The sequence below is a fragment of the Streptomyces mirabilis genome, assembly GCF_039503195.1.
Taxonomy (GTDB): domain Bacteria; phylum Actinomycetota; class Actinomycetes; order Streptomycetales; family Streptomycetaceae; genus Streptomyces; species Streptomyces mirabilis_D.
In genome coordinates this window covers 4745910-4803580 of record NZ_JBCJKP010000001.1, presented here as the reverse complement: position 1 = coordinate 4803580, position 57671 = coordinate 4745910, and the positions used below count along the sequence as shown (strand labels likewise).

45 protein-coding genes and 5 pseudogenes (2 of these 50 cut by a window edge) are annotated in these 57671 nt (G+C 70.8%); 30 read left to right on the top strand and 20 right to left on the bottom strand.

The features are described from left to right. The 3 genes and pseudogenes from AAFF41_RS22165 to AAFF41_RS22155 form a co-directional block, all read right to left on the bottom strand. Nucleotides 1-713, bottom strand: a pseudogene (locus tag AAFF41_RS22165) (enoyl-CoA hydratase/isomerase family protein); it reaches 69 nt to the left of the window's first position. Then, nucleotides 710-1140: pseudogene (locus tag AAFF41_RS22160) on the bottom strand (Zn-ribbon domain-containing OB-fold protein). The pseudogenes AAFF41_RS22165 and AAFF41_RS22160 overlap by 4 nt, the downstream one beginning before the upstream one ends. 9 nt (nucleotides 1141-1149) lie before the next feature. Next, on the bottom strand, nucleotides 1150-2298 hold the full coding sequence (locus AAFF41_RS22155; RefSeq protein ID WP_343324504.1) for a lipid-transfer protein: 1149 nt from the start codon (nucleotides 2296-2298) through the stop codon (nucleotides 1150-1152). A gap of 102 nt (nucleotides 2299-2400) precedes the next feature. On the opposite strand from AAFF41_RS22155, the gene AAFF41_RS22150 reads away from it, so the two are divergent. Beyond that, nucleotides 2401-3999: a FadD3 family acyl-CoA ligase gene (locus AAFF41_RS22150; protein ID WP_319748820.1), complete on the top strand. Its 1599-nt coding sequence runs from the start codon at nucleotides 2401-2403 to the stop codon at nucleotides 3997-3999. Between the two features lie 52 nt (nucleotides 4000-4051). Here the strand turns inward: AAFF41_RS22150 and AAFF41_RS22145 are convergent, their stop codons facing one another. The 3 genes from AAFF41_RS22145 to afsR form a co-directional block, all read right to left on the bottom strand. Continuing rightward, nucleotides 4052-4414, bottom strand: a complete 363-nt coding sequence (locus AAFF41_RS22145; RefSeq protein ID WP_060899100.1) for a hypothetical protein — start codon at nucleotides 4412-4414, stop codon at nucleotides 4052-4054. Nucleotides 4415-4523: 109 nt separating this feature from the next. Next, the gene (locus tag AAFF41_RS22140; protein ID WP_054234399.1) at nucleotides 4524-4703 is read right to left on the bottom strand and encodes a hypothetical protein; all 180 of its coding nucleotides are present in this window, start codon (nucleotides 4701-4703) and stop codon (nucleotides 4524-4526) included. Nucleotides 4704-4919: 216 nt separating this feature from the next. Further along, nucleotides 4920-7877, bottom strand: coding sequence for an SARP-family global regulator AfsR (afsR, locus tag AAFF41_RS22135; RefSeq protein ID WP_343324503.1), 2958 nt, complete (start codon nucleotides 7875-7877; stop codon nucleotides 4920-4922). A 308-nt stretch (nucleotides 7878-8185) separates the two neighbouring features. Between afsR and AAFF41_RS22130 the strand changes: the two genes are divergently transcribed. From AAFF41_RS22130 to AAFF41_RS22105, 6 genes and pseudogenes are all read left to right on the top strand, one after another. Continuing rightward, nucleotides 8186-9457, top strand: a complete 1272-nt coding sequence (locus AAFF41_RS22130) for an amidohydrolase family protein (RefSeq protein WP_319748822.1) — start codon at nucleotides 8186-8188, stop codon at nucleotides 9455-9457. Nucleotides 9458-9540: 83 nt separating this feature from the next. Then, nucleotides 9541-10446: a TIGR03619 family F420-dependent LLM class oxidoreductase gene (locus tag AAFF41_RS22125; protein ID WP_343326331.1), complete on the top strand. Its 906-nt coding sequence runs from the start codon at nucleotides 9541-9543 to the stop codon at nucleotides 10444-10446. Nucleotides 10447-10520: 74 nt separating this feature from the next. Continuing rightward, nucleotides 10521-11297, top strand: coding sequence for an SDR family NAD(P)-dependent oxidoreductase (locus AAFF41_RS22120; protein WP_190170739.1), 777 nt, complete (start codon nucleotides 10521-10523; stop codon nucleotides 11295-11297). Between the two features lie 99 nt (nucleotides 11298-11396). Then, the gene (locus AAFF41_RS22115) at nucleotides 11397-12515 is read left to right on the top strand and encodes an LLM class flavin-dependent oxidoreductase (protein WP_079089897.1); all 1119 of its coding nucleotides are present in this window, start codon (nucleotides 11397-11399) and stop codon (nucleotides 12513-12515) included. A gap of 13 nt (nucleotides 12516-12528) precedes the next feature. Beyond that, the gene (locus AAFF41_RS22110) at nucleotides 12529-14259 is read left to right on the top strand and encodes an N-acyl-D-amino-acid deacylase family protein (RefSeq protein WP_343324502.1); all 1731 of its coding nucleotides are present in this window, start codon (nucleotides 12529-12531) and stop codon (nucleotides 14257-14259) included. Between the two features lie 5 nt (nucleotides 14260-14264). Then, nucleotides 14265-15730 (top strand): annotated as a pseudogene (locus AAFF41_RS22105) (aldehyde dehydrogenase family protein). A 407-nt stretch (nucleotides 15731-16137) separates the two neighbouring features. On the opposite strand, the gene AAFF41_RS22100 reads toward AAFF41_RS22105, so the two are convergent. Next, complete coding sequence (locus tag AAFF41_RS22100; RefSeq protein WP_343324501.1) at nucleotides 16138-16758, bottom strand: helix-turn-helix domain-containing protein; 621 nt, start codon at nucleotides 16756-16758, stop codon at nucleotides 16138-16140. A gap of 85 nt (nucleotides 16759-16843) precedes the next feature. On the opposite strand from AAFF41_RS22100, the gene AAFF41_RS22095 reads away from it, so the two are divergent. From AAFF41_RS22095 to AAFF41_RS22075, 5 genes are all read left to right on the top strand, one after another. After that, a complete protein-coding gene (locus AAFF41_RS22095; RefSeq protein WP_319748826.1) occupies nucleotides 16844-17689 on the top strand; it encodes an alpha/beta fold hydrolase in 846 nt (281 codons plus the stop codon). Between the two features lie 96 nt (nucleotides 17690-17785). Then, entirely contained in the window at nucleotides 17786-18544 is a 759-nt protein-coding gene (locus tag AAFF41_RS22090) for an SDR family oxidoreductase (RefSeq protein ID WP_343324500.1), read from the top strand. 28 nt (nucleotides 18545-18572) lie between these two features. Next, entirely contained in the window at nucleotides 18573-19550 is a 978-nt protein-coding gene (locus tag AAFF41_RS22085) for an SDR family NAD(P)-dependent oxidoreductase (protein ID WP_319748828.1), read from the top strand. A 29-nt stretch (nucleotides 19551-19579) separates the two neighbouring features. Beyond that, a complete protein-coding gene (locus AAFF41_RS22080) occupies nucleotides 19580-20362 on the top strand; it encodes a TetR/AcrR family transcriptional regulator (RefSeq protein WP_343324499.1) in 783 nt (260 codons plus the stop codon). Between the two features lie 82 nt (nucleotides 20363-20444). After that, nucleotides 20445-20855, top strand: coding sequence for a hypothetical protein (locus AAFF41_RS22075; RefSeq protein ID WP_319748830.1), 411 nt, complete (start codon nucleotides 20445-20447; stop codon nucleotides 20853-20855). A gap of 164 nt (nucleotides 20856-21019) precedes the next feature. Here AAFF41_RS22075 and AAFF41_RS22070 read toward each other — a convergent pair whose 3' ends face one another. Continuing rightward, complete coding sequence (locus tag AAFF41_RS22070) at nucleotides 21020-22555, bottom strand: CehA/McbA family metallohydrolase (RefSeq protein WP_343324498.1); 1536 nt, start codon at nucleotides 22553-22555, stop codon at nucleotides 21020-21022. A 238-nt stretch (nucleotides 22556-22793) separates the two neighbouring features. Here AAFF41_RS22070 and AAFF41_RS22065 point away from each other — a divergent pair, with 238 nt between their 5' ends. The 3 genes from AAFF41_RS22065 to AAFF41_RS22055 all read left to right on the top strand — a co-directional run bounded on the left by AAFF41_RS22065 (nucleotide 22794) and on the right by AAFF41_RS22055 (nucleotide 28464). Continuing rightward, complete coding sequence (locus tag AAFF41_RS22065; protein ID WP_319748832.1) at nucleotides 22794-25379, top strand: bifunctional FO biosynthesis protein CofGH; 2586 nt, start codon at nucleotides 22794-22796, stop codon at nucleotides 25377-25379. Nucleotides 25380-25472: 93 nt separating this feature from the next. Next, nucleotides 25473-26048 (top strand): hypothetical protein, encoded by a 576-nt coding sequence (locus AAFF41_RS22060; RefSeq protein ID WP_319748833.1) that lies wholly within the window; start codon nucleotides 25473-25475, stop codon nucleotides 26046-26048. A 28-nt stretch (nucleotides 26049-26076) separates the two neighbouring features. Next, nucleotides 26077-28464: a tetratricopeptide repeat protein gene (locus AAFF41_RS22055; protein ID WP_343324497.1), complete on the top strand. Its 2388-nt coding sequence runs from the start codon at nucleotides 26077-26079 to the stop codon at nucleotides 28462-28464. Here AAFF41_RS22055 and AAFF41_RS22050 read toward each other — a convergent pair. Further along, nucleotides 28445-28600 (bottom strand): DUF397 domain-containing protein, encoded by a 156-nt coding sequence (locus AAFF41_RS22050; protein ID WP_319748835.1) that lies wholly within the window; start codon nucleotides 28598-28600, stop codon nucleotides 28445-28447. The genes AAFF41_RS22055 and AAFF41_RS22050 overlap by 20 nt on opposite strands. A gap of 267 nt (nucleotides 28601-28867) precedes the next feature. Here AAFF41_RS22050 and AAFF41_RS22045 point away from each other — a divergent pair, with 267 nt between their 5' ends. Continuing rightward, complete coding sequence (locus AAFF41_RS22045) at nucleotides 28868-29983, top strand: ADP-ribosylglycohydrolase family protein (protein WP_319748836.1); 1116 nt, start codon at nucleotides 28868-28870, stop codon at nucleotides 29981-29983. Between the two features lie 128 nt (nucleotides 29984-30111). Here AAFF41_RS22045 and AAFF41_RS22040 read toward each other — a convergent pair whose 3' ends face one another. Beyond that, nucleotides 30112-31692 carry a sodium:solute symporter family protein gene (locus AAFF41_RS22040; RefSeq protein WP_054234379.1) on the bottom strand — a complete coding sequence of 527 codons (1581 nt, stop codon included), beginning with the start codon at nucleotides 31690-31692 and terminating at the stop codon, nucleotides 30112-30114. Nucleotides 31693-32104: 412 nt separating this feature from the next. Continuing rightward, nucleotides 32105-32890, bottom strand: coding sequence for an SDR family oxidoreductase (locus AAFF41_RS22035; RefSeq protein WP_319748837.1), 786 nt, complete (start codon nucleotides 32888-32890; stop codon nucleotides 32105-32107). Nucleotides 32891-33127: 237 nt separating this feature from the next. Between AAFF41_RS22035 and AAFF41_RS22030 the strand changes: the two genes are divergently transcribed. Beyond that, complete coding sequence (locus AAFF41_RS22030; protein ID WP_319748838.1) at nucleotides 33128-33967, top strand: hypothetical protein; 840 nt, start codon at nucleotides 33128-33130, stop codon at nucleotides 33965-33967. Nucleotides 33968-34160: 193 nt separating this feature from the next. Here AAFF41_RS22030 and AAFF41_RS22025 read toward each other — a convergent pair whose 3' ends face one another. From AAFF41_RS22025 to AAFF41_RS22015, 3 genes are all read right to left on the bottom strand, one after another. Then, nucleotides 34161-34370 carry a DUF397 domain-containing protein gene (locus tag AAFF41_RS22025; RefSeq protein WP_319748839.1) on the bottom strand — a complete coding sequence of 70 codons (210 nt, stop codon included), beginning with the start codon at nucleotides 34368-34370 and terminating at the stop codon, nucleotides 34161-34163. Nucleotides 34371-34618: 248 nt separating this feature from the next. Beyond that, entirely contained in the window at nucleotides 34619-35476 is an 858-nt protein-coding gene (locus tag AAFF41_RS22020) for a helix-turn-helix domain-containing protein (RefSeq protein ID WP_054234375.1), read from the bottom strand. 416 nt (nucleotides 35477-35892) lie between these two features. Further along, entirely contained in the window at nucleotides 35893-36648 is a 756-nt protein-coding gene (locus AAFF41_RS22015) for a GOLPH3/VPS74 family protein (RefSeq protein ID WP_054234374.1), read from the bottom strand. 230 nt (nucleotides 36649-36878) lie between these two features. Here AAFF41_RS22015 and AAFF41_RS22010 point away from each other — a divergent pair, with 230 nt between their 5' ends. Together AAFF41_RS22010 and AAFF41_RS22005 are read left to right on the top strand one after the other, a co-directional pair. Next, nucleotides 36879-39686 (top strand): D-alanyl-D-alanine carboxypeptidase, encoded by a 2808-nt coding sequence (locus tag AAFF41_RS22010; protein WP_343324496.1) that lies wholly within the window; start codon nucleotides 36879-36881, stop codon nucleotides 39684-39686. A 306-nt stretch (nucleotides 39687-39992) separates the two neighbouring features. Next, nucleotides 39993-41942, top strand: a complete 1950-nt coding sequence (locus tag AAFF41_RS22005; RefSeq protein ID WP_343324495.1) for an MFS transporter — start codon at nucleotides 39993-39995, stop codon at nucleotides 41940-41942. Nucleotides 41943-42184: 242 nt separating this feature from the next. Here the strand turns inward: AAFF41_RS22005 and AAFF41_RS22000 are convergent, their stop codons facing one another. Both AAFF41_RS22000 and AAFF41_RS21995 read right to left on the bottom strand, forming a co-directional pair. After that, the gene (locus AAFF41_RS22000) at nucleotides 42185-43033 is read right to left on the bottom strand and encodes a MerR family transcriptional regulator (RefSeq protein WP_415925885.1); all 849 of its coding nucleotides are present in this window, start codon (nucleotides 43031-43033) and stop codon (nucleotides 42185-42187) included. A gap of 105 nt (nucleotides 43034-43138) precedes the next feature. Then, on the bottom strand, nucleotides 43139-43645 hold the full coding sequence (locus AAFF41_RS21995) for a glutathione peroxidase (protein ID WP_319748844.1): 507 nt from the start codon (nucleotides 43643-43645) through the stop codon (nucleotides 43139-43141). Between the two features lie 100 nt (nucleotides 43646-43745). On the opposite strand from AAFF41_RS21995, the gene AAFF41_RS21990 reads away from it, so the two are divergent. Continuing rightward, nucleotides 43746-44678, top strand: coding sequence for an SMP-30/gluconolactonase/LRE family protein (locus AAFF41_RS21990; RefSeq protein ID WP_319748845.1), 933 nt, complete (start codon nucleotides 43746-43748; stop codon nucleotides 44676-44678). 40 nt (nucleotides 44679-44718) lie between these two features. Here AAFF41_RS21990 and AAFF41_RS21985 read toward each other — a convergent pair whose 3' ends face one another. Beyond that, nucleotides 44719-45684: an ArsR/SmtB family transcription factor gene (locus tag AAFF41_RS21985; RefSeq protein ID WP_319748846.1), complete on the bottom strand. Its 966-nt coding sequence runs from the start codon at nucleotides 45682-45684 to the stop codon at nucleotides 44719-44721. Nucleotides 45685-45787: 103 nt separating this feature from the next. On the opposite strand from AAFF41_RS21985, the gene AAFF41_RS21980 reads away from it, so the two are divergent. Together AAFF41_RS21980 and AAFF41_RS21975 are read left to right on the top strand one after the other, a co-directional pair. Further along, nucleotides 45788-46990, top strand: coding sequence for an MFS transporter (locus tag AAFF41_RS21980; protein ID WP_343324494.1), 1203 nt, complete (start codon nucleotides 45788-45790; stop codon nucleotides 46988-46990). Between the two features lie 156 nt (nucleotides 46991-47146). Further along, nucleotides 47147-47356 (top strand): annotated as a pseudogene (locus tag AAFF41_RS21975) (calcium-binding protein); the annotation flags it as partial. 89 nt (nucleotides 47357-47445) lie between these two features. On the opposite strand, the gene AAFF41_RS21970 reads toward AAFF41_RS21975, so the two are convergent. Next, on the bottom strand, nucleotides 47446-48129 hold the full coding sequence (locus AAFF41_RS21970; RefSeq protein WP_343324493.1) for a GntR family transcriptional regulator: 684 nt from the start codon (nucleotides 48127-48129) through the stop codon (nucleotides 47446-47448). 211 nt (nucleotides 48130-48340) lie between these two features. On the opposite strand from AAFF41_RS21970, the gene AAFF41_RS21965 reads away from it, so the two are divergent. The 8 genes and pseudogenes from AAFF41_RS21965 to AAFF41_RS21925 form a co-directional block, all read left to right on the top strand. Further along, nucleotides 48341-49075, top strand: coding sequence for a rhomboid family intramembrane serine protease (locus tag AAFF41_RS21965; protein WP_319748849.1), 735 nt, complete (start codon nucleotides 48341-48343; stop codon nucleotides 49073-49075). 335 nt (nucleotides 49076-49410) lie between these two features. Continuing rightward, the gene (locus AAFF41_RS21960) at nucleotides 49411-50622 is read left to right on the top strand and encodes an acyltransferase family protein (protein ID WP_343324492.1); all 1212 of its coding nucleotides are present in this window, start codon (nucleotides 49411-49413) and stop codon (nucleotides 50620-50622) included. A 222-nt stretch (nucleotides 50623-50844) separates the two neighbouring features. Then, nucleotides 50845-52233, top strand: a complete 1389-nt coding sequence (locus AAFF41_RS21955) for a S53 family peptidase (protein WP_319748851.1) — start codon at nucleotides 50845-50847, stop codon at nucleotides 52231-52233. Nucleotides 52234-52529: 296 nt separating this feature from the next. Continuing rightward, nucleotides 52530-54026 (top strand): FAD-binding oxidoreductase, encoded by a 1497-nt coding sequence (locus AAFF41_RS21950; RefSeq protein ID WP_319748852.1) that lies wholly within the window; start codon nucleotides 52530-52532, stop codon nucleotides 54024-54026. 498 nt (nucleotides 54027-54524) lie between these two features. After that, entirely contained in the window at nucleotides 54525-55148 is a 624-nt protein-coding gene (locus AAFF41_RS21940) for a DUF6230 family protein (RefSeq protein ID WP_319748853.1), read from the top strand. A gap of 130 nt (nucleotides 55149-55278) precedes the next feature. Beyond that, nucleotides 55279-55725, top strand: coding sequence for a DUF6114 domain-containing protein (locus AAFF41_RS21935; protein WP_319748854.1), 447 nt, complete (start codon nucleotides 55279-55281; stop codon nucleotides 55723-55725). Beyond that, nucleotides 55715-56419 (top strand): hypothetical protein, encoded by a 705-nt coding sequence (locus tag AAFF41_RS21930; RefSeq protein ID WP_343324491.1) that lies wholly within the window; start codon nucleotides 55715-55717, stop codon nucleotides 56417-56419. Before AAFF41_RS21935 ends, AAFF41_RS21930 begins: the two co-directional genes overlap by 11 nt. A gap of 71 nt (nucleotides 56420-56490) precedes the next feature. Next, a pseudogene (locus AAFF41_RS21925) lies at nucleotides 56491-56593 on the top strand (DNA-binding response regulator); the annotation flags it as partial. 76 nt (nucleotides 56594-56669) lie between these two features. On the opposite strand, the gene AAFF41_RS21920 reads toward AAFF41_RS21925, so the two are convergent. Further along, the gene (locus AAFF41_RS21920; protein ID WP_343326329.1) at nucleotides 56670-57251 is read right to left on the bottom strand and encodes a DUF4232 domain-containing protein; all 582 of its coding nucleotides are present in this window, start codon (nucleotides 57249-57251) and stop codon (nucleotides 56670-56672) included. A 158-nt stretch (nucleotides 57252-57409) separates the two neighbouring features. Beyond that, a protein-coding gene (locus tag AAFF41_RS21915; protein WP_343324490.1) for a trypsin-like serine peptidase crosses the window boundary here: on the bottom strand, nucleotides 57410-57671 show its 3' end. It continues 1334 nt past the right edge of the window; 262 of the gene's 1596 nt are visible here — the last part of the coding sequence; its start codon lies beyond the right edge, outside the window; its stop codon occupies nucleotides 57410-57412.

Genomic DNA, 57671 nt, shown 5'->3' with positions numbered 1-57671 from the left:
GCCCAGGGCGATGAGGTGCGGCGCCTGGGCGAAAGCGTGGGCGCGGGCGGCCTCGTGGGCCGTCCACAGGGCGCGGACGGTGCCCTGCACTCCTTCGGGGGGTAGGAGGCGATCACCGTGGCGCAACGGACGGCGGCCTCCAACGCACCGCCGGGCGGGGTGATTTCGGACACCCATCCGATGTCGTACGCCCGCCGCGCGGACATCCGTTCGGCGTTCCCCATGAGTGCCATCCGCGCCGCCTCCCCGTACGGCATCCGGTGCGCCGCGTACACGGACTCGTACGCGCTGACCATGCCGTACGTCGTGTGCGGGTCGAAGAAGGTGGCGGTCTCGTCGGCGACGACGAACTCCGCCTCCCCGAGGAGGTAGAAGGCCCCTCCGCACGCCATCCCGCACACGGCCGCGACCACCGGTTTCCACAGGTCGTTGGCCTTCGGGCCGATGCGCAGGAGCGGGTCGTCCACCATGTAGGGGGAGGTGGGCTGGGGGGTTTCCGTGGCGCGGTCGAGGCCGGTGGAGAAGGCCCGTTCGCCCGCGCCCGTGAGGACGAGGGCCCGTACCGACTCGTCGAAGCGGAACGCCCGCCAGGCCGCGGAGAGTTCGGATGCCAGGGCCTCGTCGATGGCGTTCAGTTTCTCCGGGCGGTTCAGGGTCAGGACCGCGACACCCGTGTCCTTGTCGGTCGCGATCCGCAGCGCGCCGCCGTTCACGACCGGCCGTCCAGAACCCACTGCGGCAGCCCCTCCCCGCCGAACACCACCCGTACCCGCGCTCCGATCCGGATCCGGTCCGGGGGAAGGAGTCGAACGGGGCGCCCGGCGCCGTGACCAGGTTGCCGACCAGGCGGATGTGCGGGGCCTCGGCGAGTTCGACGACGATCGCGTTGTACGGGGCCAGGGCCGCGTACGCCGGGAGCAGCGGCGGGTGCGGGACCACGTACGACCAGACGCGGCCCAGTCCGCTCATCCGCCGCCACTCGCTGCCGAAGGACCGGCAGCGGGGACAGCAGGGGCGGGGTGGGAAGCGCAGCTCGCCGCAGTCGGCGCACGCCTGGATCCGTAGCTCGCCCTGGGCGGCGTACCCCCAGAAGGGGGCGCCGTCGTCGTCGAGGACGGGGGTGAGAAGGGGCTCGGTCATCTCGGCTCCTCAGTTCCTCAGCAGGATCGCGGAGGTGGGGACGCCCTCCCCCGCCGTGACCAGGCAGGTGGCGGCCCCGGGGACCTGGGCGGTGCTCGTGCCGCGCAACTGCTTCACGCCCTCGTTGATGAGGTTGAAGCCGTGGACGTACGCCTCGCTGAGCCCGCCTCCGCCGGTGTTGAGGGGCAGCCGGCCCCCGATCTCCAGGGCGCCGCCCTCCGTGTACGCCGCGCCCTCACCGCGTCCGCAGAAGCCGTAGCCCTCCAGGGAGAGTGGGATCAGGGGGGTGAAGGCGTCGTAGATCTGGGCCACGTCGACGTCGTCCGGGGTGAAGTCGGCGTGTTTCCACAGATGCCGGGCGGCGGTCCAGGCGGGCCCCGTGAGCGGGTCGTCGTTCCAGTAGTTGACCATGCCGTGGTGCTGGGCGGGCAGGCCCTGGGCGGCGGAGTGGACGTAGACGGGGCGCTGCCGGCAGTCCCGGGCGCGCTCCGCGGACACGATCACGCAGGCCAACGCGCCGTCCGTCTCGAGGCAGTTGTCGAAGAGGCAGAGGGGTTCGCTGATCCAGCGGGAGGTCATGTACATCTCGCGGGTCAGCGGGCGCTCGTACATCATCGCGGCGGGGTTCTGGTTGGCGCGGTTGCGGCAGGCGAGGGCGACGTTGAAGAGGTGGTCGCGGGTGGCGCCGTACTCGTGCATGTAGCGGCGGGCCAGCATGCCTATCTCGTCGGCCGGTCTGAGCAGCCCGAAGGGGCGGGTCCACTGGGCGGGCGTGGGGAGCTGGACGGCGGTGTTCTTCCACGGCCTGGGCCCGCTGCCGCGCTTGCGCGACCGCCAGGCCACTCCCACCGTCGCCTGGCCGGTGGTGACGGCGGCGGCGAGATGCGCGACGGTGGCGCAGGAGCCGCCGCCGCCGTAGCCCACCTTGCTGAAGAAGGTGAGATCGCCGAGGCCGACCGCCTTCGCGACCTCCACCTCGTCGGTCTCCTCCATGGTGTAGGAGGCGAGTCCGTCGACTTCGGAGGGCGCGATTCCGGCGTCGTCGAGGGCGGCGAGGATCGCGCGGCAGGCCAAGGTCTTCTCGGACTCGGGGAGTTGTTTGGCGAAGGGGGTCTGACCGATGCCGACGACGGCGGTGGCGTCCTTGATCCCCGGCATGGGTGCACCTCCACGGAAGGGCCCGACTGCTGACAGGCCGTCAGGCTACAGCTAATCTGACGGGTAGTCAGCTAGTGGGTTCGTGGCTACGGGAGGCGTGAGATGCGCGGAGACCTGGAATGGGGCAGCATCCCGGGGCTGATGCGGTCGGCGGCGACACGCTTCGCGGACCGCGAGGCCGTCGTCGAGGGCCGTACGCGGATCTCCTACGCCGAGCTGGGCGTCCGCGTCGAACGTGCGGCGGCCGCCTGCCTCGCGAACGGCGTACGGCTCGGCGACCGGGTCGCCATCTGGGCGCCGAACACCCTGGACTGGATCGTCTCCGCCCTCGGCGCGGTGTCGGCGGGCGCGGTGCTCGTCCCGCTCAACACCCGCTTCAAGGGCGCCGAGGCGGCGTACGTGCTGTCCCGTAGCCGCGCGCGGCTGCTGTTCGTGACGGGGACGTTCCTGGGGACGTCGTACGTGGCGTCGCTGCGACGCGCGGCGGGGGAGGGGGAGCGGGTGGGGGAGGGCGCCCGGAACGGCCCCCTCCCCGGACTCCCGCACCTCGAACAGGTGGTGGTCCTGGCGGACGACGCCCCCGCCGACTTCCGCACCTGGAAGGACTTCCTCGTGGACGGGGAGGGTGTCGGGGCGGCGGAGGCGCGGGAACGGGCAGCGGCCGTGCCCGGATCGGCACCGTCGGACATCGTCTTCACCTCGGGCACGACGGGCCGGCCCAAGGGCGCGGTGATCACGCACGAACAGAGCCTGCGGGCGTACGAGGTGTGGTGCGAGCTGGCCGGTCTGCGCCGGGAGGACCGCTATCTGATCGTGAACCCCTTCTTCCACACCTTCGGCTACAAGGCCGGGGTGCTCGCCTGTCTGATGCGGGGCGCGACGATGATCCCGCAGCCGGTGTTCGACGTGGACACGGTGCTGGCGAACATCGCGTCCGAGCGGGTCACGGTCCTGCCGGGCCCGCCGACCCTCCACCAGTCCCTCCTCGACCACCCGGCGCGGGCGTCGTACGACCTGACGACGCTGCGTCTGGTGGTCACGGGAGCGGCCGTGGTCCCCCTCCGTCTGGTGGAACGCCTGCGCACCGAACTGGGCGTGGACACGGTCCTGACCGCGTACGGCCTCTCGGAGGCCAGCGGATTCGTGACGATGTGCCGCCGGGGCGACCCGTCGTCGGTGATCGCGTCGACCTCGGGCCGCGCCATCCCGGGCGTGGAGGTACGAGTGGAAGCGCCCACGGGTACCCCGGGTGAGGTGCTGGTCCGCGGCTTCAACGTGATGCGGGGCTACTTCGAGGACGCCGTGGAGACCGCCCGCGTCCTCACCCCGGACGGATGGCTGCGTACCGGCGACGTGGGCGTCCTGGACCCGGCGGGCAACCTCCGCATCACCGACCGCATCAAGGACATGTTCATCGTCGGCGGCTTCAACGCCTACCCCGCCGAGATAGAACAACTCCTCGGCCTCCACCCCGACATCGCGGACGTGGCGGTCATCGGCGTACCGGACGACCGCCTGGGCGAGGTCGGCAAGGCGTATGTCGTACGGCGGGAGGGTTCCGTCCTCACCTCCGACGACCTCATCGCCTGGTCCCGCCGCGAGATGGCGAACTACAAGGTCCCGCGGGCGGTGGAATTCGTACGGGAACTCCCGCGGAACGCGAGCGGGAAGGTGGTGAAGGGGGAGCTGCGGGAGCGGTGAGGCTCGGGCCGCTCGCGCAGGCGTGATGCGACGGGGAGGACGGCCGCGCGGGTCATTCCCGGACGAGGGACTGCCGGGCGACGGCGTGGACGGCGTGGATCTCGTCCATGGCGGCACGCCAGACGGGGGCGTTCCGGTCGGTGGTCCGAGCCGCGTGCTCGGCAGCGCGCAATCGCGCTGCCAACGCCGGGTTCCTGGCGATCTCCACCGCGACGGCCCACGTCTCGAGGAACTGGACGATCGGCCCGAGGCGGTCCGTGGCCGCGGCGAGCGCGATCGCCTCGTCCTTGTCGCGCTCCATCTCGGCGAGCCGGTGGGGCGCGACCTGCGCCAGAGCACACCGGAGGGCGGCCGGCGTCCGCTCGGGCCGTGTGATGCCGGGCCCGCCGGGCTGGGCGTGCTGTGCGGTCATCATGATCCTCCCCCGGTGCATCTGGCCCTGGACACACATCGGCCGCGACGGCTCCCCCTCCGCGCCGCCGCGGCCGATCCCCGTGTGGTGTAAGTCCGCCCCCCGGTGGGACTTAGACCGGCTCGTCCGTCGCGTGGATGTTGTCCGGAGTCGCGTCGCCGGTGCCGTCGTCCTTGGTGATCAGGTTCTTGGTGGTGAGGGGTTCGCTGGTGGCGTGGATGTTGTCCGTGGTGGCTTCGCCGACCGGCTCGCCCGTGGCGTGGATGTTGTCGGTGCTGTTGGTGTCGCTCATGTGGCTGTCCCCCTGACAGTCTCGGTGCAATGGATGGAGCGGCCCGCCCGGCAGCTCCCCCGTGGGCCGCCGGACGGGCATCTCGGGGCCGCTACCCTAGTGCTACGGCCTCAGGTCGCCCCGTCTGCCCCCCGACGCGACGGATCGACTCGTTGAGAGTGCCGGGTGGCGATAAACGAACGATGAACGTCCAGGCGTGAGCCCTGCCGCGGAGCCCTATGCGACGGCGAGCGGGTTGAGGAGCGCCCTGACCGTGGCGGCCTCGGGTGCCCCCAACGTCTCGAAGATGTCGAGGGATTCGCGCCAGCAGACCTGGGCCCGGCCGGAGTGGCCGATACCGTTCAGGGCCTGGCCGAGCACGATGAGGACGTTGCCCCTGCGCCACTCGCCACCGATGCCCCGCAGGACCGTCAGGGCCATCTCGGCGTTCGCCGCCGCCTGAGCCGGGCGCTGGGCCGCGAGGTCGGCCTCCGCGAGACGGAACAGGGACATCCCCTCCCAGAGGCGCTGGCGGCTGTTGCGGAAGACCGTGAGCGCCTCGCTCAGGCGTGCGGTGGCCTCGGGAAGGCGGCCGCTCTGGGTGAGCGCCAGGCCGAGCGCGTAGCGCCCGTTGGCGCCCTTCAGGGCATGGCCCATGTCGTCGTACATGTCGGTGCCCTGCTGCGCCAGGGACACGGCACTGCTGGTACGCCCGGCGGCGAGGTGGATACGGGAGAGGTTGCACAGCGCGCTCGCCTCGCCGGGGCGGTCGTGGCAGGCCCGGAAGCTCTCGATCGCCCGGGTGAGGTGCGCTTCGCCGTCGTCGTACTGGTTCTGGTAGAGCGCGATCACGCCGAGGGTGTTGGAGGCCCAGCAACTCGTCAGGTGATCCGTCTCGGCGGCCAGTTCGAGGGCCTGCGCGGCTGCCTCGCGGGCGGGGTCGAAGCGTCCGGTGATGTGGTGGACGTAGGCCAGGGCGACCAGGGCCCGTGCTTCCGCGTGCGGGTCCCCGGCCTCCTGGGCCGCTTCCCGCAGAGCGGCGGCGACCCCCTCGTACGTCTTGGAGTTCGTGCCGGACTCCGCCAGATCCACGGAGGCCCACAGCGCGTCGACGGTGCGGCGGAGGAATCCCTCCTTGGTGGACTGGCGGATGCAGGCGAGCAGGGAGATCGCCTCCGAGTACAGCCAGTCCTGCGCCCGGTGCCGGTCCTCGAACACCAGACCCGGGTGCTCCGTCCTCTCCAGGTGGTCCACCAAACGGTCCCCGGGCCGTTCGATCGCGTACACCCCGGCGGCCGTGGCCAAGTAGAAGTCCAGCAACCGTGACATCGCCGCGTCGCGTTCGCTCGGGGGCTGTTCGTCGCGTTCCGCGCAGGCGCGGGCGTAGAGGCGTACGAGGTCGTGGTAGCGGTAGCGGCCGGGGGCTGCGGATTCCAGGAGGGAGGTGTCGACGAGGGATTCGAGGAGGTCCTCGGTGTCCTCGATCGGGAGGTCGAGGACGGCGGCCGCGGCGGCCAGGGAGATGTCGGGACCGTCGGCCAGGCCCAGCAGACGGAAGGCGCGGGCCTGGGCCGGCTCCAGCTGGCCGTAGCCGAGTTCGAAGGTGGCCTTGACCGCGAGGTCGCCGGCCTGCAGCTCGTCCAGGCGGCGGCGCTCGTCGCCGAGTTTCGCCGCCAGGACCGAGACGGTCCAGGTGCGGCGGGCGGCCAGCCGGGAGGCCGCGATGCGGATGGCGAGGGGAAGGAAGCCGCAGGCCGCGACGACATCGAGGGCCGCCTCACGCTCCGACGCCACCCGCTCCTCGCCGACGATCTTCGTGAAGAGCTGGAGGGCCTCCTCCGGGGACATCACGTCGAGGTCGACCAGGTGGGCGCCCGCCAGGTCCACCATCCGCACCCGGGACGTGACCAGGGCCGCGCAGCCCTCCGTGCCGGGCAGGAGCGGGCGGACCTGGGCCGCGTCGCGGGCGTTGTCCAGGAGGACCAGGACCCGGCGGCCGTCCAGGACCGAGCGGTAGAGCGCCGAGCGCTCCTCCAGGGAGTCGGGGATGGAGGAGTCCGCCGTTCCCAGGGCACGCAGGAACGCGCCGAGGACCGTCTCCGGCTCCGCCGCCCGCTGCCCCGCACCCTGCAGGTCGACGTACAGCTGCCCGTCGGGGAACGCCGCGCGCGCCTGGTGGGCCACGTGCACGGCGAGGGTCGTCTTGCCGACGCCGCCGATGCCCGCGAGCGCCGAGACGGCCATGACCTGGCCCTCACCCTCGGCGGAGGAGGCGGAGGCCAGGACGTCGCTCAGTTCCTGGACGAAGGAGGCGCGTCCGGTGAAGTCCGTGACGGTGGCCGGGAGTTGGGCCGGGCGGACCGGTGCGGCGATGGGCTCGGCCGCCGGGGCCGAGGGTTCCGCGAGGCCCGGGTCGGCCTGGAGGATCCGCTGCTGGAGCTCCTTCAGGCCCGGACGCGGGTCCACGCCGAGCTCGTCGGCGAGGAGGCGGCGCGTGTCGGCGTACACGGCGAGCGCCTCGGCCTGCCGCCCGCTGCGGTACAGGGCGAGCATCAGCAGTTCGCGCAGCCGCTCGCGCAGCGGGTGCGCCGCGGTCAGGGCGGTGAGTTCGGAGACCGCCTCCGCGTGGCAGCCCTGCTCCAGGTCCATGTCGAGGCGGGATTCGAGGAGTTGGAGACGCCACTCCTCCAGTCGGGCCCGCTGGGTCTCCGCGTACGGTCCGGGCACGCTCGCCAGCGGCTCCCCGTCCCACAGGCCCAGCGCCCGGTTCAGCAGGTCGCGGGCGGAGCACAGGTCGCCTGAGTGTTTGGCCTTCTCGGCGTCGGCGGCGAGTTCCTGGGCCTCGGCGAGATCGAGGGAGCTGTCGCTCGCGGCCAGCCGGATCGCGTAGCCGCCGGACTCGCTGATCAGGACGCCGGGGTCCAGGGCCTTGCGGAGCCGGGAGGCGTACGTCCGCACGGCGGCCAGTGCCTGGGGCGGGGACTCCTCGCCCCACAGCGCGTCGATCAGCTCGCCGGACGTGGCCGTCCGGCCCTCCCGCAGCAGCAGCGCGGCCAGCAGGGCGCGTTGCTGCGGGGACCCCGTGGGCAAGGAATCCTCGCCGCGCCAGGCGCGCACCGGACCGAGCACGCTGAAGCGCAACGCCGCCGATTCCCCGGCACGTCGCTGCTCCGGCACTCGCGGTACACCGTCCATCGCCGTCCCCCTGCCGAACCGTCAGTACTACGAGGCCAGTTTGCCTTGTTCATGGCGGATGCGTCAGCCGTGCGAGACAGCGATCACAGGCCCGCACACCGTACAGGCACGGGGGATCACAGGGCTCTCACAACCACTGCGCACATCTCCGCACAGAGCCGCCCATTCCAGAGGTGTGCGGGGGAGTACGGCGGCGGAGCGGACGGCCGGTGAGTCGGCGACGGGCGGCCGGCGAGTTGGCGACGGGCAGCCGATGGGTGACCGACGGATAGCTGACGGGTCGTCAGATCGGCGCTACCGTGAGCCGTATGGAGACCACGAGGACCACTGAGGCCGCCCAGGCGTCCACGACCCCGTTCCCGAAGATCATCTCCGTGGACGACCACACCGTGGAGCCACCCGGCGTCTGGCGCGACCGCCTCCCCGCGAAGTACCAGGACACCGGACCCCGGATCGTCCGCGCGCCGCTGAAGGAGATGACCTTCCTCGGCGGCAGGTTCGCCCCGGTGATGGGCGGGCCCGGCGACGACGGCCCCATCGGCGACTGGTGGGTCTACGAGGACCTGCACCGGCCCCTCACCCGCCTCGACACCGCCGTCGGCTACGACAGGGACGAGATACGGCTGGAGATCATCACGTACGAGCAGATGCGCCCCGGCTCGTACGACGTCCCCCAGCGTCTCGCCGACATGGACGTCAACCACGTCCAGTCCGCGCTCTGTTTCCCCACCTTCCCGCGCTTCTGCGGCCAGACCTTCACCGAGGCCAAGGACCGTGAGCTGGGCCTGCTGGGAGTGAAGGCCTACAACGACTGGATGGTGGAGGAGTGGTGCGGCCCGGCGGCCCACGGCCGGCTCGTCCCGCTCACCCTCGTACCCCTCTGGGACCCGGAACTCGCCGCCGCCGAGGTGCGCCGCAACGCCGCCCGTGGCGTCCGCGCGGTCGCCTTCTCCGAGATCCCGCCCCACCTCGGACTCCCCTCCGTCCACACCGACGACTGGGATCCCTTCCTCGCCGCCTGCGACGAGACCGGCACGGTCGTCGCCATGCACATCGGCTCCAGCAGCAGGATGCCGTCGACCTCGGCCGACGCGCCGCCCGCCGTCGGCTCCACCATCACCTTCGCCAACTGCTGCTTCTCGATGGTCGACTGGCTGATGAGCGGCAAGTTCGAACGCTTCCCGAACCTCAAGGTCATGTACGCGGAGGGCCAGATCGGCTGGATCCCCTACATCCTGGAGCGCGCCGACGTGGTCTGGTCGGAGAACCGGGGCTGGGGCGGCGTCGCCGACAAGGTCCACCGCCCGCCGTCCGAACTCTTCGCCGACCACGTCTACGGCTGTTTCTTCGACGACGCGTTCGGCCTGCGGAACCTCGACGCCATCGGGGTCCCGAACGTCCTCTACGAGACCGACTACCCCCACTCCGACTCCACCTGGCCCACGTCCCGCGAGGTCGGTGAGGCCCAGATGGGGCACCTGGACGCGGACGTGGTGGAACGGATCGTCCGGGGCAACGCCATCGAGCTGCTGGGGCTCACGGAGGACGGGCTGTGGCCCGGACCGGGAGGTCCCCGTTGAACCAGTCCCCGTCGAACCCGGCGCCCTCGGACCAGTCCCCGTCGAACCCGGCGCCCGCGGACCCCTCGCCCCTGCTCTACGGGATGCAGCTCCCGATCCAGTCCCAGAGCACCCTCTACGCCGAACCCTGGGAGGCGGAGGCCGGTGCCGGCGAGCTCGTCGCGGTCGCCCGCGCCGCCGACCGCGCCGGCTTCGCCTACGTGGCGAGCTGCGACCACGTGGCCGTCCCGCGCCGTCTCGCGGACGCCATGAGCACGATCTGGTACGACCCCGTCGCCACCCTCGCCCACCTCGCGGCCGTGACCGAGCGCGTACGGCTGCTCAGTCATGTCGCGGTCGTCGGGCTGCGGCATCCGCTGGTCACGGCCAAGCAGTACGCGACCCTCGACCACCTCTCCGGCGGTCGGCTGATCCTCGGGGTCGGCGCCGGGCATGTGGCGGAGGAGTTCGAGGCGGTGGGCGCCGACTTCGCGCGGCGGGGGGCGGTGCTCGACGAGTCCATCGACGCCCTGCGCGCCGCCCTGGGGCCGGACGAGTTCCCCGTGCACCACGGGAAGCTGTACGACTTCGAAGGGCTCGGGCAGCGGCCACGGCCCGCGCAGGAGCGCGTGCCCGTGTGGGTGGGCGGCTCCTCGCCCGCCGCCGTGCGCCGGGCCGCGCTGCGGGGCGACGGCTGGCTGCCGCAGGGGGACCCGCGCGAGCGGCTGCCGGAGCAGATCGCCCGCCTGTACCGGATCAGGGAGGAGGCGGGGATCTCCGCGCCTCTCGTCGTCGGGGCCATCACCGAGCCCCTGTACGTCGGCACGCCGGGCTGGCATGTCGGGCGGCGCACGGTGACCGGGGCCCCGGAGGCGGTCGCCGAGTCGCTGCGGGCGTACCGGGCGATGGGGGTGCACCAGATCCAGGTGCGGTTCCGGGCGCGGGGACTGAGTGAGCTCGTCGACCAGATCACCGCGTTCGGCACTGACGTCGCGCCCCACCTCGACTAGATCGCGCCCCACCTCGACTAGATCGCACCCCATCTCAACCAGATCGCGCCTCACCTCAAGCAGGGAGTCAGGGCATGGGAAAGCTGGACGGACGCGTCGTCATCGTCACGGGGGCGGCGCGCGGGCAGGGCGAGCAGGAGGCGCGGCTGTTCGCCGCGGAGGGGGCCAGGGTCGTCGTCGCGGACGTGCTCGACGACCGGGGCGAGGACGTGGCCAAGGAGCTGGACGCGCTCTACGTCCACCTCGACGTGGGCCGGGAGGACGACTGGGGGGCCGCCGTCGCCGCCGTGAAGGGCGCGTACGGGCGGATCGACGGGCTGGTCAACAACGCGGGCATCCTGCGCTTCAACGCCCTCGTCGACACTCCGTTGGACGAGTTCCTCCAGGTCGTGCAGGTCAACCAGGTCGGCTGCTTCCTCGGCATCAAGACCGTCGCGGGGGAGATCGCCGCGGCCGGCGGGGGCACGATCGTCAACACCGCCTCGTACACCGCGATGACCGGGATGGCGGCCGTGGGCACGTACACGGCGACCAAGCACGCCATCCTCGGCCTCACCCGGGTCGCCGCGCTGGAGCTGGCGCACCAGCGGATACGGGTCAACGCCATCTGTCCGGGGGCCGTCGACACCCCCATGTCGAACCCGGCCCAGCTCGACCCGACGGCCGATCCCGAGGAGATGACCAGGGCCCTGGACGAGCTGTACAGCAAGCTCGTGCCGCTCGGGCGGGTGGGCAGGCCCGAGGAGGTCGCCCGGCTCGCTCTGTTCCTGACCTCCGAGGACTCCTCGTACATCACCGGGCAGCCGTTCGTGATCGACGGGGGATGGCTGGCGGGGGTCAGCGTGATCTGACGGTCAGTCAGCTATTGACGGTGCAGGCCCGTGGTGCAACAGTCGGCGGCAAGCCAATCTGACGGATAGTCAGAAACATACTGGGGACGGTGAACCTCCTTGGAATTCGGGCTCTTTGTACAGGGATACGTGGGCAAGCGCGCCGAGACCGACCCGCTCGCGGAGCACAAGGCGCTGATGGAGGAGACCGAGTACGTCATCCAGGCGGACAAGTCCGGCTTCAAGTACGCCTGGGCGTCCGAGCACCACTTCCTGGAGGAGTACTCGCACCTCTCGGCGAACGACGTCTACCTCGGCTATCTCGCCCACGCCACGGACCGCATCCACCTCGGCTCGGGCATCTTCAACCCGCTCGCACAGGTCAACCACCCGGTGAAGGTCGCCGAGAAGGTAGCCATGCTCGACCACCTCAGCGAGAACCGCTTCGAGTTCGGCAGCGGGCGCGGCGCGGGCAGCCACGAGATCCTCGGCTTCCTCCCCGGCATCACCGACATGAACTACACCAAGGAGATCTGGGAAGAGACCATCGCCGAATTCCCGAAGATGTGGCTCCAGGACGAGTACGTCGGGTTCCAGGGCAAGCACTGGCAGCTCCCGCCCCGCAAGGTGCTCCCCAAGCCGTACGGGAAGGCGCACCCCGCCATGTGGTACGCCGCCGGGTCGCCGCCCTCGTACGCGATGGCCGCCCGCAAGGGCCTGGGCGTGCTCGGCTTCAGCGTGCAGAAGGTCTCCGACATGGAGTGGGTGCTCCAGCAGTACAAGACCGCCATCGTGGACGCCGAGCCCGTCGGGGCCTTCGTCAACGACAACGTGATGGTGACGACCACCGCCATCTGCGCGCCGACCCACGAGGAGGCGATACGGATCGCGGTCGGCGGCGGACTGCACTACCTCCCCTCCCTCGTCTTCCGCTACCACGACACCTTCCCGCGCCCCGAGGGCTTCCCCGTCTGGCCGGAGACGCTCCCCGAGTACAACGCCGAGTTCGTCGAACTCCTCATCGAGGAGGAGCTGTTGATCTGCGGCGACCCGGACGAGGTGCTCACCCAGTGCAAGCGCTGGGAGCAGGCGGGCGCCGACCAGCTCTCCTTCGGGCTGCCGGTCGGGGTCCCCAAGGAGGAGACCCTGCAGACGATCCGGCTGATCGGGGAGCACGTGATCCCGAAGATCGACACGGACCCGGTGCACCGGACGACCCGTTTCCGCCAAGCGGTCTGAGGAGGGTGCGGCCATGCTCGACCACGTCATCAAGGGCGCGACCGTCGTGGACGGCACGGGCGCGCCCGGCCACACCGCGGACGTCGGCATCCGCGACGGCCGTATCGCCGCGATCGGCACGGTCACGGAGGCGTCCCGCACCAGCGAGGACGCCTCCGGTCTCGTCCTCACCCCCGGGTTCGTCGACCCGCACACGCACTACGACGCCCAGCTCTTCTGGGACCCCTACGCCACCCCGTCCCTGAACCACGGGGTGACGACGGTCGCGGGCGGCAACTGCGGCTTCACCCTCGCCCCGCTGAACCCGGCACGGCCCGAGGACGCCGACTACACCCGCCGCATGATGTCCAAGGTCGAGGGGATGTCGCTGGTCGCCCTGGAGGAAGGGGCGCCCTGGAACTGGCACAGCTTCGGCGACTACCTCGACGCCCTGGAGGGGCGGATCGCCGTCAACGCGGGTTTCATGGTGGGCCACTGCGCGCTGCGGCGGTACGTGATGGGCGCGGACGCGGTGGGCGGGCAGCCGACCGGGGAGCAGTTGGAGCGGATGCTCGCCCTCTTCCACGAGGCGATGGAGGCGGGAGCCTGGGGCCTGTCGACCACCCAGTCCTCCACCCACTCCGACGGCGACGGGAAACCGGTCGCCTCCCGGCACGCGAAGCCCGCGGAGTTGCTGGCTTTGAGCAGGGCCGTCGGCGAGCACGAGGGCACCCAGATCGAGGCGATCGTCGCCGGCTGCCTCGACCAGTTCAGCGACGACGAGATCGACCTCTTCGTCGAGATGAGCGCGGCGGCGGGCCGTCCGCTCAACTGGAACGTGCTGACCATCGACGCCGCCGTCCCCGAGCGCGTACCGAGGCAACTGGTCGCGAGCGAACGGGCGCGGAAGGCGGGCGGCCGGGTGGTGGCCCTCACCATGCCGATCCTCACCCCCATGAACATGTCCCTGGGTACGTTCTGCGCGCTGAACCTGATCCCCGGGTGGGGCCCGATCCTCGCGCTGCCCGTCCCGGAGCGCGTCGCACGGCTCAGGGACTCCTCCGTGCGGGCCGAGATGCTGGCCCGGGCGAACAGCAAGGAGGCGGGTGTCTTCCGCCGCCTCGCCAACTTCGGCCGGTACGTCATCGGGGACACCTACAGCCCGGCGAACGACGGCCTCACCGGGCAGGTCGTGAAGGACATCGCGGCGCGGCGCCACCAGGAGCCCTTCGAGTGCCTGGTCGAGATCTGCGCGCACGACGACCTGCGGACGGTGCTGTGGCCCATGCCCACGGACAACGACACCGACTCCTGGACGCTGCGCGCCGAGACCTGGCAGCATCCGGACGTCATGCTCGGCGGCTCGGACGCGGGCGCCCATCTCGACCGCATGTGCGGGGCCCCGTACACGACCCGCTTCCTAGGGGACTGTCTGCGCGGGCGGAAGCTGACCACGCTGGAGGCCGCCGTGAAGATGCTCACGGACGACCCGGCGCGCCTCTTCGGACTGAGAGAACGCGGGCGGATCGCGGAGGGCTTCCACGCGGACCTCGTGCTGTTCGACCCGGAGCGCGTCGACGCCGGCAAGGCCACCCTGGTGCACGACCTGCCGGGAGAAAGCCCGCGACTGGACTCCAAGGCGATCGGCATCACGGCGGTCTGGGTCAACGGGGTCGAGTCGATCCGGGGGGACGTGGTGACGGGTGCCGTACCGGGGAAGGTGCTGCGCTCCGGCCGGGACACGGAGACGGTGAGTACGAGGTGACCGACGTGCGGGGGGCGGGCGACGAGCAGCGGCTGTTCATCGGCGGCTCGTGGGTGGAGCCCGACGACGGGCACTACGAGGTGATCGACCCGGCGACGGAGGGTGTCGTCGGGATGGCGCCGGAGGCCTCGCGGAAGCAGGTGCACGCGGCCGCCGCCGCGGCCCGGGAGGCCTTCGGTCCGTGGTCGCGGACGCCCCCGAGGAGCGCGCGGCGCTCCTCGGCCGGGCGGCGGACATCATCCGGCGCAACTTCCTCTCCTACGCCGATCTCGCCCAGGCCGAGAGCGGTGCGACGACCGGGACCGCGCGCGGGATGCAGGTGGGGGTGGGCGCGGCCCGTTTCCGGCGTTACGCGCGCGTGGAACCCGTCGAGCAGCCGCTGCCGCCGCAGATCAACGAGGCCGGTCCGTTCGGGAAGGCGGCGGTCATGGGGGCCCTCGCCGTCCGCCAGCCGGTCGGCGTCGTCACCTGCGTCACTTCCTACAACAACCCCTGGGCCAATCCGGCAGGCAAGATCGCCCCCGCCCTGGCCATGGGCAACACGGTGGTCGTGAAGCCCGCCCCGCAGGACCCGCTGTCCGTGTACCGGATGGCTCAGGCCCTGGAGGCGGCGGGCGTACCCCCGGGTGTCGTGAACGTGGTGAGCGGTTCGCGTCCGGAGGTCGGCGAGGCGGCCGTGGACTGCGCGGACGTGGACATGGTCAGCTTCACCGGCTCGACGGCGGTGGGGCAGCGGATCGCCGAGGTGTGCGGGCGCGGGATGAAACGCCAGCTGATGGAGCTGGGCGGGAAGGGCGCGGCGGTCGTCTTCGACGACGCGGACGTCGAGTCGGCGGTGCTCGGCATCGGCACGACGTTCTCCTTCTACAGCGGCCAGATCTGTACGGCGCCGACGAGGGTGATCGCGCAGAAGGGGATCTACGGCCGTCTGGTCGAGCAACTGGCCGCGTATGCGGGACGGTTGACGGTCGGGGATCCGCGGGAGGCCGGGACGGTCGTCGGGCCGGTCATCTCGGCGGCCCACCGGGACCGGGTCGAGACCTACGTCGAACTCGGCCGCAAGGAGGGCGCGCGGATCGTCACGGGCGGTACGCGCCCCCCGTACGACCGCGGCTTCTACGTCGCCCCGACCCTCCTCGCGGACTGCGCCCCCGACATGCGGGTGGTCCGCGAGGAGATCTTCGGGCCCGTCGTCGTGGTCGTCCCCTTCGACGACGAGGAGGAAGGCATCGCCCTCGCGAACGACAGCGACTACGGGTTGATCGACTACGTCTGGTCGGGCGACGTCGCCCGCGCCTTCCGCGTCGCCCGCGGGCTGCGTGCGGGCGGGGTGGGCGTCAACACCGTCGGCCGCAACATGGAGGCGCCGTTCGGCGGTTTCAAGAAGAGCGGGGTGGGGCGGGACGTGGGGTCGTACGCACTGCATGCGTACAGCGAGGTGCAGGCGATCGTGTGGCCGTCGGGCGGCTAGGGCTTGATCGGCCGGTCGGGCCCTGGGCCTGGCAGTGGTTCTCCCCGTACATGGGGTGACGCTGCTTGCCGTGATCTTCGCCTTCCAGCGGCGGCCGGCGTGGACGCCCGGCATCCGAACGGCGTACATGCGCGGCCTGGTCGCGTATGCGCTGGTCGTCGGCCTGTGCGTGGCGATCGCACTGGCCCCCATGACGCGGCGCTGGGCTTGGCTGTTTCCGATGTCGGGCACGCGTAGCGGTGCGAGGGGACGGGCAGGTACGAGGCCGTCCGGTCGAGGGCCGCGCTGGCGAACCTGGCTGACAGCGACATCGCCGCCTTGGCGTACGCGCAAGTGGCCCAGAGACGAAGCTCGGAGCGCTGGGCGCGGGTGGCGGGCATGTGGAAACACTGGCCCCGAGGGGGCGCTCAGGCCTGCTCTCTGAGGTGGGCGCGCTGGATCTGGCGGGCCAGGGTGCGGCGTGCGGAGGGGGATTCGGTGGGGGTGGGGGCCGCGGGGGCGGAGGTGTCGAGGGCGCGACTGATCTCGTCGTAGGCGTGCCGGTGGCCGTCGGGCAGAGCGGCCCGGTGCAGCCGCAGGTCCTCCTCGACCAGGCGTCGGAGTTCGTCGACGTTCTGCGGTGTGAAGTGTTTCCGGCCCCGGGCGACGGCGTTGACGTGACGCGTGCAGTGGGCGGCGTCGTGGAGGGTCTCGGAGATCTCCTCGGCGAGGCCCCAGAGGCGTCCCTCCAGCCAGGAGGTGTCGTGCTGGTCGAGCGAGAGGCGCGGCGGGGGCGACGGGTCGTCCCCCCTGTGCTTGGTGACCTGCTTGGACACGGCGGGCTGACTCATGCCGGTGAGGCGGGCGATCCTGTCCTGGGTCCAGCCGAGGTCGGCGAAGAGCCTGATCATCTCGGCGCGCAGCCCGCGCATCTCCTCACCCGCGCGAATGACGTCGTTCATGTCGGCGAACATCCGCTCGACCTGTGCCTCGGTCAGGGGCGCGGTCGGGGGCTCGGGGGTTCGACGTGTGTCCTCTTCGACTGCCATAGCTCGGTTATATACCCAGGTCGACTGTCCCCACGGGGTCATAACCCGGTTGTATAACCCGGTTATGACTGTCAGGATCCGCGTCATGCCCACCTTCACCGCACCTGACGGAACCCGCCTCGCCTACCGCCTGATGGGAGGCGGGAGCGGAGACGGCGACGGCGATCCGGTCCTGTGCGTCCCCGGCGGCCCCACGGACTCCCGCTACCTCGGCGACCTCGGAGGCCTCTCCGCGCGCCGTCGGCTGGCCGTCCTGGACCTGCGCGGTACCGGCCGGTCCGCGCTCCCGCACGACACCGCCGGCTACCGCTGCGACCGCCTGGTCGACGACGTCGAGGCGCTGCGCGCGCACCTCGGGCCGGCCCGGCTCGACCTGCTCGGCCACTCCGCCGGAGCGAACATCGCGACGCAGTACGCGGCCCGGTACCCGGAGCGCGTCGGCAGGCTCGCCCTGATCGGCCCCGGCACCCGGGCCGTCGGCATCGAGGTCACGGGGGAGGTGCGGCGCGCACGCGCACGGCTCAGGGAGCGTGAGCCGTGGTTCCCGGCGGCGTTCTCCGCGCTGGAGGCGATCGGCGCGGGGACGGGCAGTGACTGGGAGGCCGTCGCCCCCTTCTTCTGGGGCCGTTGGGACGCCGCGGCGCGGCAACACCATGCGGCCGCCCGGCCGGGCAACGAGGAGGCCGTGGCCTTCTTCGGGGCCGAGGGCGCCTTCGACCCGCCCGCCACCCGCGCGGCGCTCGCCGCCTGCCGAGCCCCCGTCCTGCTGCTCACCGGGGAGTTCGACCTGAACAGCCCACCCGAGGCGACGGCCGAGTTCGCGGGGTTGTTCCCCGACGCGCGGCTCGTCGTGCAGGCGGGCGCCGGTCACTACCCCTGGCTCGACGACGCCGGGCGCTTCGTGGCGACCGTAGCGGCGTTTCTGGGCTGAGCGCGATTGACCGTAGCGCTGCTATCGCATGGGTGTTAGCGTTGCTCTCATCGGGTGGTGAACACCGCTACCCCCGCCCCATCGAGGAGCATCGTCATGACCGAGCACTCCAGCACGCCGGGAACGTCCCGCCGGGTGGCCGTCGTCACCGGCGGATCCCGCGGAATCGGCCGGGAGACCGCCGAGCGCCTCGCGGCCGACGGTTACGCCGTCGTCGTGAACTACGCGGGCAACGAGGCCGAGGCCGACAAGACCGTGGCCGCGATCACCGAGGCGGGCGGAGAGGCGATCGCCGTCCGCGCCGACGTCGCCGACGAGACCGAGGTGGCCGCCCTCTTCGACGCCACCGAATCCACGTACGGCGGGGTGGACGTCGTCGTCCACGCGGCCGGTGTCATGGCGCTCGCGCCCCTGGTCGACCTCGACCTCGACGCGCTGGACCGTATGCACCGCACCAACATCCGCGGCACGTTCGTCGTCGACCAGCAGGCCGCACGACGGCTGCGCGCGGGCGGCGCGCTCATCAACTTCTCCAGCTCCGTGATCGCGCTCGCGATCCCCGGGTACAGCGCGTACGCCGCCACCAAGGGTGCCGTCGAGGCCATGACTCTGATCGTCGCCCGTGAGCTGCGCGGCCGGGACGTCACCGTCAACGCCGTGGCCCCCGGCCCGACCGCCACGGCCCTCTTCCTGGACGGCAAGGACGAGGAGACCATCGCGCGGACGGCGGCCCAGCCGCCGCTGGAGCGCCTCGGTACCCCCCGGGACATCGCCGAGGTGGTGTCCTTCCTCGCCGGTCCCGCAGGCCGCTGGGTCAACGGCCAGGTGCTGCGGGCCAATGGCGGCATCGCGTAACTCGCCACGTCTCAAGAGGAGTTCAGTCATGGATTCGGGCACGGAATCGGTCAAGGAATCAGTCAGGGAATCAGTCGCGAATTCGGCCAGGGACGCCGTTGCGCGCAAGACGATCGTCATCACGGGGGCCGGATCCGGCTTCGGCGCGCTGTCCGCCCGTGCCCTCGCCCGCGCCGGGCACACGGTGTACGCCGCGATGCGCGACACCGGCGGCCGCAACGCGGCCCGGGTCGCGGAGGCCGAGGCGTACGCCGCCGAGCACGCGGTGGACCTCCGTACGGTCGCACTCGACGTCCTCTCCCAGGAGTCGGCGGACGCGGCGATCGCCACGGTGCTGTCGGAGGCAGGCGTGCTGGACGTGCTCGTCCACAACGCCGGGCACATGGTGACCGGCCCGACGGAGGCCTTCACACCCGCCGAACTGGCCGCGGTGTACGACACGAACGTGCTGGGCACCCAGCGGGTCAACCGGGCCGCGCTGCCGCACCTGCGGGCCCAGGGCCACGGGCTGCTGCTGTGGGTCGGCTCCACCTCCACGCGCGGCGGCACCCCGCCGTACCTGGCGCCGTACTTCGCCGCCAAGGCCGCGATGGACGCGCTCGCCGTGTCGTACGCCGCCGAACTGGCCCGCTTCGGCATCGAGACGACGATCGTGGTGCCGGGCGCGTTCACCTCGGGCACGAACCACTTCGCGAGCGGCGGCCACCCCTGCGAACAGACCGTGCTCCCCGCCTACGAGGAGCACTACGCGGGCCTGATGGACCAGGTCGCGGGACGCCTGGCGACCCTCACCCCGCCCGACGCGGACGTGTCGCTCGTCGCCGACGCGATCGTCGACGTGGTGGACACCCCGTACGGGAAGCGCCCCCTCCGGGTGCACGTCGACCCGGCGGACGACGGTTCGCAGGAGGTCAGCCTGGTCGCGGACCGTGTCCGCGCCGAGTTCCTGACCCGGATCGGCCTGGCGGACCTGTTGTCCCCCGTAGCGCGGAAGGGGACGGCGTGACCTCGGGCGACTCGGATAACGTCGCTACCGTGAGCACGTCCGTGAGCAGTACGAAAGCGCGCATCCTCGAAGTGGCGGCCGAGCTGGTGGCGAACTCCCCCGACGGGGACGTCTCCACCCGGGCGGTCTGCGAGGCGGCGGGGGTCGGCGCCCCGGCCCTCTACCGCCACTTCGGTGACAAGGAGGGCCTGCTGTCGGCGGTGGTCGACCACGGATACGAGAAGTACCTGACGACCAAGCGCAGCCGCAGGCCCGGCACGGACCCCATCCAGGACCTGCGCGACGGCTGGGACACCCACACCGACTTCGCCCTGCGCAACCCGAACCTCTACCGCCTGATGAACTCCCCGGCGATGCGTACGCCGCCGGCCGCCGCCCTGGAGTCCCACCGCATTCTCACCGCGGACCTCCGGCGCGCGGCCGAACAGGGCAAGCTGCGCCTGGCCCCCGAACTCGCCGCCCAGATGATCATGTCCGCCAACGTCGGCGTCTCCCTGATGCTGGTATCCCGTCCGGCGACCTTCACGGACGAGACGCTCTCCCGCCGGACACGGGACGCGGTGCACGCGGTCGTCTTCACCCCGGAGGCGATGGGGCCGGAGACCACGTCCGCCGGTGACGAGGAAACGGGAGCGGAAGACGAGGAAGCGGGAGCGGAAGACGAGGAAGCGGGAGCGGCAGAAGTGCTCCCCGCCACCGCCACCCACCTCGCCGCCCTCCTCCGCCGGACCCCGAGGCCGGACTTCACCCCGGGCGAGTCCGCCCTCCTGGGCGAATGGCTGGACCGGCTGTCCAACACGACGCCGGAGTAGCCGTACTCAGCTCACGGCCTCACGGTGACCTGAGTACGACATCGGATGCCGACCGGTCGACACCCTCCGTGACGTCGGCCACATGGCGAACACCGACACCACCGGCTCCCGGCGCACTCCCCTCGACCGGGCCGGCCTGACCGCCCTCGCGATGCTGGTACTCGTCACCGGAGGCCTGGTCGCCCCCCTCGGCCCGCTCCTCGCCATCGCCTGCGACATGCCGAGGAGAACATGCGCGAGGTCCTCGACATCACGCTCACCGTCGCCACGAACCGGCAGAGCCGGTCCAAACGCCGACCTGGTCATCATGGCCCGTGACCACCAGGACCACGGCGACTTGCCCACCACGGTGACGGCCGAGGCGATCGCTTCCGCGGTGCTCTCCGTCCTCCCGGGCTACATCCTCCCACCGGCCTTGCTCGACCCGGCTGTTGTGGCCGAGGTGCCAGACGCGGTGCGGGCGTTGTGGCCGGAGCCGGCCGGTGGGCGCTGAGCGGTCTCGCCGCTTCTCGATCAGCGGCACCGGCCGGCCGACGGCCCCATCGGGACGTCATGGATCCCCGCCAGAGACCTGTGCCGCGCAGCGGCACGGCGACGGACGGGAACGCCGGAGGCCTCGGGCTTCAGTGGCCCGAGGAGCACGTCACACCGGCCGACTCATGTCCCGAGGAAGATCGGGTTGGTGAACGCCGCCAACGCCCCCGGTACCGGTCCCGCCGCCGTCTCGTGGCGCAACTCCGCGCGTACGTAGGTCGCGTACTGCGCCGTCGTGCTCCACTCCACCGTTCCGGAACCCGAGACCGGCAAGGGGGCGCTCGTGAAGAGGACCCCCTGGTCGGTGACGAAGCGGACCGTGCAGCGGGGGGCGCCGGTGGCCTCCAGACGGACGGTGACCGGGGTGTCGGGGGCGACCCGCAGGCGTTCGCCGATGCCCGCGTGCTCGCCCTTCGCGCCGGCTGCCGAAAACGTCAGGGACACGAGCTTCGACTCCGCCACGTAGGAGCGGCCCGCGCGCAGACCCTCCTGGATGGCCTCGCGGGTCAGGTCGTCGGCGAGGACCACCGTCTGCGGGGTGCCGACCGGGTCGGGGTCGCGGTGGGCGTCGCTGTTGCCCATCGCCGGGAGCCAGGAGCGGTCGGCGGTGCCCGAACGGACGGCCGCCACCAGCGTGTTGTCCCAGTCCGCGAGGGTCACCTCGTCGTCGGGGGTGTACGGGCCGTTCCACACCTCCACCGCGTCCGCCTCCCCGAAGCCGAACTTCCAGCCGCAGCCGACGCAGGTGGCGTGCGGGTGGGCGGGGACCACGAGGCCGCCCGCGCGGCGGATCTGGCGGGCGAAACGGCCGAAACGGTTGTCGCGGGCCCGGTAGCGCCAGTCGACGAACGTGCCGGGGTCCGTGCCGAGGGCCACCACGTGACCGTTGCGGGTCGTGACCTCCTCGCCCAGCATGATCAGCAGGTCGTCCCCCGCCTGATCCGCCCAGTGGGGGTGCGAGCTGTGCGTGTTGTGGTCCGAGGTGTTGATGAAGTCCAGGCCCGCGGCCCGCGCCAGCGCGGCGATCTCCGCGGGGGTGCGGCGGCCGTCCGAGTACCAGGAGTGCAGGTGGCAGTCGCCGCGGTACCAGGCGCGGCCCCGGCCCTTCGCGCGGGACGGCGGATACGTCGGGGCCGGGGTGGCGGCCTGCTCCCCGTACGTCAGCGTGATCGTGACCTCGTACGGCAGGCCCTGCGGCGCCACCGTGTAGGGGCCGAGCGCGATGTGCCAGGTGCCGGAGTGGATCCGGCCGGGGATGTAGCCAGGCGTCGCGTCGTCCGCGCGGACGAAGAACTCGGTGCGCGCGCCGCCCGACCAGCCGCGGAAGCCCTCGCCGCCCAGTGCCGTGCCGCGCTCGTCGAAGAGGCCGATGTCCAGCGCGTTGCCCGCGGTGCCGGCCGGGACCGACGGCTTCTCGTAGGTGTACGCGACGTGGATCTCCCGCACCCCGCGCGGGATCTCCAGCGGGAGGTAGACGAAGTCCGGCGAACCGGTGGGCAGGGTGCCGGACACCGTACGGGTCTCGGTACGGTCGGCCGCGTCGGAGCCGCTCGCGAAGGTCACGCTTCCCAACGTAAGGGCGGCTGCCGCCCCCGTCACGAACAGCGCGCGTCTGCCGATGCCGTCGAAGCTTTCGATGCCGTGCTCGTCCTCGCACATGCTGCTGCCCCCAGGGCGTCGTGAGTGACATGGGTGGTGCACGTTGGCACGTACCACCCTGGTAGTCGGCTGTGAACTGCGGGGCAAGGGAAGGAAATCGCCAGCTTTCGGGGAGGCGGCGCACCTGCCGGGGCCCGACCCGCGCGCGGCGCCAGTGGCACCCTGTAACGATCTGTGGCCCCGGAGGAATACGGCCACGCCCTGTAACGCCTGATCACCGCGATCGTATGCTCGAAGGATGACGACCACCGCGACCTCCGGAACCGGCCCGACCGAGAACTCCATGCGTCGCGCCCTCAAACGCGCCCGTGACGGCGTCGCCCTCGACGTGACCGAGGCCGCGGTGCTGCTCCAGGCGCGCGGCGAGGCCCTCGAGGACCTCGCCGCGTCCGCGGCCCGGGTGCGGGACGCGGGCCTGGAGGCGGCCGGACGGCCCGGCGTCATCACGTACTCCAAGAGTGTCTTCATCCCGTTGACCCGGCTGTGCCGGGACAAGTGCCACTACTGCACCTTCGTCACCGTTCCGGGCAAGCTGCGCCGCGCCGGGCACGGGATGTTCATGTCGCCGGACGAGGTCCTCGACGTCGCCCGGCGCGGCGCGGAACTCGGCTGCAAGGAAGCCCTCATCACGCTCGGCGACAAGCCCGAGGACCGCTGGCCCGAGGCCCGGGAGTGGCTGGACGCGCACGGGTACGACGACACGATCGCGTACGTCCGTGCCATCTCCATCCGGATCCTGGAGGAGACGGGACTGCTGCCTCACCTCAACCCGGGGGTGATGTCCTGGACCGACTTCCAGCGGCTCAAGCCCGTCGCGCCGAGCATGGGCATGATGCTGGAGACGACGGCGACGCGGTTGTGGAGCGAGCCCGGCGGTCCGCACCACGGCTCTCCGGACAAGGAGCCCGCCGTACGGCTGCGGGTCCTGGAGGACGCGGGACGGTCGTCCGTTCCCTTCACCAGCGGGCTGCTGATCGGGATCGGGGAGACGTACGAGGAGCGCGCCGAGTCGTTGTTCGCGCTGCGACGCGTGTCCCGGGCGTACCACGGCATCCAGGAACTGATCATCCAGAACTTCCGCGCCAAGCCGGACACGGCGATGCGCGGGATGCCGGACGCCGAACTGGACGAACTGGTCGCCACGGTGGCCGTCGCCCGGCACATCATGGGACCGGCCGCCTGCCTCCAGGCCCCGCCGAACCTCGTCGACTCCGAGTACGGGCGGCTGATCGGCGCGGGCATCGACGACTGGGGCGGGGTCTCGCCGCTCACCATCGACCACGTCAACCCCGAGCGGCCCTGGCCGCAGATCGAGCAGCTGGCCGAGCGGTCGCGCGCCGTCGGCTTCGAACTGCGCGAGCGGCTGTGTGTGTACCCCGAGTTCGTGCAGCGCGGGGAGCCCTGGCTCGACCCGCGGCTGCTGCCGCACGTACGGGCGCTGGCCGACCCGGAGACGGGGCTCGCCCGTGAGGACGCCGTCGTCGAGGGGCACCCCTGGCAGGAGCCGGAGGAGGCCTTCACGGCTTCGGGGCGCACCGATCTGCACCGCACCATCGACACGGAGGGGCGCACCGGCGACCGCCGGGACGACTTCGACCTCGTGTACGGCGACTGGGAGGCGCTGCGGGAGGCGGCGGCGCCCGGGATGGTGCCCTCCCGCATCGACACCGACGTACGGGCGGCCCTCGCGACCGCCGCCGACGACCCGACGAAGCTCACCGACGACGAGGCGCTCGCGCTGCTGCACGCGGACGGTCCGGCGCTCGACGCCCTCTGCCGGATCGCGGACGACGTGCGCAGGTCCGCCGTCGGTGACGACGTCACGTACATCGTCACCCGGAACATCAACTTCACCAACGTCTGCTACACCGGCTGCCGTTTCTGCGCCTTCGCCCAGCGCCGCACGGACGCCGACGCGTACACGCTGTCGCTGGACCAGGTGGCCGACCGCGCCCAGCAGGCCTGGGAGCTCGGGGCCGTCGAGGTCTGCATGCAGGGCGGCATCCACCCGGACCTCCCGGGTACCGCCTACTTCGACATCGCGAAGGCGGTGAAGGAGCGCGTCCCCGGCATGCACGTGCACGCCTTCTCCCCGATGGAGGTCGTCAACGGCGCGACGCGCACGGGGATGTCCATCCGCGAGTGGCTGACCGCCGCGAAGGAGGCCGGCCTCGACACCATCCCCGGCACGGCGGCGGAGATCCTCGACGACGAGGTCCGCTGGGTCCTGACGAAGGGCAAGCTGCCCACGGCGACCTGGATCGACGTCGTCACGACCGCGCACGAGCTCGGCATCCGCTCCTCGTCCACGATGATGTACGGGCATGTGGACCAGCCCCGCCACTGGCTCGGCCACTTCCGCACGCTCTCCCGCATCCAGCAGCGGACCGGCGGCTTCACCGAGTTCGTGACGCTCCCGTTCATCCACACCAACGCGCCGGTGTACCTGGCGGGCATCTCCCGTCCGGGCCCGACCACCCGCGACAACCGCGCGGTGGTGGCCATGGCCCGCCTCCTGCTCCACCCGCACATCCCCCACATCCAGACCAGCTGGGTGAAGCTGGGCACCGAGGGCGCGGCGGAGATGCTCCGCTCCGGCGCCAACGACCTCGGCGGCACGCTGATGGAGGAGACCATCTCCCGGATGGCGGGCTCCTCGTACGGCTCGTACAAGTCGGTCAAGGACCTCATCGCCGTCGCGGAGGCGGCCGGGCGTCCGGCGAGGCCGCGGACGACTCTGTACGGGGAGGTCCCCGAGGAGCGGCAGCGGGCGGCGGAGGTCTCGGACGGACACCTGCCGGAGCTGCTGCCGGTCCTGGAGTGACGGCCGAAGCGTGCGGTGGCCCCGGGCGCGTCGGAGTACGATGATCCGACCCTCGGTGGAGGGCCCAGAAGCCCGGTGAATCCGAGGAGTTGCGTGTCCGTGCCTGCCCGACGGCTTCCCTCCTGGATCTGGGTCACCGGACTGACCACGGTGGCGATCATGGGCGTCACCGCCCTCGCCGCGCAGGCCGACCAAGGGGCGCACCCGACCGCCGCCCACGCCGCCGGGGCGAAGCCGTCCGCGTCGGCGAGCCCGCACCCCTCCGCCTCGCCCAAGAAGTCCGAGCCGGTCGCCGTGCCCGACGGCTCGGGCACGGGACGGCGGATCGTCTACTCGCTCGCCCAGCGGCGCGTGTGGCTCGTCGACACCGGCGAGGCCGTCCGCCGCACCTTCGCGGTGTGGCCGGGCACGGTGAGCCCGGCGCCGGGCCGGTACGCGGTGTCGACCACCGTCCCCTCCACCACTGGAACGGACGGCACGAAGGTCGAGAACATCGTCTACTTCACCGTCGCGTCCGGCGTGAACATCGCGTTCTCCAACGCGCAGGACGGCTCCTCGCCGCAGCCCGCGACGGGAGTGAAGACCGGCGGGATCCGCATGCACAGCGCGGACGGGGACGCGGTCTGGGCATTCGGCACCAAGGGTACGAAGGTCACCGTGACGAAGTAGCGGCCGGGGCGATGGAGGGGGCGGACGGATGGGGCGTGCGCGGCCGTCGATGCAGGAGCTGATCGCTCGGCGCAGACGGGCGGGATTCGTGGGGCGGAGTCACGAACGGGTCGTCTTCCGTCGGAATCTGGAGCTGCCGCCCGAGGACGAACACCACCGCTTCCTCTTCCATGTGCACGGCAACGCGGGCGTCGGAAAGACCTTCCTGGTGAGGGAGTTCGAGCAGATCGCCCGGGAGCGCGGAGCCTTGACGGCGTACGTCGACGAGAGCGTCGACAGCGTGCCCGAGGCCATGGGTACGATCAGTCGCCAACTCGGCCTGCAAGGCCGGAGGCTGAAGGAACTGGATCGGCTGCTCGCCGTTCACCGGGAGCGGCGGCGCGAGGCCGAGGCGATCGCCGTGGTCGACGCCGAACCCGGTGATCCCTCGGCGGCCGGTCTGGTGGTGGCACGCGCCGGACTGGTCGGACTAGGCATGCTGCCGGGCGTGGGCGCCTTCGCGGGCGCCCTGGACGCGGGCCAACTGGCCCAGGGCGCTGACAGGTTCCGGGCGAGCCTCAGTGCCCGCTTCCGCAGCCAGGAGGACGTGCAGCTGGTCCTGACACCCGAACGGGTGCTGACGCCGGTGCTGCTGGGCGAGTTGTCGGAGGCGGCGTCCACGGCGCCCTGGATCGTCCTGTTCTTCGACACCTACGAACGCACCGGGCCGTTCCTCGATGGCTGGCTGCACGAGGTGATCACCACCGACCGTTACGGCACTCTGTCCGCCGACGTCGTCATCGTCACCTCCGGCCAACGGCCCTTCGACACCGCTCGCTGGGGCGGCTTCGCGGACTTCATGACGGACGTGCCGCTCGGGCCGTTCACGGAGGCGGAGGCGCGGGGTCTGCTCGCCGGCAAGGGGGTGGTGGCCGAGCCGGTTGTCGACGAGGTGCTGCGCCTCACGGGCGGCCTGCCGGTGCTGGTGTCGACCCTCGCGGAGACCCGGCCCGCCGATCCGGACGGCGTGGGAGACCCGAGCACGACGGCGGTGGAGCGGTTCCTGAAGTGGGAGCCGGACCCGGTGCGGCGCGCGGTCGCTCTGGCGTGTGCGCTGCCGCGGCGCCTGGACGCGGACGTGTTCCGGGCGGTGGTGGACGGTACGGACACCGAACTCGACGCCCTTTACGGCTGGTTGCGGGAACGACCGTTCGTCGACGAACGCGGTGACCGGATGCAGTACCACGACGTCGTACGGGCTCCGATGCTGCGCCTCCAGCGCAGGGGCTCGCCCAGGCGGTGGGCCGAACGGCACGAGCGGCTCGCGGCGGCCTTCGCCGGGTGGCGGGAGGAGACCGAGGCCAGGCTGGAGGACGGCTATGAGTGGGCCGACGAGGAGTGGCGGGAGCTGCGGCTCGCGGAGTCGTACCACCTGCTGTGCGCCGCACCCCGCTCCGCGCTTCCCGCCGTCCTCACCGACGTCGTGGATGCCTGTGGTCAGGCGGACGACCTGGTGAGGCGCTGGACGCGGCTGCTGGCCGACGCGGGACAGGACGCGGACGCCCAGGCCGTACGGGACTGCGGAAGCGACCTGACGCGGGCCCTCGACGAGGGAGGCAAGCCCGAGGTACTCCGGTTCCTGCTGAGGCGGGCACGGGGCGACGAGCCCTGGCGGGCGCGGGCCCGGGCGGAGCTGGCCGACTCTCTCGCGCGGGACGGTGCCTACGAGCGCGCACTGGAGGAGTACGGCCGTGCCCTCGCCCTGGACCCGTACCTGGTGCGGGCCCACCGAGGGCGGGCCCTGACCCGTGGCGGCCTGGGCGACCATGAGGGCGCACTCGCCGATGTGGAGCGCGTGGTGGAGCTGGAGCCGGACAACCCCGACAACATCGTCCTGCGTGGCGAGCACCACCGCCTCCTGCGCCATGACGACGAGGCGGTCCGGGACCTGAGCGAAGGTATTCGACGCGACCCGGCCAACGCCTTCGCCTGGGCCTCCCGAGGCGCCACCCACGAGCGCGCCGGGGACCCCGCCGCGGCCCTCGCCGACTTGGGCCGCGCGCTCGACCTCAAGCCGGACTACGCCTGGGCACTGGGCCGCAGAGCCCGGGCCTGGCGTGGACTGGCCGAACACGAACGCCAGTTGGCCGACCTCGACCGGGCCCTCGGCCTCTGGCCCGACTGGGGCTGGGGCCACTGCGAACGTGGCGACGCCCTCCGAGTGGCCGGCCGCCACGAGGAGGCCCTCGCCGACTACGACAGGGCGCTCACCATCGATCCCGAGTACGCCTCGGCCCACGCCAGCCGGGGCGCGGCGCTGGCCGAACTGGGCCGCCGTGAGGAGGCCCTCGCCGCCCTGGACCGCGCGCTGGAGCTCCGCCCCTCCTACGAGTGGGCCGGCGCCCTGCGCGCCCGCCTCAGCGGCGGACCGAACTGACGAACTCCGTCCAGGAGGCGCCGGTGAAGGCCAGTTGGGCGCGCTGGGTGTCCTTGGAGTCGCGGCCGTGGACGGTGGCGGCGGGGGCTAGGGCGGTTTCGACGCAGCCGGGGCCGACGTTGCTGCCGTAGCTCACCGAACGAGATGTGAACCGCCTGGCGCGCTCCGTCGACGCCTGGCTGGAGCGAGGCGTGTCAAGTACGGCTGACCGTCGGCCTCCCCGGAGGACCGAGTGGATCCCGGCCCTCACCTAGGCCACATCGTCGAGGGAGCCTTCGCAACCTGACCGGGTGGGTTCACTTGACCCGCACTCCGTATTCCGATCGGGCCCCTGAACGGACCGTTCCCGGTCGATTACAGTGCTGAGCTGTCGGACGTACGGACGGTGCCTGGGGAGGTCTCGGTGGGTGCGACAGCCGGTGCCGTCTGGGGCCGTGCGGAGCAGCAGGACTTCCGTAGCCGGGTACGTGGGACCCTGCTGGGCGCGGCCGTCGGGGACGCCCTCGGGGCGCCGGTCGACGGGCTCACCCTGGAGCGGATCCGGGAGGCCCACGGCCCGGAGGGGCTGGTCGACCTCGCCTTCGGGTACGGCCGGCGTGGCTCCGTCACCCACCTCACCCAGCTGACCCTCTTCTCTTTCGACGGTCTGATACGCGCCCAGGTGCGCCGTGACACCGGCGCCTGGCATCCGCCCACCGACCTCCACCGGGCGTACCGCCGCTGGGCGGCCACCCAGAGCGACTGGGGCCCCGACGAGCGCCGCAAGGACGACGGCTGGCTGGCCCGCGAGGAGTGGCTGTACGCCCGCCGGGACCCGGCCCGCGCGTGCCTGATCGGCTTCGGCGACGACATCATGGGCACGCTGGACGCGCCCAAGAGCCCCGGCGAGCTCGGGCCCGAGGCCGCCGCCCGCTCGGCGCCCTTCGGGCTGCTCGTCGGCTGGGAGCCGCAGCTCGTGATGCAACTCGCCGTCGAGTGCGCCGCGCAGACGCACGGGCACCCCACGGCGTACCTCGCGGCGGGCGCGTACGCCGTCATCGTGCACGCGCTGGCCCGCGGCGAGAGCCTCGACGGGGCCGTGCAGCGGGCGCTCGCGATCCTCGCGGCGCGGCCGGGGCAGCAGCCCGTCGCGGACGCGCTCCAGCATGCGCTGGGGGCCGTGCGGCAGGGGATGCCGACGCCGGGGCGCGTCGAGGAACTCGCCGGGGACGGTACGGCGGAGGGGTTGCTCGCGGTCGCCGTGTACTGCGCGCTGGTGGGGGACGACATCCGGCACGGTCTGTGCCTCGCGGTGAACCAGGGTGGGCCCTCCGGTGTCGCCGGCGCGCTCACCGGGGGGCTGCTCGGCGCCCTGCACGGCGAGACGGCCCTCCCGCCTGCCTGGCTGGCCGAGCTGGAGGGCCGTCCCACGATGCTGGCCCTGGCGGACGACTTCGCCATGGAGATGACCCAGGGCCCGGCCCTGCACGGCCCGTCCGGCTCCGCACCGGGCTGGCTGGCCCGTTACCCGCGGGCATAGCCTTCCCCGCGCACCTGAGGGGCGCGGGGAACTGCGCGACCCGCCCCCACCGCCCCGCGGCCGAAGGACGGTCCCGCCCGAGGCCCCCGGCGGCCGGCAGCCGTACGACCGCCGGCCGCGGAGGGTTCTCAGACGCCGGACGGGCTGGCGGTGCCCGCCCCGTCCGCGGCCTCCGCCGGAGCCGGGACCGCCGCGGCAGCGGCCCCGTCCCCGTCGTCATCCGTGTTGATCTTCTCGATGATCGCGTCCCGCTCCGGCGTGTCCTCGGGCTTCAGGAAGCCGATGAGGATGTACAGGACGAGGGAGATGACCATCGGGACGGAGACCTGGTACTCCAGCTTCACATCGGTGCGCTGGGAGAAGTCCAGGTTGTAGTTGACGAAGAAGAACGCGAGCAGACCACAGGCCCAACTGGTGAGCGCCGCCGTCGGACCGGACTTACGGAACGGTCGCAGCAGACCCAGGATGAACGGGATCGCGATCGGCCCCATGAGCCCGGCCACCCACTTGATGACGACCGTGATGATGTCCTTGAAGGTGGGGGAGTTGACCTGCGTCGCCACCGCCATCGAGAACCCGAGGAAGGCGACGGTCGTGATCCGCCCCGCGATGAGGCCGGTCCGGGTGTCCCAGGCACGCGCGGCCTTGGAGAGCACCGGGACCACGTCCCGGGTGAAGACCGCGGCGATCGCGTTCGCGTCCGACGAGCACATGGCCATCGTGTGCGAGAAGAAGCCGACCACGACCAGACCCAGCAGCCCGTGGGGGAGGAGCTGTTCGGTCATCAGACCGTACGCGTCCGAGCCGTCCGGCTTCTTCGCCGTGACGAGGAGCGGCGACAGCCACATCGGGATGAACAGGATCACCGGCCACACGAACCAGAGCCCGGCGGACAGGAAGGCCGACTTCGTGGCCTGCTTGGCGCTGCCCGTCGCCATGTAGCGCTGGGCCTGGTTCCACATCCCGCCGTTGTACTCGAACAGCTTGATGAACAGGTACGCGATGAAGAACACCGTCAGATACGGGCCCGCGAATCCGTTCGCGTGACCGTGCAGCTTGGGCGAATCGAGGGCCTTGGACAGGCCACCCTGGTCGGAGATCTTGTTCAGCACGATGATCAGCATCGAGAGTCCCGCCAGCAACTGGATCACGAACTGACCCAGTTCCGTCAGCGCGTCCGCCCACAGACCGCCGATCGTGCAGTACACGGCCGTGATGCCACCGGTGATGAGGATGCCCTGGGTGAGCGTGACCCCGGTGAAGACGCTCAGCAGGGTCGCGATCGCCGCCCACTTCGCACCGACGTCCACGATCTTCAGCAGGATGCCCGACCAGGCGAGCGCCTGCTGCGTCGGCACGTTGTAGCGGTCCTTGAGGTATTCGAGCGGTGAGGCCACGTGCAGCCGGGAGCGCAGCCGGTTGAGCCGGGGCGCGAACAGTTTCGCGCCGAGCAGCACGCCGATGGCGATGGGCAGTGCCCAGGTGACGTACGAGGTGATGCCATAGGTGTACGCGATACCGGCGTACCCGGTGAACATCACCGCGCTGTAGCCCGACATGTGGTGCGAGATGCCGGACAGCCACCAGGGCATCTTGCCGCCCGCGGTGAAGAAGTCGCTGACGTCGTCCACACGTTTGTGGGACCAGACACCGATCGCGGTCATGACGCCGAAGTACGCGACCAGGACGGCCCAGTCGAAGCCGTTCATGTGCCCCCTCCAGGGGTCCGCCTTGTGAACCTGCAGATACCGGACGGCACTTCGCCAGTACGCATGGGGTCCCCCTGCTCGAGCGAAGCCGAGAGCTTGGGGGAGGGCGGCGCCCCCGTGCGGGAGCGGGGACTTTGGGGATTGAACCGCCGTTCGGGGGGGGCGGTCAAGACCTTTCCCGGTCACAGATGTGAACGCAGATCAGAAAGCAGAACGATTTTGCCTCCACTTTACCCGTACGGCTGTTGTCGTGCTCGTGACGTGGACCACACCATGAGCGGGCACTTCGTCAGACCACACAGGCAGGTTCACACCGACAAGTCGATCAGGCGTACGGGATGCGGGTCCCGCACGGCTGGGAGGGGACGGCCGACTGGAATCCACCATCGCTTCCGCTGGCGCATGAGTTCGCCTAGCGCATGAGTTCGCCGGCGTTCACGAGCAGCGACTGCCCCGTGATCGCCCGCGCCCGGTCGGACGCCAGGAACACCGCGGCGTCCGCCACGTCCCCGTCCGTGGCCAGTTCGGGCAGCGCCATCCGCTCGGTGAGCCGCCGCAGGACGTCCGCCTCCGGTACGCCCTCGGTGTGCGCCGTGAACTGGACGTACGCCTCGACGGGCGGTCCCCACATCCACCCCGGCAGCACGGTGTTCACACGGACGCGATGCGGGCCCAGCTCCCTCGCCAGCGAGTACATCGCGCTCGTCAGCGCGCCCTTGGACGCCGCGTACGCCGCCTGCCGCACCTGGCTCGGCGCGGCCACCGACGACTGCGTCCCGATGATGACGACCGAGCCGCCGCACACCTTCAGCGCGGGCAGGCAGGCCCGGGTCATCCGCAGGGTGCCCAGCAGATTCACGTCGATGACCGACTGCCAGGTGGCGAAATCCGCGTCCTCCAGGCCGCCGAAGTAGCTGTCCCAGGCAGCCACGTGCACCACCGCGTCGATCCGCCCGAACCGCTCCGTCGCGAGCTCCGCGAGCGCCTCGCACTGCTTCTCGTCCGTGATGTCCGTGGCCCGGTAGGCCGTGTGCGCGCCGTCCGGGTCGAGCTCGGCCGCGGACGAGGCGAGATTGGCCTCCGTACGCGCCCCCAGCACCGCGTTGCCCCCGTCCCGTACGACGGCCGCCGCGACCTGATGGCCGAGTCCGGCCCCGACCCCCGAGACGACGACCGTCTTCCCCGCGAGCAGTGACATCGGAAGCCTCCCCTTTTCTTGTGGCTCGGTTCGCCTCCGGGGCGCAGAAGCCGGTGTCGAGAGCGCGACCGTGCTCGACCCCTCCTTCGTCGGGGCCTCCGCGCGCTCGCGCTCTCGGCACCGGCGCGCCCCTTCGGCTCACTCGCCGTAGGTTGACGTGACTATGGCGCATTGTCTGACGGGGCGTCAGAGTATGGGCGTCCGGCGGAGGAAGGAAGAGCGAGGAAGGGGATCGTCATGTCGGAGGAGACCCGTAGCGAGGTGTACGCGGAACTGGCCGCCCTCGGCCCGTACGGCGTCCACCCGGGCCACGCCCTGATCACCATGGTCGAGCCGCACCCGGGCCACGAGTACGCGTACAACCGCTGGTACGAGGACGACCACTACTACGCCGGCGCGATGGCCATGCCCTGGATGTACGCGGGCCGCCGCTGGGTCGCCACCCGCGATCTCCAACTCCTGCGGTACCCGGAGAAGTCGGCGGTCGCCCAGCCGGTCACCGCCGGCTGCTACCTCTCGACGTACTGGGTCACCGAGGGCCGCTACGACGACCACATGAGGTGGACCGTCGGCATCAACAAACGGCTGAATCGCGACGGCCGCGTGTACCAGGACCGGACACATGTCTTCACGGCCTTCCAGGACCACGCGGCCACGGTGTACCGCGACGGCGCCGGCGGCCCCCGCGACTTCCACGCCCTGGACCACCCCTACGCGGGCCTCGTCCTCCAGGTCGTCGACGCCGACTCCGCCGACCGGCGCGCGGAACTCCTGGAGTGGCTGCGCGCCCGCCACCTCCCCCGGCGCCTGGCGGGCTCCCCGGCCGCGATGGTGACCGTCTTCCGCCCCACCCCACTCCCCGGCGACCGCATGACGTACGTGAAGCAGGTCGAGGGCGTCGACACCCGGCTGACCCTCCTGTGGTTCCTGGAGACGGACCCGAGGGAGTGCTGGGAGGACCACTTCTGCGGACTGGAGGAGGCGGTGGCGGAAGGCGGCTTGGGGAAGGTGGAGCTGGTGGCCCCCTTCATTCCGACGGTGCCCGGGACGGACAGGTACGTGGATCGCCTGAGGTGAACGGGCGGCGCCCTATGGCGAGTGAGCCGAAGGGGCGCGTCGACACCGGCTTCTGCGCCCCGGAGGTGAACCGAGCCACAAAAAAGGGGATAGCCCCCTCGGCCAGGACGGCGGGCCAGTCGAGAGGGCTATTTCGGTGGTGCGTATGCGGTTGGTCGGTGCAGTTGTGGTGGTGGATGCAAGTGTCGACGCATCAGGCGAGGTCGAAAGCCCCCCGGCTGACCTCGGCCACGAAGGCGTTCCACGAGTTCGCGGGGAACGCCAGCGTGGGGCCCGTGGGGACCTTGGAGTCCCGTACGGCCATCGCCGCGAGAACCGGGGACTTGACCTCGACACATGCGCCGTTGCCGGTGGAGTAGGAGGACTTGGTCCACGTGTCCGTGGCGCCTTGCTGGATTGCCATGTTCGCTCCGGATAGCCAGTTGTTGAGAGTTGCTGTCACCGCACGGCGGGTTCGCTACGGAACTCGCCGTGCGGTTTGCGCCAACGTTGTTGCTCGATGGCGTGATCGACGCTACTCGCCAACATCGCCGGGCGAAGTGGCCGTTCACTCGACCGGGTGGCATATACCAGTGGAGTCTTCCGCCCAGGAGCGGTGAGGGTGTACTGTGCGGCACTTTCCCGCCGGGGGCCCGTTCTCCGGGGTGCGCGTCAGCGCGCGTACTCCTTGGCGATGTCCGCGATGAACTGTCGCGACTGCTCCACGTTCAGGGCCTGTGCCCGCAGATGCTCGTACATCACGCTGTATTTCTGGACGTCGTTCGCCTTCTCCAGATACAGGTCGCTGGTGACGCCCTCGATGTAGACCACGCTGGAGTCGGCCGCGTCGGGGAACTCCAGGATCGCGTACTGCCCGTTGAGTCCCGGGTGCGCGCCCATGTCGAAGGGGATCACCTGCACGGTGACGTGCGGGAGCTGGGACTGTTCGACGAGGTGTTCCAGCTGGTCGCGCATGAGGGAGCGGTTGCCGACGACGCGGCGCAGCGCGGCCTCGTCGAGGACGGTCCACAGCCGGAGCGGGTTCTCCGGCGCGGAGATACGTTCCTGTCGGCGCAGCCGGACCTGGACGCGCTTGTCGATGTCGGCGGAAGCGGTCTCCGGCAGCGCGCCCGCGATCAGAGCCTCGGCGTACGGCCGGGTCTGCAGGAGACCGGGGACGACCTGGGGATCGTAGACGCGAAGTGACGCGGCGTCGGTTTCCAGCCCGATGTAGACGCTGTACGGGATGTCGCCGAAGGAGTGCCACCAGCCCTGCTGGCGCGAGTCCTTGGCCATCTGCATCAGCGAATCGACGATCCGGTGGTCCTCGACCTCGTAGACCCCGCACAGATCGCGGACGTCACGCTGGCTGATACTGCGCCGTCCGTTCTCCAGCCGACTGATCTTCGACTGCGAGACCAGCAGCCGCTCGGCGACCTCTTCGGCCGTCATGCCCTTGAGCTCGCGGAGCCGACGCAGCTCCTGGCCCAGCCGGCGCCGCCGGACGGTGGGATTGACACTTGACGCCACGGGACGTGCACCTCCGGCTGCGGGCCTCTACTTTGCGTATCTGCTGTTGAGCAGACTGCCACCAAGGTGCGTCCTACCGCTGCAAAACACCGGATATGCGCTGGGTACACGCCGGTTCGGAGATCTGGCGTGGATATTACGCGGATCGCGTACGTGTACGTCGCCTTCACTCGTACCGTCCGCATATGCGCGGCACCCGTGAAATGCGGCCGCGCGGGGCGGTGGGGCCGTGTCGTCGTCCGGACGTACGGCCCCACCGCCCCGCGCGAGCCAGCGGCTCCCGAACCGGGTCTTGGGGACTGCGGTGCGGCGCTGAGGTCGTGCAGGCGGTGCGTGGCGGTGCTCTTTGTGGTGCGTGGCGGTGCTGTTGTGCGTGGTGGTGCGTACGGTGCCTGGTGGCGCCGTGGGACTGCGGCTCAGTGGACCACGGCGCGCGCCATGGAACCGTGGCGCGGTTGCATCGGAACACCGCGGGCGGGTTCCGGTGCGGACCTGACTCCGGCGGTGGCCGGGCGGCCTGCCGGTGCCGGGTTGCGGCGTGGCTGTGCACCCACACCGTTCTGAACGTCCATGACCGCGTGGGCCACGAGGCCGCCCATGGGGTCATGCCTGATCAGGTCCCGTAGCCGGGAGCGGGACGAGCGTCCCTCGTTGCCCGGATACAGGTGCTTGCCGAGACCGACCGCATGGGCCAGCGCGGCGAGCGCCGCGGTCCGCGGGTCCGGCGGTACGCCGGTGCGGATCGCGCTGTCCAGCCGGGACTTGATCTCCCGGCTGATCTCCGTGTCCGTCGCTTGGTAGCGAGTCGTCGGAAGCACCCCGCACATCTGGCCGGCCACGGCATGGACCATGCCGCACCTCTCCAGATGCGAGAGATAGGTCTGGCGCAGCCCCAGTCGGGGTCCGCCAATCCAGTTGACCGCGCGTACGGGTGCTCCGCGTCGGCGAAGCAGTTCCAACGCACAGTCCAGTGTTGGATCTCCAGTCGGCCGTGGCTGCACCACGGCGATACGATCCCCGTCTGGGGCTATCCGTCCGGCCAGCGCCAGCTCTACTAGCTGTGCTCCGGCCAGACCGAGGTCGAGCGACTGCGGCTGTGCAGTGGTACCCGTGGTCGGGTCCAACGCCAGCAGCAGAAGCTCTTCCGGAAGAGTTCTGCGGCTCCTGCCCATCCATGCCTCCCCGCGTGGATGAATGACAGGGTGACCCCTCTCACATTGGTCTGTCGAGAGTGCCTGACCGGTTCGTGATGGAACCAGCAGGTATGTCGTTCTCGTCTACCGCAGGGGTTAAGCCCGCACACAGGACACTGGTACATGGTTCGGACAGCGATGTCCGGGCGGCGGGACAAGGGTTCACGGTTCGTTGGGCGCCCGGTGGGTGGCGCACGGAGGAGGCATCGGTGGCGGGCGAGTCCCCCGACAGGTCGAAGCAGCACGAGGCGTCGGCATCGTCGGCAGAAGCGACGCCGGGGACCCCGGCCGCGGTTCCGGGCCCGAGTCGGGCCGCCGCGGCGGCGGCGTCGGCCGATCCCCGTCTGGCGGTGGCCCGCGAACGGGCCGCCACCGTACGGGTGGATCAGGCGACGGCGGTGTTCTCGACGCGGGCGTTGGCGGAAGGTTCCGCCGGGTCCGGGGGGAAGGGCCCCGTGGAGGACGCGCGACTGCGCGAGGCCGTGGCCGCCTGGGTCGCAGGGGCGGACGAGGAGGCCCCTGAGGGGGAGTCTGAGGTTCCGGAAGCCTCCAAGGGCCCGGAGGACCCCGACAAGGCCTCCAAGGGCGCGGAGAGGGCCGGTACGGCGGCGGAGGCCGGAGCCGGGGCCGAGGCTGAGACCGAGGTTGGGGCTGAGACCGAGGCTGGGGCCGAGGTCGAGGCTGCGGCTGGGGTTGCGGGCGAGGCTGACGGGGAGTCGGCTTCCGGGTCCGACGCCGACGCCGGTGCCGACATCGATGCCGCCGCTGATGCCGACTCCGACTCCGGTTCCCCTTCCGACGCGGACTCTGACGCCAAGGCCGCGTCCGAGGGTGAAGTTGAGGACGAGGCCACGGCGGCGGATGACGCCGACACCGATGCCGACGCCGAGCCGAAGACGGACGCGAAGTCCACGTCGGACGCCGAGTCCACGTCGGACGCCGAGTCCACGTCGGACGCCGAGTCCGAGACGGCGTCCGAGTCCGAGACCGAGTCCGAGACGGCGTCCGAGACCGAGACCGAGTCCGAGACCGAGGACGCGAAGCCGGCTGAGGCGAAGAGCTCTCCGGAGGACGCCTCCGAGACGTCTGAGCCCTCGAAGGAGCCCTCGGAGAAGACCTCCGAGACCTCCGAAGGTCTCGAGGATTCCGTGAGCCCCGAGGCCTCCTCGGACGTCGAGGACGCCAAGGACGCCAAGGACGCCAAGGACTCCGAGGACTCCCAGGACGCGGCGGCGCAGAAGGACTCCAAGGACACGCCGCCCGCCGACGGTTCGGCATCCGCCGACGACTCGCCGTCCTCGAAGGACGCCCCGGACACCGACGACGCGCCCGAGCCGCCCGTCGACCAGCCCACCGCCATCTTCAAGGCGCCGAAGCGCCCGGCGGTGGACCAGCCCACCACCATGCTCAAGCTGGGCGGTGCCGAGCCGGCCACCGACAAGCCCGCGGACCAGCCGAAGGCCGAGCAGCCGACGGCCGAGCAGCCCAAGGCCGAGCAGCCCAAGGCCGACCCGTCCAAGGCGGACCGGCCGAAGCCCGAGTCCCCGTCCGAGCGCACCAGCAAATTCGTGGCCCTCAAGCCCCTCGACGAACCCGTGTCGAGGGTGAAGCCGAAGACCACCGCGACCCCGCCCGTTCCCTCCGCCTCCTCCTCGCCCACCAGAGTGGCCCCCGCCGACGCCACCGCCGCCCTCCCGCAGGTCGGCCCCGAACGCACCACGCAGCAGCCGCTGCCGCCGAAGCCGCCGCTGGACCTGCTGGCCGAGCTGACGAACACGCCGCCGCCCCCGCAGACCCCGGTGCGGACGCTCGCGCGGCGGGTGAAGATCTGGACGCCGCTGGTCCTGCTGCTCGCGGTCATCTTTGCGGTCGCACAGTCGCTCCGGCCGCTGCCGACCCCCACGCTCGACCTCACCGCCGAGTCCAGCTACACCTTCGGCGGCGGCGACGCCTCCATCCCGTGGCCGTCCTCCGGGCAGGGCGCACTCGACGTCCAGGGCATCGGTTCGTTCGGCACGTCCGGCGCGCAGAAGGCGGCGCCGATCGCGAGCGTCGCCAAGGTGATGACGGCGTACCTGATCCTGCGCGACCACCCGATCAAGTCCGGCGACGGCGCGAAGATCAAGGTGGACCAGAAGGCCCAGGACCAGTCGGACGCCGGCGACGAGTCGACGGTCAACGTGCACGCGGGCGACACCATCACACAGAAGGAGGCCCTGGAAGGCGTCCTGATCGCGTCGGCGAACAACGTGGCCCGGCTGCTGGCCCGCTGGGACGCCGGTTCCGAGACGGCCTTCGTCGCCAAGATGAACGCCGCCGCCAAGGACCTCGGGATGACGAACACGACGTACACCGACCCGTCCGGCCTGACGAAGACGACCGTGAGTACGGCCGCGGACCAGGTGAAGCTGGCCAAGGCCGCGATGAAGGACGCTTCCTTCCGCGAGGTCGCCCGGATGATGGAGTACACCGACTACAAGGGCACCAGGCACAGCAACTGGAACCACCTCGTCGGCTCCAACAACGTCATCGGCATCAAGACGGGCACCACCACCGCGGCCGGCGGCAACCTCGTCTTCGCGGCGACCAAGGAGATCGGCGGCGAGGTGCGGACCATCGTCGGCGCGGTGATCAGCCAGGGCCCCGGCGGCAGCGACAACACCATCCTCGGCGGCGCCCTGGCCGCGGGCGACAAGCTGATCCGCGCCGCGCAGGCCTCGCTGAAGTCCGCGACGATCCTGAAGAAGGGCGATGTCGTCGGTTACGTCGACGACGGGCTCGGCGGTCGTACGCCGGTCGTGATCACCAAGGACGTCACGGCGGTCGGCTGGGCGGGACTCAAGGTCAAGCTGTCCTTCGTCTCCTCGGAGCTGCCGCACTCCGCGAAGGCCGGCACCAAGGTGGGCTCGCTCACCGTGGGCGACGGCGGCAGCAGCAGTGCCGTGCAGGTTCCCGTCGAGCTCCAGAAGGACCTCGCCGAGCCGGGCTTCGGCGCCAAGCTGACCCGCGTGAGCTGAGCGGCCGTACGCAGTGAGCTGAGCGGACGTACGCGGGAGGGTGCGGGCGTACGGGTGCGGGTACGGGCGTACGAGTGGGGCACGCTTCCGGCAGGGGCGTATCCCCCGTACGCCGGAAGCGCCCCGAACTCCGTGTGAACGCGCCGTGAGCCCGCCCTGGGCGCGGCACGAACGCACCGCACCCCGTCGGGGCGCCCCACCCGGGAGCTCCCTGGCGGGGTGCGTGCTAGCGTCGCGAGATCGGGGCAGGTCGCGGGCCGCGGGTCCCGGGCCGAACACGAGAAAACGGGACACGGGAGCCTTGCAGTGGCGACAGCGGAGCCGACACACGCCGACGACGCCGATCCTGGCCCTGGACCAGGTCCTGAGCCGGATCGCGGACCGGGCTCGCGAATACGGCTGCCCGCGCACGCCACCGACGACCCCGCTGACGACGGCCTCACGGACGACGAGCCGCGGGAGCCCGTGACACCGGAGTCCAAGACACCGGAGTCCGAGACGTCGGAGTCCAAGACACCGGAGTCCGGGACGCAGGGCCCACGTACCCGCCTCAAGGCCTTCGCCCTGCGCCACCCCGTCGCCTTCGTCACCGTCGTGGCGGGCCTCCTGCACGTCGTCTGGTTCTTCACCTTCGCGAACAGTGGCGGAGACCTCGCGGCGCAGGACGCCTGGGCGGAGTTCGTCGGACGGCACCCGGACTCGGCGTACAACCTCGCCTGGTACGGCGGTATGCACCCGGTGTCGTACAGCGTGGTGTCGCCGTATCTGATGTCGGTCCTCGGCGTCCGTACGACGATGATGATCGCCGGGACGATTTCGGCGGGCCTGCTGACGATGATTCTCATCCGCAGCCGTGCGATACGGCAGCCGCTGGCGCCGGCCTTCGCGGGTGTCTTCGCGCTCATCTGCAACGCGGTGTCGGGGCGGGTGACGTACGGCCTCGGCATGGTCTTCGGGCTCGCCGCGGCGGCCGTGGTGTTCTGCTGGCCGTACCGCTGGCGCTACAAGCGCTGGGCGAAGGCCCTGTGCGCGGCGCCGCTCGCCGCACTGGCGACGGCCGCCTCGCCGGTGGCCGGACTGTTCGTGGGCCTGGTCGCGGTCGCCCTCTTCCTCCAGAAGCGCCGCCCCGGCGCGTACGCGCTCGGTATCGCGCCGACCGTCGTCGTCGCGCTCTCGGCCTGGCTGTTCCCCTTCTCCGGCACCCAGCCGATGTCCTTCGGCTCGGCCTCGCTGCCGCTGATCTCCGCCGGGCTGGTCTTCGCGCTCGTTCCCAAGGAGTGGAAGACGGTCCGGATCACGGCGGCGGTGTACGGACTCGCCGTGCTCCTCGTGTGGCTGATCAGCTCGCAGATCGGCTCGAACATCACCCGCCTCGCGATGCTGCTCGAGGGCGTCGTGCTGCTCGCCGCGCTCCCCTTCACCGTGCCGAAGTCACGCAAGTGGTACGTGACCGTCCTCGCCTTCACCGGATTCGTCGGGTGGATCGGCTTCAAGTCGGTCGACGACATCATCCATACGACACCGGCGGCGTCCTGGGCCCGCGAGCTCGCTCCGCTGGTGAACCAGCTCCAGGTCGTCGGTGCCGAGAAGGGCCGCGTGGAGGTGGTCCCCGCCCGCTCCCACCGCGAGGCGTCCGCGCTCGCGCCGTACGTGAACCTCGCCCGCGGCTGGAACCGTCAGGCCGACATGGAGCGCAACCCGCTCTTCTACGACGACACCCTCAACTCCGCGAACTACCACGAGTGGCTGCAGCGCTGGGCCGTCCACTACGTGGTGCTGCCCAAGGGCGAACCGGACGGGGACGGCGGCGAACGCGAGCGCCGGCTGGTCCAGCGCGGCATGCCCTACCTCCGCCAGATATGGGGCGACGCGAACTGGCAGCTCTTCTCGGTCACGGATCCCACGCCGCTGGCCGATCCGCCGGCCGTCGTCGACCGGGCGGAGCAGGGCGAACTGACCATCGAGGTGAAGAAGGCGGGCCGCGTTCTCATCCGCGTTCCGTACTCTCCGTGGCTCGGGCTCGTCGACGCCAAGGGCAAGAGCGTGAAGGCTCCGCAGGAGACGCAGAAGTCCAAGCACCGTGCGGAGGGTACGCCGAAGACGTACGACAACCTCAACGGCTGCCTCATGGAGACCGCGGAGAACGCTTCCGGCGACAAGTGGACCGAGCTCCTTGCCCCCGCCCCCGGCACCTACCGCCTGGCGGCCCCGTACCAACTCCCCCGGGGAACCCCGTGCCCCGAGGAACTCCGCTGACCTGACGGACCTGCCGACCGGCTCACCCCTCCGCGCCCCTGAAAGTCCGGGCTCGTTCGGTGGTCCAGGGCGAGGTCGATGACCCACCCACCCCGGCCCGCACCGTCAGCCCGTCCGGCGTTTGAGGACGAGGCCGTTCAGGCCGACGGGGGGGGCTGGGGGCCGAGCCCCCAGGTCGGGGATGGGACGGGTAGGGGCGGCGGAGGCGAGGAAAGTTCCCGGTCCCGCCGCCCCGGCTCACCTCACCTCACCGGAAACGCCACGTCACACACCGCGTCCTCCGGCCCCGCCGCATCCCAGTCCGCGAAGTACACCTCCCGGCAGGGACCGTCGTACGACAGCCCCCGCTCCCCGATCCACGTCTCGACCGCCTCGAACGCGGCGATGATCTGTGGATGAGCCACCTGCGCCTTGGTGATCCGCGCGTACGCGAGCCGCCGCGCCGGCTCCACCCGCACCCCGATCCCCGACGCCCGCCCCCGCTTCTCGGCCCACGCCCGCGCGGCCTCCTCGTCGGCGACCGGCACGCACGACTCGGCGGGCCCGTCACTCTCCATGCTGACCTCGGCGTAATAGACGACGAAGGGCGAGCCGGTCGTCCCCCCGCACTCCCGCGCCCCGTCCTCCAGCCGTGCCAGCGAGGCCGGAATCCAGACCGGCAGCTCATCCGCCAGCGTGTGCCGCTTCTCCGTCAGCACCACCCGCTCCGGCACGTCCACCGTCTCGACCACGAACTTCCCGTACATCTCGGTACTCCTCCCGGACAGCCGTCCACGGAGGTACTCGGCGAGCGTCCGCTGTGAAGCGAACCGGGCCTCGGCATCCGCCCAGTACGTGGCGAGGAGCACGGCGCCCTGCGCCGCCCCGACCTCCACCACCTCGGCGATCCGCGCGAGCGGCATGTCGAGCTGCCGCAGCAGCGCGACCAGCCGGGCGCGCTCGACCTGGTCGGCGTGGTAGTAGCGGTATCCGCTGACCTCGTCGACATGGGCCGGAGCGAGCAGTCCGAGCCGGTCGTACAGCCGAAGCGCCTTCGGCGAGAGCCGCGCGCGGGCGGCGAACGCGCCGATCGTGAGCAGTTCCTGTCGCACGAGCCCATCCTCCGTCACCGGGCGCCTTCCGCCCGGTGACACAGGACGCTGGTCCCTGCCCCAGGGGCAAGGTCAACCCACGGCTCTCCGGAGCGGAACCCGGAGTTACGCGAGCGCCTTCTCCACCGCCGCCACGACCTCCGCCGACTCCGGCTCGGTCTGCGGCGAGAACCGCGCCACCACGTCTCCACCCGGCCCGATCAGGAACTTCTCGAAGTTCCAGCGGATGTCACCGGTGTGGCCCTCGCCGTCGGCGGTGTTCACAAGACGCTGGTAGAGCTCGTGCCGCGCGTCCCCGTTGACTTCGACCTTCTCGGTCATCGGGAAGGTGACGCCGTAGGTCGCGGAGCAGAACTCGGCGATCTCCTCGGAGGTGCCGGGCTCCTGCCCCATGAACTGGTTGCAGGGCACACCGAGCACGGTGAAGCCCTGCCCCGCGTACCGCTCGTGCAGCCGCTCCAGCCCCGCGTACTGCGGGGTCAGCCCGCACTTGGAGGCCACGTTCACGATGAGCACGGTCTTGCCGCGGTACTGCCCGAGGTCCGCGGTGCCGCCCTGGAGGGAGTCGATCTGGACGTCGAGCGCGGAACTGCTTGAACTGTCAGTAGTCATGAACGGATGCTAACTCCGCTTGATGTCGCCCCGGCCGCCGCCCGTCTTCCGCCCTGCGTCCGCCCGGCCACGTCCCCGTCCGGTCGGTAAGGTCGCGAGCGTGACCACAGCGAACACGATCAAGGGCATCTACGAGGTACTCGACGACCGCTTCGTCACGGGCCGCTGCACGAACGGCGACGGCAGGCTGGAGGTCCTCCACGCCGGCTCCCGCTGGGCCGAGGGCCCGCTGTACGTGCCCGCCTGGCGCCAGCTGATCTGGAGCGACATCCCCAACGACCGCATCCTGCGCTGGGACGAGCCCACCGGCACGGTCGGCGTCCTGCGCACCCCCGCGGGCAACAGCAACGGCAACACCCTGGACCGCGAGGGCCGTCTGATCAGCTGCGAGCAGGGCAACCGCCGGGTGACCCGGACGGAGCACGACGGATCGGTCACCGTCCTCGCCGACCGCTACGACGGCAGGCGGCTCAACAGCCCGAACGACGCGGTCGTACGGTCGGACGGTTCGGTCTGGTTCTCCGACCCGGACTTCGGGATCCTGAGCGACTACGAGGGCCACCGGGCCGAGTCGGAGATCGGCGCGTGTCACGTCTACCGCCTCGAGCCGGGTACCGGCGAGGTACGGGTCGCCGCGGACGGCTTCGACGGGCCGAACGGCGTCGTCTTCTCGCCCGACGAACGGCAGCTGTACGTCTCCGACTCCCGCGCCGCCCGCATCCGCGTCTTCGATGTCCGCGACGACGGCACCCTCACGGACGGAAGAACGTTCGCGGAAGCAAAGAATGGTGTCCACTTCGACAACATCCGCTTCGACGACGACGGCAGGCTGTGGGCGGCCGCTCTGGACGACGGGGTGCACTGCTACGACCCCGACGGCACCCTCATCGGCCGGCTCCTGATCCCCGAGAGGGTCTCCAACCTCACCTTCGGCGGCCCCAAGAACAACCGCCTCTTCATCACGGCGTCCACGTCCTTGTACTCGCTGATGATGTCGGTGACCGGCGCCCCGCGCATCCAGCGGCACGGGTAGTCCGGGACACCGGTGACCCGGGTCGCCCGCCCCTCCCTGCCTACTCCCGCTGGGCCTTCACCAGTACCTCTCCGGCGGGCGTACGGGAGTACAGCACCGACCGCCCGGCCCGCCCCCTCCGTACCAGCCGGGCGTCCAGCAGCACCTTCAGATGGCGGCCGACCGAGCCGAGACCCTGCCCGGTCAGGGCCACCAACTGGGTCGTGCTCATGGGGGAGTCGAGGAGGACGAGGACCCCGGCGCGGGCAGGCCCGAGCAGCGCGCCCAGGCTCTCCGGCACGGCCTCGGGACCGGTGTCGGCGAGCACGCCCGAGCAGGGGTAGACGACGGCGTACCGGTCCGGCTCCTCCCATGACACCCAGCCGTGCCGCTGCGGTGTGATCGGTACGAACACCAACTCGGCGCCGGAGATCTCGCGCGGCGGGTACTCGTGGAGATTGACCTGCAGCCGGTTGTCGCCGAGCCAGCGCGTGCCCGGCCGCAGCGCGTCGAGGGCCGCCGCCCAGCCGCCCTGGCTCAACCGCGCGGTCCGGGCGACGACATCGGCCTCCAGGACGCGCCGCCGCCGGTCCCAGTAGGGGCGTACGGCCTCGGTCCAGACGTGGGTGAGCAGGTCCGCGGCGCGCTCCGGGAGGTCGTCGCGGTGCAGGGCGGCGGGCAGCGGCCCTGCGAGGGAGACGGTGAGATGGGCCCGCGCCTCCGTGGCCGACGCCTCCCGCACCCGGGCGACCTCCTCCTCGAAGTCGGCCTCGCCGCGCGGCGTCGGTGTCAGGAAGTCGGCGATCCAGTTCCGCCCGAGCCCGGACCGTATGAGCAGCGCGGTGACGGGGTCATCGGACAGCCGCCTTTCGTACGCGGGCAGGTGGGCGTCGAGCCAGGCCCGCTCCCCGGGGTGCGCGGCGGTCCCCGCGTGCAACAGCTTGACGGCGGCGAAGGTCTCGGCCAGCGGGGAGAGCACGAAACGGGTGCGGGCGAGGGTGTCGGCGTTGATCTGCCACCAGCCCATCCGTACCTCCCGCCGCTTCTCTCCCGCCGGCCATGGCCCCGCGTGGTTTCGCTTCTCCGCGAAACAATAACGACCACGCCGGGCGCCACCCGAGACTCCGCGCATGCGCAGCTACTCCGACCTTTTCCGCACCCGGGAGTTCACCCCTCTCTTCCTGTCCTCCGCGCTCAACTCGGCGGCCTCGACGATCGCCGGCCTGGCCCTCGGGACGCTCGTGTACAGGGCGACGGACTCGCCGCTGCTGTCAGCCGTGAGCATGTTCGGGCCGCAGCTCGCCCAGGTGGTCGGCGCGACCACCCTGCTGTCGGCGGCGGACCGGCTGGCGCCGCGCGCCACGATGACGGGCATCGCCCTGTCCTTCGCCGTCGGTACGGCGGTGACGGCGACGCCGGGCCTTCCGGTGTGGGGGCTGTTCCTCCTGATCTCCGTCCTCGGTCTGGTCTCGTCCCTCGGCGGCGGTGTCCGCTGGGGTCTGCTGAACGAGATCCTGTCCAAGGACGGCTACCTGCTGGGCCGTTCGGTCTTCAACATGGCGAACGGCCTCACGCAGATCACGGGTTACGCGACGGGCGGCGTCCTGGTGGCGGTGCTCTCGCCGAGGATCACGCTGGCGGGCGCGGCGGTCCTGTATCTCGCGGCGGCCCTGATCACCCGATTCGGCATGACCCGCCGGGCGCCGAGGGCCACCGGCCGCCCCTCGATCGCGCAGACCTGGCGTACCAACACGCTGCTGTGGTCCTCGCGCCCGCGCCGGACGACGTACCTGCTCCTGTGGATCCCGAACGGTCTGATCGTCGGCTGCGAGTCCCTGTACGTGTCGTACGCCCCGGACCGGGCGGGTCTGCTCTTCGCCTTCGCGGCGTTCGGCATGTTCGTGGGCGACGTGACGACGGGCCGTTTCATCCCGCCCGCGGTCCGCGGTCGCCTGGGCATCCCGTTCCTGCTGCTCCTGGCGACGCCCTATCTGCTGTTCGCGCTGCGGCCGGGAGCGGCGGTGGCGGCGGGCGCGGTCGCCCTCGCCTCGGTCGGCTTCGGGGCGAGTCTGATCCAGCAGGAACGCCTGATGGCCCTGACCCCGGACGAGCTGAGCGGACACGCCCTGGGGCTGCACTCCTCGGGCATGCTCACGATGCAGGGAGTGAGCGCGGCGCTCGCGGGATCGGTCGCCCAACTCACCTCGCCCGGAACGGCGATGACGGTGATGGCGATCACCTCGGTCGCCGCGACGCTGCTGATCTCGGCCTCCCGCCAACGCCCGGAAGTGTCCACACCACAACAGAAGCAACCAGAGGTGAACTCCCTCTGAACGTCGAAAAGTTGCACGACCGGAGCCACAACTCCCCCGTGGAGGAGAACCCACCATGTTCAGTCGCCGCATCACCGCTCTGCCGAGGGCGCTGGCGCTCGCCACCGCCGCCGTGGCCGTCACCCTCGCCGCCCCCGCGGCACACGCCGCGGCGACAACTCGCTGTTCGGCGACGACGGCAACGACACCCTGTACGGCAACGCGGGCCGCGACCTGCTCCAGGGCGGCCGTGGCGACGACACCCTGTACGGCGGCGCGGGCGACGACAAGCTGTACGGCGACAGCGGCAACGACGTCCTGCTCGGAGGCGCCGGCAAGGACTTCCTGTCCGGTGGCCCCGGCCGCAACAAGACGTACCAGAACTGACCCGTTCGCGGGGTGGTCGGGCGGGCGTGAGGAACGCCGGCCCGACTCTCTGTCGCCCCTGGGGCGAGAGCCTGACCGCCCCCCGGAGGTCAGGCCCTGCCCGTCCCGGACCCCTCGGCGGCGCGCAGGGCCTCGATGACGCTGGCCACATGAGCACGGGCGGCCGCCTCGGCGCGCTGCGGATCACGCGCGGCGATGGCCTCGACGAGGGCGAGGTGTTCGCCCAGGGAGACCTGGGGGCGCCCGGACTGCAGGGCCAGCCGGAACTGGTGGCGGACGATCTGGGCGTTCAGGCGGGTGAGGAGTTCGGCGGCGGTGTCCTGGCCGGAGATGTCCCGGACGAACTCGTGCAGTTGGCGGTTGAGCTCGGAGTACTTCAGGGGCTCGGCGGCCTGGACGGCGGCGTGCAACTGCTCGCCGAGTGCGAGGAGTTGTGTGATCTGCGCATCGGTGACCCGTTCGGCGGCCTTGGCCGCGCACAGCCCCTCGAGCACCATGCGGCACTCGTAGATCTCCACCGCCTCGCTCACGGACACGGTGCGGACCCGGGCCCCGCGGTTGCGGATCCGCTCCACCAGGCCGTCGGCGGCGAGATCGACCAGCGCGGCCCGCACGCTGGCCCGTGTGACGTCGAACTGCTCGGCCAACTCGGCCTCGACCAGTCGCTGTCCTGGCACCATGTCACCGGCGAGGATGGCCCTGCGCAGCGCGACGAGGGCCTGCTCCTTGGCCGCGGCGCCGCTGCCCTTGGCACTGCCGGTAGCTGGGGACACGTACGTACTCCTTCGGTCTCGAGCTCCTGGAGCGACTCGGGCTTCCTCGAGCTCTCCGCTCTCCTGGGAGATGGTTACCGACCGTAGGATGGGTACACAAAATCGTCAACAATCTGGCCCCGGCAGTGGGGATCCGGGCCCCGGTGGCTGCTGGCATTCTGGGGGTGCGGGCGTGGAGCGGATGCGGATCCGCCGGGGAGGGGAGCGTGCCATGGCCGGGGCGGAACGGGATCGGGTCGGTACGGGGCCGAGGGGTCCCGAGGAGATCCTCGCGGAGGCGCGGAAGGCGTTCTTCGTGATGTTCGGGTTCCTGGCGCTGGTCTGGCTGGCGCAGCTCGCGAACTTCGCCGACCACTACGCACTCTCGCGGGACTACGGAGTGGTGTCCGGCGACATCGGCACGCTGCCCAACATCCTCACCGCACCCTTCCTGCACTGGAACTGGGCACACATCGAGAGCAACTCGGGACCGCTGTTCGTCTTCGGATTCCTCGCCGCCTACCGGGGGGTGGTCCGCTTCCTCGGGCTGAGCCTGCTCATCGTGGTGACCAGCGGCGTCACGGTCTGGTTCCTCGAACAGGGCAACGTGGACACGGTCGGCGCCAGCGGCCTGATCTTCGGGTACTTCGGCTATGTCGTGGTGCGCGGGCTCTTCGACCGGCATCTGATCGACACGCTGATCGGTGTCGTCATGGCGGCCTCCTTCGCCTACATGCTCACCGTGGCGGTGCCCGGGACGCCGGGGGTGAGCTGGCTGGGACACCTCGGTGGCCTGATCGGCGGCCTGGTCGGGGCCTGGTTCTTCCGGGACCGGCGTCCCCGGCCCGCCAAGGACACCCACGCCGGCGGGGGCACCGGCCCGACCACCCGGGCGGCCCTCCAGCCCCGCCCCGACAACCCACGCGCCGACCTCCACAAGGAACTCGGCGACCTGGGCCTGCTGTAGAAGGCCTGCTCCAGAACCCACCGTCCGTCGTTTCACTCCCGGACCCGCGCAGCCCCGCCCTCGTTCGCGGTGTACACGGGCGCCGCGCCTGACGAGCCGCAGCGAGATTCCGCACGTCACCGCCCCGGCCTCCCGCCGTGTGCGACCTGGCTCACACCAACAGGCCGAATCGCACGATGGGCAGTGGGTACGCGCCATCCGTGGGCCTCGGCGGCGCCGTCATCCCCGCCTGGAGGGCACAAATCCGGCAACCTTGTCATTTGACCGTCGGGCATGTGATCGGGGGCTTCCGCGGCCTGTCCGAAAGAGAAGGACGACCCTGGAACGGGGGACGCATGACCCAGGCGGACGATCGCAGGGGACTGGCCGGCGTGGCCACGAGACAGGGGCTCGAGGGAGTGGTCGCGGAGGAAGCGCCGTTGCCGCAGGCGGCCCCCGCGCCACGGGTGATCGCGGTCAGGCGGGGCGCCCGCGGGGACCGGCTCGCCGCGTTGGACGGGCTGCGATTCCTGGCGGCGCTGTCGGTGGTCCTCTTCCACTTCGTCGGCCAGACCCCCGGGGCGATGGCGTTCGTCTGGGGCCGTCCGTACCAGAGCACCTTCCCGGAGGCGCACGCCTACTTCGCCTTCGGACGGCTCGGCGTCGACCTGTTCTTCCTGATCAGCGGCTTCGTCATCTGCATGAGCGCGTGGGGGCGCACCCCGCGTGACTTCTTCATCTCACGCGTCACCCGTCTGTACCCGATGTACTGGATCGCGATCGTGGTGTCGGCGTGCGTCATCTACTTCGCCGACACCCCCTTTGGGCACCCCAACCCGCGGGTGCTCTTCGCGAACTTCACGATGTTGCAGACCCCGCTCGGTGTGTCCAACCTGGACCCGGTCTACTGGACGCTCTGGCCGGAACTCTGCTTCTACCTCACGTTCGCGGTCGTGGTGTGGAAAGGCCTCACCCACCAACGGGTGGTGATCTTCTGCGGGTTGTGGACGGTCGCCGCGGTGCTGGCGCCCAGCGCCGACATTCCGCTGCTCACGCTGATCGTGAACCCGACGTCCGCCCCGTACTTCATCGCGGGCATGGCCTTCTACCTCATGCACCGCTACCGGCCGACGCCGCTGCTGTGGGGGATCGTCGCCATGTCGTGGCTGCTGGCGCTGCACTTCCTGCTGGCGCCGCACGGCGGTCGCGTCAACTGGGCCACGTGGGCGCCGTGGCGCGGCTGGCTGATCCTCGTGACCACGCTGTTCTTCCTCGTGATGGGTGCCATCGCGCTCGGCGGGACCCGTCGGATCCGCTGGCGCGGGCTGACCGTCGCGGGTGCGATGACCTTCCCGCTGTACCTGTTGCACGACACGATCGGAATGAGCGTCGCCCACCACTACGGCCGCCGGATCGACCCCTCGGCGCTGGTCGTGGCCACGGTGACCGCTTTGATCGTCCTGTCGTACCTCGTGCACCGCTTCGTCGAACGGCCCGTCGCGCGGGCCATGCGGCGCTCGCTGAACACCGCCGCGTTCGACCTGCAGCCGCCGACGCCGCGCTCTTGACGGGCGTTGGTACGACGGAGCCCCGGGCGATCGTCGCCCGGTTGCCTGCCCAGCCAGTCCGCGTGCCGTGAACGTGCTGGCCAAGCGGGCCGTTCGCGCCGCAGGTGCTGTTTGGGTAAAGGGTTCGGCATCGACAGTTCAATGGTCTTGTCCTGTGCATGTCTCACTCGATGAGATGCACGGAGACCACTCCGTGCAACTCAGGACCACCCAGGGGGATTCATGCACATATCCCGTACCGGGCGCGGCGTCGCGGCCTCCACGGCCGCCACCGCCGCCCTCGCTGTCGCCGCGCTGGCGACCGCTCCGCTGGCCGGCGTCACCACCGCCGCGCCTGCCGCCGTACCGCACACCACGGCCGTCCCGGCCATCGCCGGGCACACCCTCGTCCGCGACGTGGCCAGCCCGCTCTCCAGCGAGCAGTGCCAGGCCAAGTGGCACATCGCCTGTTACAACCCGCTCCAGTACCGCACCGCGTACGACCTCAACGCGCTGTACCGGAAGGGCATCACGGGCAAGGGGCGCACGATCGTCATCGTCGACTCGTACGGCTCCCCGACCGTCCAGCACGATCTCGACGTCTACAGCAAGCAGTTCGGCCTGCGCAGCACCAAGGTCAACGTGGTCAAGTGGGGCAAGGTTCCCGTCTTCGATCCCAAGAACGCCGACATGACCGGCTGGGCGGGCGAGACCACCCTGGACGTCGAGATGGCCCACGCCGTGGCGCCGGACGCCAAGATCGTCCTGGTGGAGACGGCGGTCGCGGAGACCGAGGGCACCACCGGTCTGCCGGAGATGATGGACGCCGAGAAGCACCTGATCGACCACGGCGTCGGCGACGTCATCAGCCAGAGCTTCGGCGCCACCGAGGACACCTTCCCCGGTTTCGACAAGGGCGACTTCTCCAGCATCAAGAAGCTGCGCTACGCCTTCGAGGACGCGAACCGCAAGCACGTGACCGTCCTCGCCTCCTCCGGTGACGGCGGCGCCACCGACCTGAAGGAGGACGGCAAGACCTACTACAACAAGCGCGTCAACTCCTGGCCGTCCTCGGACCCGCTGGTCACCTCCATCGGCGGCACCCAACTCCACCTGAACGACAAGGGCCAGCGCGTCAAGCCCGACAGCGTCTACAACGACTACGGTTCGGGCGGCGGCGGCCAGTCCCACGTCTTCTCCCGTCCGGCCTTCCAGAACGGCGTGAAGAACGTCGTCGGCGCCCGCCGCGGCACCCCGGACGTGTCGCTGGCCGCCGCGGTCAACGGCGGTGCCTGGATCTACTCCAGCTTCGACCCGACCGCCACCGGCTGGGACGTCACCGGCGGCACCAGTGAGGCCAGCCCGCTCTTCTCGGGCATCGTCGCCCTCGCCGACCAGGCGGCCGGCCACCGGGTGGGCAACATCAACGAGGCGCTGTACGCCCTGTCCAAGCGTTCCGCCCACCACGACAAGAGCGCCGGCATCGTCGACGTGAACGACGGCACGAACAACAGCTACGAAGGCGTCACCGGCTACAAGGCCGTCAACGGCTACGACATGGCCACCGGCGTGGGCACCGTCGACGCCCTCCGCTTCGTGCCCGCCCTCGCCCGAGCGAGCCACCGCGGCTGACTTCGCCCTGAGCGTTGCCCCTGAGAGTTGCCCCTGAGACGGCCCGGGTTTCACACCCGGGCCGTCCGTCTGTTCATATGCGGAAATCAAGTCGATTGATTCGGGCTGAGAGGATCGAAATACTCGAAATCGACGGCAGGCTGATCAATGCCCGCTCGCACATATCCTCCTCCGGTATGCCGCCCATCTTCCTCTATTTAGCGTGTCGGACAAAACGGCCACGGTCACCCTTGTAATCTGCGGTTCCCATTGCCTTGGTCGAATACCGGCGCAGCCCGGTCGAGAGGAAACTGACCATGCACGACTATTCTCGTCGCGGCCTGCTCAAGGCGACGGCGGCGGCCGGCGCCGGCGCGGTGGTTCTCCCGGGTGTCGCGGCCGCGGAAGCCCCGGGCGCGAGCGCCGCGACCGAAGGGGCCGAGGGTGCGAAATGCAAGCCGGCGAAGCTGACCGGCCGCATCGTCCGTCCCGACGACCCCGGGTACGCGAGTGCGAGCCTGGGCTGGGACGAGCTCTTCACTCACTATCCGCTGGTCATCGTCTTCGCCCAGAACACCCAGGACGTGGTCAACGCCCTGACGTGGGCGCGGCAGCACGACGTCGCGCTGCGGGTGCGCAGCGGCCGCCACAGCCTCGAGGGCTGGTCCAACGTGGACAACGGCATCGTGATCGACATCAGCGAGTTGAAGTCGGTCCACATCGACACCGCCTCTCGTATCGCGACGGTCGGCGCCGGGCTCAGCCAGTTGGAGGCCGTGACCACGCTCGCGAAGAAGGACCTCGCGGTGACGACCGGGACGGAGGGCACCGTGGGTCTGTCCGGTGCGACGCTCGGCGGCGGTTTCGGTTTCCTCACCCGCTACCTCGGCATGGCCTGCGACAGCCTGGTGGGGGCTGAGGTCGTCGTCGCGTCGGGTACCGAGTGCGCCAAGGTGGTCAAGGCGGACTTGAACAACAACTCGGACCTGCTCTGGGCGCTGCGCGGGGCGGGGAACGGCAACTTCGGGATCGTCACGTCGCTCACCTACAAAGCGGCTCCGCTGAAGAGCGTCACTTATGTGCAGGCCACGTGGGCGGGAATCGGGGACCTGCACGGGGTCTTCGACGCATGGCAGCGTACGGCGCCGACCTCCGACAACCGCCTCGGAACCCAGGTCGAGATCCACAGAAACCAGATCCTGCTCTTCGCGGTCCTCGCCGAAGGATCGCCGGAAGAGGCGAACGAGTTGCTGGCCCCGATTCTGTCGGTCGGCAACCCCCATGTCTCGGTGCAGGTGGGTAACTGGGGCGACGTGTACGCGGGATTCCAGATTCCGACCGGGGACGAGCCCGCGAACTGGAAGTTCTTTTCGCAGTTCACCAGAAAGCCGTTCCCGGAAAAAGCGATCAGCCTGATCGCCTCATTCATGCAGGACGCCCCCACGGACGACAGCAACTTCTTCACCCAGGCCTTCGGCGGGGCGGTCAGGAAGAGCCCCCGCGGCGGCACGGCGTTCCCGCATCGCGACGCGCTTTTCTACTCCGAACCCGGCGCCGGCTGGGGGACTCGTACAGGACAGCCAGGTGTCTGCGACCCTCTCACCCCGCAGGCCCAGGCCTGGATCGCCGAGTTCAGCCAGGCACTGCGGCCGTACGTGAACGGCGCCTACGTCAACGTGCCGAACATCGGAATGCAGGACTGGGAGACCGCCTACTGGGGACGCAACTTCGACCGGCTGCGCAAGATCAAGGCGAAGTACGACCCCCGCAACGTCTTCCAGTACGAGCAGAGCATCCCGCCCGCGTTCTGCTGACCGAACCCACACGGTTCCGCTGACCGAACCCACACAACGGGCCGGCCCGGGAGGAAACCCCTGCCGAGCCGGCCCTTCTCGGGTCCCGACCCGGTCGCCATGGCCGGGTTGAAACGGCTCCACGCCAGATACTCGATGCGATGCGGCCCGTCGACCACCGCGACCGACGGCAGTTCGGGGTCGTGGGCGTCCGACGGTCGGATGAACCCGACGGCAGCAGCGCGACGCCGCCCCCGAGCGCGATCAACCGGGTGATGAGCCCTTGCCCAAAGACGCAGGTCCGAGCCTCGGCGACGGTCGGCGGATCGGAGACACCGACGGCCTCACCGCGTCGCGTGTCATCCCTATGCCGCAACGGAAACAGATTCATCCATCCGGCCGACCTGGCGTGCCGTCGGTTGACGTGCCGGGAAGCCTAGGATCCGCCACTAGAGAGAGGGGTGTCGCCCACCTCTGTCTGGCATCGGCGAGCCCACGTCATGACCGGAAGGAGACGGGATGCTGCACCGCGCAGGCAGGACCTCCTGGAAGCGTTTCGCCGCCGTTCTCGCCCCGAGCGTCATGGCCGCCGCTGCCCTCGGCGTGGGTATGGCCCAAGGAGCACTGGCCGCGTCGTTCCTCATCTCCGGCCAGAAGTTCCAGGTGGCCCTGGACACTCTGGACGTCCGTGGTCTGAGCATCTACGGCATGGTGGACGTGACCAGGAAGGGCACCCTGGTGCCGGTCGTGGTCACCGGGGCCAGCCGCGCGGAGATCAGCGGGCTGTGCCAGTCCGTGGTGGTTTCGATCCCGGTGCTGGGCCCGTACACGCTGAGGATCACCGGAGGCGACCGCAGGCGGGTCGAGGCGAGGAACTTGTTCCTCGACGCGACATCCCTGTCGAGCACACAGGCGAATTTCGACGATATCGACATCGGTGTGGCGGCGGGAGCGGTCAGCAAGGGCCCGATCAGTCGCGGGGACAGGAACTCCCGGTTCTTCGACCCCAACGGCTTCGCCCAGCAGGCGGATTCGGCCTTCCTGAGCAACGTGCACTTCACCACGGTGGCGGTCTCGGCCGCCACGTTCAACGTCCCGGACCTCGACGTGCGGCTCAGACAGGGCCACCACGAGTGCTTCTGATCCCTCGTCACAAAACACGCATCCTTCGGCCCCACCCGAAGCGTCATCCCGCCCGCTCGCCGCGTACTCCCGCCCGCCGAACATCACGGAAGCCCACGTGTTCTTCGAACGATTCGGCAGGCGCCGGAACTTGCGCGTCGCCGCCACCGCCACCCGACGAGAATTCAGGACCTGGCGGGACGAACGTCCCTTCTGGGCCGGCCTGTTCACCTTCGCAGCGGGCTTGCCCATCATCTACTTTCCGTACGCGCACCTGAAGTTCGGCGCCATCCCCCTGGCACTGTCGACCTCGGCCGGCGCGGGGTCGCTGATCATCGGAGTTCTCCTCGTGGCCCTGGCCATCTCCCTCTGGTTCCACCAGCAGGCGCGCGTGTTCGCGGGGATCGCGGTCATTCTGCTCGCCCTCGTCTCGTTTCCCGTCGCCAATTTCGGGGGCCTCCTCATCGGGTTGACTTCCGGCCTGATCGGCGGATCCCTGGCCTGTGCCTGGATTCCTCCGACGGCCGCCGAGTCGCAGCCCGCAGCGAACCCCACGTCAACGACCATCCCCGCAGGTGAGGACCACGGTGGCACGTGACGCCCTGCCCGGCTGCGCGGCAAGCGGGCCGGAGTCCCGTCCGAGCAGTGCGGTGAAGAGCCGCCTGGCCGGTCGACTGCTGCGGCCCCTCGCCTGCGCACTGGCCGTCGCCGGCCTGCCCTTGGTCCTGCATCTCGCCACACCAGCGGCGTCGAAGGCGCTGCTCGCCCCCGGCGGCATCCGCACGTCCAAGGCGCCAGCAGAGGCCGGCACGCCGGTCGTCCGACTGCCGGGCCGTCCGGCGAACGTCCCCTGGGTGCTGCGCGCCGGCAGACTCGTACTCCACGGCAGTGCCTTCCACGGCGTGGTCACCGTCCGGACCGCGGCCGGGTCCAAGCGGGTGCTGAAGTTCACCGCGCGGTCGCTGGACTTCGGCGACCTCGACCTGACGGCGGGCCGTGGCCGCGCGGCGATGCGTCTGCGGACCAAGCCCGCGACCACGTCCACGGTCAAGGGCAAGGACGTGGTGACCCTGTACACCCAGAAGCTGTCCGGCACGCTCGTCGGACTGGGCGGCGCTCCGCTCCCGGCGGACCGCAGCGTCACCGTCACCCCCGACGCGCTGCCCCCGTGGCTCTCCCACCCCGCTGTTCCCACCCGCACCATGACCTTCGAGAACGTGACCGTTTCACAGGTCGCCCGGCTCAGCGGCGACATGTCCATCGCCGGGCCGACCCTCAGCGCGAGGCGGTGAGTCCGGGCCGCACCCCTGTCCGGCGGTCCCGCCGCCAGCGGCTGGCCGAACGCGACGGCGACTTCACAGGGACCCGGGTGCTGATCCTCACCACCTACGAACAGGGATGTGGAGATCGAGCGCGCCGCCGAGGCCGGTGCCGTCGGCTACCTCCTCAAGGACACCACGCGCCAGTGACTGGTCGACGCCATCAGATCCGCGGCCCGCGGTGGGACGGTCCTGACAGTCCGTCCCACCACGGGGGACGGACTCATCTCGTGGTGGTTGCGGGTGTCGTCGTGTGATGCGGTAGTGATAGGGAGATGGAGTCGCCGCAGGCGTCGATCTCTGCCGCCGCATGATGTGTGTCCATGACGGGGACGTTCGTGCGCTCACGGTCGGGGTTGTGCGGCGCCGAGACCAGCGCTTCGCCCTCCTTGACGCAATAGTCGCCGGCGTCTTTCGCACCGCGGGGCGTGTACTGAAGGTCGACCGTCACTCCAGCCCCCTTGTGCAGAGTGACCGGCTTGGGGTGCCCGTGGCCGACGCCCTCAATGCTGTTCGCCTTCCCGTTGTGGACGCTGACACCCGGGTAACCGGCGAACACGCATGTCTTGGGCTCATTGTTGACCGCGGTCAATAGTGCGTCGCGCCGACTACTGCTCTTCGTGGGGAGCAGGACCAGCGTCCACGTCAAGGAACCGGTTCGGCACGCGGTGGGTTTCGGCGCCTCGGAGGAGGTGGCGGATGAGGTGACGGACGGAACGGACGGACTCGCCACGCCACTCGCGGGAGGGGCGGTCCCGTCCTGTCCGGCTTGGTGGCCACAGGCCGTTACGGCCCAGCCCACCATGAGCACTCCCAACCCGGCGGTGAGACGTGTGGTCGCTCGCATCGTTCCCCCTGAATGCATGGTCTATCCGTTTGACGAACGGTTGGGCGCCGCGGTCGCAGACGGCGGCCGAAAATTTCTGCGCATCAGTACGCGAGACCCGCCTCGCACGACAGCGACTAACTGGGCGGGTAGACCAGCGTGTTCTCGGTACCGAGAGACGTGTAGGCAGTATCGGCGTACAGGGTGGTCTCGCCGTCGGACCAACGAACGATCAGGTCGTCGCTGAAGCCATTGGGCGTGTAGTTGCCCGCCGTCATGACCAGGTCGTGCTTCCACAGGTCGTTGGGGTCGCGCATGCGGGCCTCGGTGCCGAGGCCCGCGGTCGAGGTGGCCACGTAGGTGTCGAGCTCGCCGTCCACCCAGCGGACGAGAACGTCC

Coding starts and splice junctions, on each gene's coding strand:
- AAFF41_RS22145 (WP_060899100.1), bottom strand. CDS start 4,414: ATGATGACCGCACAGCACGCCCAGCCCGGCGGGCCCGGCATCACACGG.
- AAFF41_RS22120 (WP_190170739.1), top strand. CDS start 10,521: ATGGGAAAGCTGGACGGACGCGTCGTCATCGTCACGGGGGCGGCGCGC.
- AAFF41_RS21985 (WP_319748846.1), bottom strand. CDS start 45,684: ATGGGCTGGTGGCAGATCAACGCCGACACCCTCGCCCGCACCCGTTTC.
- AAFF41_RS22075 (WP_319748830.1), top strand. CDS start 20,445: ATGGCGAACACCGACACCACCGGCTCCCGGCGCACTCCCCTCGACCGG.
- AAFF41_RS22140 (WP_054234399.1), bottom strand. CDS start 4,703: ATGAGCGACACCAACAGCACCGACAACATCCACGCCACGGGCGAGCCG.
- AAFF41_RS22155 (WP_343324504.1), bottom strand. CDS start 2,298: ATGCCGGGGATCAAGGACGCCACCGCCGTCGTCGGCATCGGTCAGACC.
- AAFF41_RS22095 (WP_319748826.1), top strand. CDS start 16,844: ATGCCCACCTTCACCGCACCTGACGGAACCCGCCTCGCCTACCGCCTG.
- AAFF41_RS22070 (WP_343324498.1), bottom strand. CDS start 22,555: ATGTGCGAGGACGAGCACGGCATCGAAAGCTTCGACGGCATCGGCAGA.
- AAFF41_RS22040 (WP_054234379.1), bottom strand. CDS start 31,692: ATGAACGGCTTCGACTGGGCCGTCCTGGTCGCGTACTTCGGCGTCATG.
- AAFF41_RS22035 (WP_319748837.1), bottom strand. CDS start 32,890: ATGTCACTGCTCGCGGGGAAGACGGTCGTCGTCTCGGGGGTCGGGGCC.
- AAFF41_RS21965 (WP_319748849.1), top strand. CDS start 48,341: ATGGCCGGGGCGGAACGGGATCGGGTCGGTACGGGGCCGAGGGGTCCC.
- AAFF41_RS21920 (WP_343326329.1), bottom strand. CDS start 57,251: ATGGTGGGCTGGGCCGTAACGGCCTGTGGCCACCAAGCCGGACAGGAC.
- AAFF41_RS21940 (WP_319748853.1), top strand. CDS start 54,525: ATGCTGCACCGCGCAGGCAGGACCTCCTGGAAGCGTTTCGCCGCCGTT.
- AAFF41_RS21980 (WP_343324494.1), top strand. CDS start 45,788: ATGCGCAGCTACTCCGACCTTTTCCGCACCCGGGAGTTCACCCCTCTC.
- AAFF41_RS21955 (WP_319748851.1), top strand. CDS start 50,845: ATGCACATATCCCGTACCGGGCGCGGCGTCGCGGCCTCCACGGCCGCC.
- AAFF41_RS22125 (WP_343326331.1), top strand. CDS start 9,541: ATGCAGCTCCCGATCCAGTCCCAGAGCACCCTCTACGCCGAACCCTGG.
- afsR (WP_343324503.1), bottom strand. CDS start 7,877: ATGGACGGTGTACCGCGAGTGCCGGAGCAGCGACGTGCCGGGGAATCG.
- AAFF41_RS22085 (WP_319748828.1), top strand. CDS start 18,573: ATGGATTCGGGCACGGAATCGGTCAAGGAATCAGTCAGGGAATCAGTC.
- AAFF41_RS22090 (WP_343324500.1), top strand. CDS start 17,786: ATGACCGAGCACTCCAGCACGCCGGGAACGTCCCGCCGGGTGGCCGTC.
- AAFF41_RS22015 (WP_054234374.1), bottom strand. CDS start 36,648: ATGGGCAGGAGCCGCAGAACTCTTCCGGAAGAGCTTCTGCTGCTGGCG.
- AAFF41_RS22065 (WP_319748832.1), top strand. CDS start 22,794: ATGACGACCACCGCGACCTCCGGAACCGGCCCGACCGAGAACTCCATG.
- AAFF41_RS22100 (WP_343324501.1), bottom strand. CDS start 16,758: ATGGCAGTCGAAGAGGACACACGTCGAACCCCCGAGCCCCCGACCGCG.
- AAFF41_RS21995 (WP_319748844.1), bottom strand. CDS start 43,645: ATGACTACTGACAGTTCAAGCAGTTCCGCGCTCGACGTCCAGATCGAC.
- AAFF41_RS22130 (WP_319748822.1), top strand. CDS start 8,186: ATGGAGACCACGAGGACCACTGAGGCCGCCCAGGCGTCCACGACCCCG.
- AAFF41_RS21950 (WP_319748852.1), top strand. CDS start 52,530: ATGCACGACTATTCTCGTCGCGGCCTGCTCAAGGCGACGGCGGCGGCC.
- AAFF41_RS22025 (WP_319748839.1), bottom strand. CDS start 34,370: ATGGCAATCCAGCAAGGCGCCACGGACACGTGGACCAAGTCCTCCTAC.
- AAFF41_RS22055 (WP_343324497.1), top strand. CDS start 26,077: ATGGGGCGTGCGCGGCCGTCGATGCAGGAGCTGATCGCTCGGCGCAGA.
- AAFF41_RS22030 (WP_319748838.1), top strand. CDS start 33,128: ATGTCGGAGGAGACCCGTAGCGAGGTGTACGCGGAACTGGCCGCCCTC.
- AAFF41_RS22110 (WP_343324502.1), top strand. CDS start 12,529: ATGCTCGACCACGTCATCAAGGGCGCGACCGTCGTGGACGGCACGGGC.
- AAFF41_RS21960 (WP_343324492.1), top strand. CDS start 49,411: ATGACCCAGGCGGACGATCGCAGGGGACTGGCCGGCGTGGCCACGAGA.
- AAFF41_RS22150 (WP_319748820.1), top strand. CDS start 2,401: ATGCGCGGAGACCTGGAATGGGGCAGCATCCCGGGGCTGATGCGGTCG.